This window comes from Bradyrhizobium genosp. SA-4 str. CB756, assembly GCF_000473125.1.
In the GTDB taxonomy this organism is placed as follows: domain Bacteria; phylum Pseudomonadota; class Alphaproteobacteria; order Rhizobiales; family Xanthobacteraceae; genus Bradyrhizobium; species Bradyrhizobium arachidis.
In genome coordinates this window covers 7,184,455-7,238,305 of record NZ_KI421499.1, presented here as the reverse complement: position 1 = coordinate 7,238,305, position 53,851 = coordinate 7,184,455, and the positions used below count along the sequence as shown (strand labels likewise).

57 protein-coding genes and 8 pseudogenes (1 of these 65 cut by a window edge) are annotated in these 53,851 nt (G+C 60.8%); 24 read left to right on the top strand and 41 right to left on the bottom strand.

Translation table 11 applies throughout. The features are described from left to right. The 3 genes from BRAGE_RS50780 to BRAGE_RS56200 all read right to left on the bottom strand — a co-directional run. Nucleotides 1-630: the 5' portion of a YihY/virulence factor BrkB family protein gene (locus tag BRAGE_RS50780; protein ID WP_051378254.1), read on the bottom strand. Its footprint begins 522 nt before the window's first position; 630 of the gene's 1,152 nt are visible here — the first part of the coding sequence; the start codon lies at nt 628-630; its stop codon lies off the left edge, out of view. A 214-nt stretch (nt 631-844) separates the two neighbouring features. Then, nucleotides 845-1,126, bottom strand: coding sequence for an ATP-binding protein (locus BRAGE_RS57330; RefSeq protein WP_028146475.1), 282 nt, complete (start codon nt 1,124-1,126; stop codon nt 845-847). A gap of 329 nt (nt 1,127-1,455) precedes the next feature. Further along, the gene (locus BRAGE_RS56200; RefSeq protein WP_167336472.1) at nt 1,456-1,797 is read right to left on the bottom strand and encodes a hypothetical protein; all 342 of its coding nucleotides are present in this window, start codon (nt 1,795-1,797) and stop codon (nt 1,456-1,458) included. A gap of 246 nt (nt 1,798-2,043) precedes the next feature. Between BRAGE_RS56200 and BRAGE_RS50770 the strand changes: the two are divergent. Then, nucleotides 2,044-3,132: pseudogene (locus BRAGE_RS50770) on the top strand (ROK family protein). Here BRAGE_RS50770 and BRAGE_RS0134970 read toward each other — a convergent pair. Then, nucleotides 3,129-3,494: a response regulator gene (locus BRAGE_RS0134970; RefSeq protein ID WP_027561379.1), complete on the bottom strand. Its 366-nt coding sequence runs from the start codon at nt 3,492-3,494 to the stop codon at nt 3,129-3,131. The pseudogene BRAGE_RS50770 and the gene BRAGE_RS0134970 overlap by 4 nt on opposite strands. Before the next feature lie 398 nt (nt 3,495-3,892). Beyond that, nucleotides 3,893-4,066 (bottom strand): hypothetical protein, encoded by a 174-nt coding sequence (locus BRAGE_RS56195; RefSeq protein ID WP_167336540.1) that lies wholly within the window; start codon nt 4,064-4,066, stop codon nt 3,893-3,895. Between the two features lie 120 nt (nt 4,067-4,186). Between BRAGE_RS56195 and BRAGE_RS0134965 the strand changes: the two genes are divergently transcribed. The 3 genes from BRAGE_RS0134965 (at nt 4,187) to BRAGE_RS53760 (ending at nt 5,440) form a co-directional block, all read left to right on the top strand. Further along, entirely contained in the window at nt 4,187-4,399 is a 213-nt protein-coding gene (locus tag BRAGE_RS0134965; protein WP_035730432.1) for a hypothetical protein, read from the top strand. Between the two features lie 24 nt (nt 4,400-4,423). Continuing rightward, the gene (locus BRAGE_RS0134960) at nt 4,424-4,834 is read left to right on the top strand and encodes a gamma-glutamylcyclotransferase family protein (RefSeq protein ID WP_027561377.1); all 411 of its coding nucleotides are present in this window, start codon (nt 4,424-4,426) and stop codon (nt 4,832-4,834) included. A gap of 435 nt (nt 4,835-5,269) precedes the next feature. Then, the gene (locus BRAGE_RS53760; protein WP_084334582.1) at nt 5,270-5,440 is read left to right on the top strand and encodes a DUF2934 domain-containing protein; all 171 of its coding nucleotides are present in this window, start codon (nt 5,270-5,272) and stop codon (nt 5,438-5,440) included. Here the strand turns inward: BRAGE_RS53760 and BRAGE_RS0134950 are convergent. Genes BRAGE_RS0134950 through BRAGE_RS0134940 form a run of 3 tightly spaced genes read right to left on the bottom strand, consistent with a single transcriptional unit; the run spans nt 5,430 to nt 7,544 of the window. Continuing rightward, nucleotides 5,430-5,867, bottom strand: a complete 438-nt coding sequence (locus BRAGE_RS0134950) for a DUF3147 family protein (protein WP_027561376.1) — start codon at nt 5,865-5,867, stop codon at nt 5,430-5,432. The genes BRAGE_RS53760 and BRAGE_RS0134950 overlap by 11 nt on opposite strands. Nucleotides 5,868-5,872: 5 nt before the next feature. Further along, entirely contained in the window at nt 5,873-6,211 is a 339-nt protein-coding gene (locus BRAGE_RS0134945) for a DUF3147 family protein (protein ID WP_027561375.1), read from the bottom strand. Between the two features lie 22 nt (nt 6,212-6,233). Then, a complete protein-coding gene (locus tag BRAGE_RS0134940; protein WP_051378250.1) occupies nt 6,234-7,544 on the bottom strand; it encodes an Nramp family divalent metal transporter in 1,311 nt (436 codons plus the stop codon). A 323-nt stretch (nt 7,545-7,867) separates the two neighbouring features. Here BRAGE_RS0134940 and BRAGE_RS0134930 point away from each other — a divergent pair, with 323 nt between their 5' ends. The 3 genes and pseudogenes from BRAGE_RS0134930 (at nt 7,868) to BRAGE_RS50765 (ending at nt 10,633) form a co-directional block, all read left to right on the top strand. Then, nucleotides 7,868-8,485, top strand: a complete 618-nt coding sequence (locus BRAGE_RS0134930) for a phosphatase PAP2 family protein (protein ID WP_231164186.1) — start codon at nt 7,868-7,870, stop codon at nt 8,483-8,485. A 2-nt stretch (nt 8,486-8,487) separates the two neighbouring features. Continuing rightward, complete coding sequence (locus BRAGE_RS0134925) at nt 8,488-9,096, top strand: cysteine hydrolase (RefSeq protein WP_027561372.1); 609 nt, start codon at nt 8,488-8,490, stop codon at nt 9,094-9,096. Nucleotides 9,097-9,577: 481 nt separating this feature from the next. Further along, nucleotides 9,578-10,633, top strand: a pseudogene (locus BRAGE_RS50765) (carbohydrate porin). Between the two features lie 102 nt (nt 10,634-10,735). Here BRAGE_RS50765 and BRAGE_RS0134915 read toward each other — a convergent pair. The 3 genes and pseudogenes from BRAGE_RS0134915 to BRAGE_RS0134905 all read right to left on the bottom strand — a co-directional run. Next, nucleotides 10,736-10,933: pseudogene (locus BRAGE_RS0134915) on the bottom strand (DUF6496 domain-containing protein); the annotation flags it as partial. A 401-nt stretch (nt 10,934-11,334) separates the two neighbouring features. Continuing rightward, the gene (locus tag BRAGE_RS0134910) at nt 11,335-11,850 is read right to left on the bottom strand and encodes an inorganic diphosphatase (RefSeq protein WP_027561371.1); all 516 of its coding nucleotides are present in this window, start codon (nt 11,848-11,850) and stop codon (nt 11,335-11,337) included. 67 nt (nt 11,851-11,917) lie between these two features. Then, complete coding sequence (locus BRAGE_RS0134905) at nt 11,918-12,433, bottom strand: ferritin-like domain-containing protein (protein WP_027561370.1); 516 nt, start codon at nt 12,431-12,433, stop codon at nt 11,918-11,920. 161 nt (nt 12,434-12,594) lie between these two features. Here BRAGE_RS0134905 and BRAGE_RS50760 point away from each other — a divergent pair. Then, a pseudogene (locus BRAGE_RS50760) lies at nt 12,595-14,093 on the top strand (FAD-dependent oxidoreductase). 137 nt (nt 14,094-14,230) lie between these two features. Then, a pseudogene (locus tag BRAGE_RS58095) lies at nt 14,231-15,335 on the top strand (NAD(P)/FAD-dependent oxidoreductase). On the opposite strand, the gene BRAGE_RS0134890 reads toward BRAGE_RS58095, so the two are convergent. After that, complete coding sequence (locus tag BRAGE_RS0134890) at nt 15,332-15,610, bottom strand: hypothetical protein (RefSeq protein WP_084334580.1); 279 nt, start codon at nt 15,608-15,610, stop codon at nt 15,332-15,334. The pseudogene BRAGE_RS58095 and the gene BRAGE_RS0134890 overlap by 4 nt on opposite strands. Nucleotides 15,611-15,882: 272 nt before the next feature. Between BRAGE_RS0134890 and BRAGE_RS0134885 the strand changes: the two genes are divergently transcribed. From BRAGE_RS0134885 to BRAGE_RS0134865, 5 genes are all read left to right on the top strand, one after another. After that, nucleotides 15,883-18,594 carry a PAS domain S-box protein gene (locus BRAGE_RS0134885; protein WP_027561368.1) on the top strand — a complete coding sequence of 904 codons (2,712 nt, stop codon included), beginning with the start codon at nt 15,883-15,885 and terminating at the stop codon, nt 18,592-18,594. Then, nucleotides 18,591-19,073: a response regulator gene (locus BRAGE_RS0134880; RefSeq protein ID WP_231164188.1), complete on the top strand. Its 483-nt coding sequence runs from the start codon at nt 18,591-18,593 to the stop codon at nt 19,071-19,073. Before BRAGE_RS0134885 ends, BRAGE_RS0134880 begins: the two co-directional genes overlap by 4 nt. Before the next feature lie 103 nt (nt 19,074-19,176). Continuing rightward, nucleotides 19,177-20,451, top strand: a complete 1,275-nt coding sequence (locus BRAGE_RS0134875; protein WP_027561366.1) for a DUF892 family protein — start codon at nt 19,177-19,179, stop codon at nt 20,449-20,451. A gap of 82 nt (nt 20,452-20,533) precedes the next feature. Beyond that, a complete protein-coding gene (locus tag BRAGE_RS0134870) occupies nt 20,534-20,881 on the top strand; it encodes a hypothetical protein (protein WP_035730426.1) in 348 nt (115 codons plus the stop codon). Nucleotides 20,882-20,897: 16 nt separating this feature from the next. Further along, nucleotides 20,898-21,842, top strand: a complete 945-nt coding sequence (locus tag BRAGE_RS0134865) for an arginase family protein (protein WP_027561364.1) — start codon at nt 20,898-20,900, stop codon at nt 21,840-21,842. A 15-nt stretch (nt 21,843-21,857) separates the two neighbouring features. Here the strand turns inward: BRAGE_RS0134865 and BRAGE_RS0134860 are convergent, their stop codons facing one another. Beyond that, nucleotides 21,858-22,643 (bottom strand): SDR family NAD(P)-dependent oxidoreductase, encoded by a 786-nt coding sequence (locus tag BRAGE_RS0134860; RefSeq protein ID WP_027561363.1) that lies wholly within the window; start codon nt 22,641-22,643, stop codon nt 21,858-21,860. 131 nt (nt 22,644-22,774) lie between these two features. Between BRAGE_RS0134860 and BRAGE_RS0134855 the strand changes: the two genes are divergently transcribed. Then, nucleotides 22,775-23,950 carry a zinc-dependent alcohol dehydrogenase gene (locus BRAGE_RS0134855; protein WP_027561362.1) on the top strand — a complete coding sequence of 392 codons (1,176 nt, stop codon included), beginning with the start codon at nt 22,775-22,777 and terminating at the stop codon, nt 23,948-23,950. 222 nt (nt 23,951-24,172) lie between these two features. Here BRAGE_RS0134855 and BRAGE_RS57325 read toward each other — a convergent pair whose 3' ends face one another. Further along, nucleotides 24,173-24,793: a hypothetical protein gene (locus BRAGE_RS57325; protein ID WP_028146473.1), complete on the bottom strand. Its 621-nt coding sequence runs from the start codon at nt 24,791-24,793 to the stop codon at nt 24,173-24,175. On the opposite strand from BRAGE_RS57325, the gene BRAGE_RS57320 reads away from it, so the two are divergent. The 3 genes from BRAGE_RS57320 to BRAGE_RS0134840 all read left to right on the top strand — a co-directional run bounded on the left by BRAGE_RS57320 (nt 24,792) and on the right by BRAGE_RS0134840 (nt 25,366). After that, on the top strand, nt 24,792-24,941 hold the full coding sequence (locus BRAGE_RS57320; protein WP_231164189.1) for a DUF305 domain-containing protein: 150 nt from the start codon (nt 24,792-24,794) through the stop codon (nt 24,939-24,941). The genes BRAGE_RS57325 and BRAGE_RS57320 overlap by 2 nt on opposite strands. Then, the gene (locus BRAGE_RS57315; RefSeq protein WP_231164190.1) at nt 24,893-25,054 is read left to right on the top strand and encodes a hypothetical protein; all 162 of its coding nucleotides are present in this window, start codon (nt 24,893-24,895) and stop codon (nt 25,052-25,054) included. The genes BRAGE_RS57320 and BRAGE_RS57315 overlap by 49 nt, the downstream gene beginning before the upstream one ends. Before the next feature lie 84 nt (nt 25,055-25,138). Continuing rightward, on the top strand, nt 25,139-25,366 hold the full coding sequence (locus BRAGE_RS0134840; RefSeq protein ID WP_027561359.1) for a KGG domain-containing protein: 228 nt from the start codon (nt 25,139-25,141) through the stop codon (nt 25,364-25,366). 57 nt (nt 25,367-25,423) lie between these two features. On the opposite strand, the pseudogene BRAGE_RS50745 reads toward BRAGE_RS0134840, so the two are convergent. The 8 genes and pseudogenes from BRAGE_RS50745 to BRAGE_RS50730 form a co-directional block, all read right to left on the bottom strand. Beyond that, a pseudogene (locus BRAGE_RS50745) lies at nt 25,424-26,433 on the bottom strand (ATP-dependent DNA ligase). Between the two features lie 146 nt (nt 26,434-26,579). Continuing rightward, nucleotides 26,580-27,302 (bottom strand): DUF72 domain-containing protein, encoded by a 723-nt coding sequence (locus BRAGE_RS0134830; protein WP_035730423.1) that lies wholly within the window; start codon nt 27,300-27,302, stop codon nt 26,580-26,582. A 171-nt stretch (nt 27,303-27,473) separates the two neighbouring features. Next, complete coding sequence (locus BRAGE_RS50740) at nt 27,474-27,830, bottom strand: hypothetical protein (RefSeq protein WP_051378248.1); 357 nt, start codon at nt 27,828-27,830, stop codon at nt 27,474-27,476. 91 nt (nt 27,831-27,921) lie between these two features. Then, complete coding sequence (locus BRAGE_RS0134820) at nt 27,922-28,380, bottom strand: Hsp20 family protein (protein WP_027561357.1); 459 nt, start codon at nt 28,378-28,380, stop codon at nt 27,922-27,924. Between the two features lie 27 nt (nt 28,381-28,407). After that, entirely contained in the window at nt 28,408-28,950 is a 543-nt protein-coding gene (locus BRAGE_RS0134815) for a DUF4142 domain-containing protein (RefSeq protein WP_051378247.1), read from the bottom strand. A 23-nt stretch (nt 28,951-28,973) separates the two neighbouring features. After that, nucleotides 28,974-29,435: pseudogene (locus BRAGE_RS50735) on the bottom strand (ferritin-like domain-containing protein). A gap of 229 nt (nt 29,436-29,664) precedes the next feature. Next, nucleotides 29,665-29,820: a hypothetical protein gene (locus tag BRAGE_RS56190; protein WP_167336471.1), complete on the bottom strand. Its 156-nt coding sequence runs from the start codon at nt 29,818-29,820 to the stop codon at nt 29,665-29,667. Further along, the gene (locus BRAGE_RS50730; protein WP_051378245.1) at nt 29,817-30,755 is read right to left on the bottom strand and encodes a DUF72 domain-containing protein; all 939 of its coding nucleotides are present in this window, start codon (nt 30,753-30,755) and stop codon (nt 29,817-29,819) included. Before BRAGE_RS50730 ends, BRAGE_RS56190 begins: the two co-directional genes overlap by 4 nt. Before the next feature lie 89 nt (nt 30,756-30,844). On the opposite strand from BRAGE_RS50730, the gene BRAGE_RS0134795 reads away from it, so the two are divergent. Next, nucleotides 30,845-31,750 carry an NAD(P)/FAD-dependent oxidoreductase gene (locus BRAGE_RS0134795; protein ID WP_035730420.1) on the top strand — a complete coding sequence of 302 codons (906 nt, stop codon included), beginning with the start codon at nt 30,845-30,847 and terminating at the stop codon, nt 31,748-31,750. A 291-nt stretch (nt 31,751-32,041) separates the two neighbouring features. Here the strand turns inward: BRAGE_RS0134795 and BRAGE_RS56185 are convergent, their stop codons facing one another. The 3 genes from BRAGE_RS56185 to BRAGE_RS57785 all read right to left on the bottom strand — a co-directional run bounded on the left by BRAGE_RS56185 (nt 32,042) and on the right by BRAGE_RS57785 (nt 33,989). Continuing rightward, the gene (locus BRAGE_RS56185; RefSeq protein WP_159073942.1) at nt 32,042-32,278 is read right to left on the bottom strand and encodes a hypothetical protein; all 237 of its coding nucleotides are present in this window, start codon (nt 32,276-32,278) and stop codon (nt 32,042-32,044) included. 4 nt (nt 32,279-32,282) lie between these two features. Continuing rightward, the gene (locus tag BRAGE_RS0134785; protein ID WP_027561354.1) at nt 32,283-32,837 is read right to left on the bottom strand and encodes a sensor histidine kinase; all 555 of its coding nucleotides are present in this window, start codon (nt 32,835-32,837) and stop codon (nt 32,283-32,285) included. Between the two features lie 357 nt (nt 32,838-33,194). Beyond that, nucleotides 33,195-33,989: an NUDIX domain-containing protein gene (locus BRAGE_RS57785; RefSeq protein ID WP_347336530.1), complete on the bottom strand. Its 795-nt coding sequence runs from the start codon at nt 33,987-33,989 to the stop codon at nt 33,195-33,197. 192 nt (nt 33,990-34,181) lie between these two features. Here BRAGE_RS57785 and BRAGE_RS53740 point away from each other — a divergent pair, with 192 nt between their 5' ends. Then, nucleotides 34,182-34,421, top strand: a complete 240-nt coding sequence (locus BRAGE_RS53740) for a DUF2934 domain-containing protein (RefSeq protein WP_416207747.1) — start codon at nt 34,182-34,184, stop codon at nt 34,419-34,421. 271 nt (nt 34,422-34,692) lie between these two features. On the opposite strand, the gene BRAGE_RS50720 is transcribed toward BRAGE_RS53740, so the two are convergent. Beyond that, complete coding sequence (locus tag BRAGE_RS50720) at nt 34,693-34,953, bottom strand: hypothetical protein (RefSeq protein WP_035730414.1); 261 nt, start codon at nt 34,951-34,953, stop codon at nt 34,693-34,695. A 589-nt stretch (nt 34,954-35,542) separates the two neighbouring features. After that, nucleotides 35,543-36,271, bottom strand: a complete 729-nt coding sequence (locus tag BRAGE_RS0134755) for a Crp/Fnr family transcriptional regulator (RefSeq protein ID WP_027561352.1) — start codon at nt 36,269-36,271, stop codon at nt 35,543-35,545. A gap of 731 nt (nt 36,272-37,002) precedes the next feature. Between BRAGE_RS0134755 and BRAGE_RS50715 the strand changes: the two are divergent. From BRAGE_RS50715 to BRAGE_RS53735, 4 genes and pseudogenes are all read left to right on the top strand, one after another. Beyond that, a pseudogene (locus BRAGE_RS50715) lies at nt 37,003-37,450 on the top strand (Hsp20 family protein). 86 nt (nt 37,451-37,536) lie between these two features. Beyond that, nucleotides 37,537-37,857: a hypothetical protein gene (locus tag BRAGE_RS0134740; protein ID WP_027561351.1), complete on the top strand. Its 321-nt coding sequence runs from the start codon at nt 37,537-37,539 to the stop codon at nt 37,855-37,857. Nucleotides 37,858-37,867: 10 nt separating this feature from the next. Continuing rightward, nucleotides 37,868-38,062: a hypothetical protein gene (locus BRAGE_RS55290; RefSeq protein WP_141263107.1), complete on the top strand. Its 195-nt coding sequence runs from the start codon at nt 37,868-37,870 to the stop codon at nt 38,060-38,062. Nucleotides 38,063-38,109: 47 nt separating this feature from the next. After that, entirely contained in the window at nt 38,110-38,334 is a 225-nt protein-coding gene (locus BRAGE_RS53735; protein WP_084334598.1) for a hypothetical protein, read from the top strand. Nucleotides 38,335-38,708: 374 nt separating this feature from the next. On the opposite strand, the gene BRAGE_RS0134730 is transcribed toward BRAGE_RS53735, so the two are convergent. From BRAGE_RS0134730 to BRAGE_RS0134665, 14 genes are all read right to left on the bottom strand, one after another. Next, nucleotides 38,709-39,995, bottom strand: coding sequence for an NRAMP family divalent metal transporter (locus tag BRAGE_RS0134730; protein ID WP_027561350.1), 1,287 nt, complete (start codon nt 39,993-39,995; stop codon nt 38,709-38,711). An 89-nt stretch (nt 39,996-40,084) separates the two neighbouring features. Continuing rightward, nucleotides 40,085-41,149 carry a UDP-glucuronic acid decarboxylase family protein gene (locus BRAGE_RS0134725; RefSeq protein WP_027561349.1) on the bottom strand — a complete coding sequence of 355 codons (1,065 nt, stop codon included), beginning with the start codon at nt 41,147-41,149 and terminating at the stop codon, nt 40,085-40,087. A 12-nt stretch (nt 41,150-41,161) separates the two neighbouring features. Then, nucleotides 41,162-42,286 carry a CgeB family protein gene (locus BRAGE_RS0134720; protein ID WP_027561348.1) on the bottom strand — a complete coding sequence of 375 codons (1,125 nt, stop codon included), beginning with the start codon at nt 42,284-42,286 and terminating at the stop codon, nt 41,162-41,164. Continuing rightward, the gene (locus BRAGE_RS0134715) at nt 42,283-43,371 is read right to left on the bottom strand and encodes a CgeB family protein (protein WP_027561347.1); all 1,089 of its coding nucleotides are present in this window, start codon (nt 43,369-43,371) and stop codon (nt 42,283-42,285) included. Before BRAGE_RS0134715 ends, BRAGE_RS0134720 begins: the two co-directional genes overlap by 4 nt. Then, on the bottom strand, nt 43,368-44,495 hold the full coding sequence (locus tag BRAGE_RS0134710) for a CgeB family protein (protein ID WP_027561346.1): 1,128 nt from the start codon (nt 44,493-44,495) through the stop codon (nt 43,368-43,370). The genes BRAGE_RS0134715 and BRAGE_RS0134710 overlap by 4 nt, the downstream gene beginning before the upstream one ends. Next, nucleotides 44,492-45,574 (bottom strand): glycosyltransferase family 4 protein, encoded by a 1,083-nt coding sequence (locus tag BRAGE_RS0134705; RefSeq protein ID WP_231164191.1) that lies wholly within the window; start codon nt 45,572-45,574, stop codon nt 44,492-44,494. The genes BRAGE_RS0134710 and BRAGE_RS0134705 overlap by 4 nt, the downstream gene beginning before the upstream one ends. A gap of 26 nt (nt 45,575-45,600) precedes the next feature. Continuing rightward, nucleotides 45,601-46,887 (bottom strand): TIGR04295 family B12-binding domain-containing radical SAM protein, encoded by a 1,287-nt coding sequence (locus tag BRAGE_RS0134700; protein ID WP_027561344.1) that lies wholly within the window; start codon nt 46,885-46,887, stop codon nt 45,601-45,603. Further along, the gene (locus BRAGE_RS0134695; RefSeq protein ID WP_181411708.1) at nt 46,884-47,951 is read right to left on the bottom strand and encodes an NAD-dependent epimerase/dehydratase family protein; all 1,068 of its coding nucleotides are present in this window, start codon (nt 47,949-47,951) and stop codon (nt 46,884-46,886) included. The genes BRAGE_RS0134700 and BRAGE_RS0134695 overlap by 4 nt, the downstream gene beginning before the upstream one ends. After that, nucleotides 47,948-49,060 carry an NAD-dependent epimerase/dehydratase family protein gene (locus tag BRAGE_RS0134690; protein ID WP_027561342.1) on the bottom strand — a complete coding sequence of 371 codons (1,113 nt, stop codon included), beginning with the start codon at nt 49,058-49,060 and terminating at the stop codon, nt 47,948-47,950. The genes BRAGE_RS0134695 and BRAGE_RS0134690 overlap by 4 nt, the downstream gene beginning before the upstream one ends. A gap of 222 nt (nt 49,061-49,282) precedes the next feature. Continuing rightward, nucleotides 49,283-50,263 (bottom strand): beta-xylosidase, encoded by a 981-nt coding sequence (locus BRAGE_RS50710; protein WP_051378243.1) that lies wholly within the window; start codon nt 50,261-50,263, stop codon nt 49,283-49,285. Next, nucleotides 50,260-51,027: a TIGR04290 family methyltransferase gene (locus BRAGE_RS0134680; protein WP_027561341.1), complete on the bottom strand. Its 768-nt coding sequence runs from the start codon at nt 51,025-51,027 to the stop codon at nt 50,260-50,262. Before BRAGE_RS0134680 ends, BRAGE_RS50710 begins: the two co-directional genes overlap by 4 nt. Next, nucleotides 51,024-52,124 (bottom strand): CgeB family protein, encoded by a 1,101-nt coding sequence (locus tag BRAGE_RS0134675; RefSeq protein ID WP_027561340.1) that lies wholly within the window; start codon nt 52,122-52,124, stop codon nt 51,024-51,026. The genes BRAGE_RS0134680 and BRAGE_RS0134675 overlap by 4 nt, the downstream gene beginning before the upstream one ends. Continuing rightward, nucleotides 52,121-52,717, bottom strand: coding sequence for a histidine phosphatase family protein (locus BRAGE_RS0134670; protein WP_027561339.1), 597 nt, complete (start codon nt 52,715-52,717; stop codon nt 52,121-52,123). Before BRAGE_RS0134670 ends, BRAGE_RS0134675 begins: the two co-directional genes overlap by 4 nt. Beyond that, nucleotides 52,717-53,817: an inositol-3-phosphate synthase gene (locus tag BRAGE_RS0134665; RefSeq protein ID WP_027561338.1), complete on the bottom strand. Its 1,101-nt coding sequence runs from the start codon at nt 53,815-53,817 to the stop codon at nt 52,717-52,719. The genes BRAGE_RS0134670 and BRAGE_RS0134665 overlap by 1 nt, the downstream gene beginning before the upstream one ends. Nucleotides 53,818-53,851: the final 34 nt, after the last annotated feature.

The window sequence follows — 53,851 nt, the reverse complement described above, 5'->3', positions numbered from 1 at the left end:
CAACCCGCGCTTTTCCTCCTCGCCATAGACGATGTTCAGGGTGTCAAACAGCGACTTCATGGCGGCGTTGGCGCTCCAGAGAGAGATGGCGAGGCCGATAGCGAAAGTGAAGCCGAGGGTCCGGTCGCCCTTGGTGGCGACGCGCGTTAGCTGCTCGCGCGCCACATCCACGGCCCCGCCGGGAATGAAGCCGGACACGTCGTCGAGATGCTTGGCGATGCTGCCGGGATCGGAAAAGAATCCGTAGATGGCGACGAGTGCGGCGATCGCGGGAAAGATCGCTAGAAGGCTGTAGTAGGTCATGCCGGCAGCGAGCGCGAGAATGCGATGCTTGCCGATGTTGCCGTAGACGCGCCACAGGATGTCCTTCCACCCTCTCGCCGGGATCTCGGCGGGCGAAGTCGCATGTCGTCCGCGATCTCCAACTTCGGTCGACATCTCGTTGGGCGAGGCGTCCCGATTGGCCTCTCGATTTTCGGGGAAGTCGTGATCGTGTTCGAGGGGCGCGACGCGATCGGGCGGGGCAAGCCGATCCCACAGGAAGGCGACGGCCAACAGCCCAAGCGCTGCGGCGAAACTCCATTTTTCGTTCTGCGATCTTCCTGCGCGAGTTTTTCCGAGTTCGGCCATCGATCTCCTCCGCGGACTTCAATCGCCGCGGAAGGAGCCGGTTCCTGCTCGGGGCTCCGTCAGCCTCGCAACGCGCCGAGCGGTAGCGTAATCCGGACGCAAAGGCCACGCTTCAGCCAGTCGCGCTCGATCTCGCCGCCGACCCTTTCGATCGTCGTCTCGACAAGCTTCGTGCCAAAGCCGGTCGCAGCAGGTCGCTCGCGCCATCTTCGGTTCATACTATGCGGACCCGTTCATCCTCCGTCGACCAGGTGACGGCGACGCGGCCGCCCTCGCGGCTCAAGGAGCCGTACTTGGCCGCGTTAGTCGCGAGCTCGTGGAAGATCAGGGCGAGATGGTTCGCGGCCTGCTCTCCTATCGCGAGCGGCGGCCCTTCCAGGACGGCGGGCTCCCTTTCGTGCGATCGGAGGATCCGCTGGATGAGATCGGAGAAGCTCGCAACGGCAGCCACGTCGGGGCCGAAGGATCGGCGGATCAGACCATTGGCCTGGGCCAAAGCATGCAAGCGTCCGGACAGGGTTTCGGGTCGCTGCGTTGCGGGCCGTCATCCGGACCATGCTGTCGGCGACGCTGAAGTGGTTCTTGATGCGATGGCTCATCTCGCGCATCAGAGTTTCCTGCTGCTGCAGGACGAGCTTGAGCCGTTGCTCGGTCTGGACCCTGCGCAGGGCCATGCCGGTGAAGGCCGACAGCTCGGCCGTTACCCGCGCGTGCTCCTTGTTGAAGTGGCCTGCATCGGCGGCGACCAGCCAAAGCGTCCCGATCGCGTCGGAGTCCTTCACAGTCAGGGGGACGAGCAGGACTTCGGGCACCGTGATGCCAGCATCATAGATCCAGTCGTAGGCCGCTCGGGGCGCTCCATGAGGATGGGTTCGGCCAGATCGAGGCAATCGCCGCAAGGACTGGAATTGCGTGGGGTCGTCGTGCCCTCGAACATGGCCAGTTCTCCCGCAAGGCGTGCCAGCGGAATTGGCCGGCCTCAGGTTCAAGGATACTGATGCCGGCGGCATGCGCACCGCAGATCTCCATGCCGATCTTCACGAGGCGCGGCAAAACCTCGTCCGGGCGATCGGACATCACCGCAGCGAGGTTTTGGATGGCGAGCCTCTCGCGCAGGAAGTCGGGCGCGTCCGCCTTTCGGTCGGCGAGTTGGTCGGTGATGAACACCGTCGCGATCGACTGAATTTGCGACCTCATAAAGGTTCACTCGAAAGGGCCAGACTGTGGCTGATATCCTGCCGCTGTCCGGAAGAACGGACTAGCAGATTTCTTCGAGGCCTCGCTCCGAGTGCAAATCGTTGCCCGCCGGCTAGGTTGACGACGGCATCCTCAGGGAGGTCGACGAGTCGGCCGGGAACCTTTGTCCCGCAAAGCCGGGCTTGGAACCGCGCATTGCCCCTCGGGTTGATGAGCATGCGCCAAACGCGGCGCGGAGGGGCAGAATTGACCGACGAAGTCATCACCACCACCGGCATAGCCGCCCACGGCGCCTCGCGCCTTCCGTCGGTGGAGATCGACAGCTTCAACATCGAATTAAAGGACGACGAAGGATTTATCGGCGACCGCGCCAGCAAGGGCGCCTTCCGCGACATCCTCGAGAAATGGCGCAAGCCTTTGCGCAAGACCGGCGAAGGCAAGGAGCCGTCCGAAAGCATCAGCAAGAAGGTGCTCGATGCGATTCTCGTGGGCGGCGACACCGAAGCGTCAGCGGTGCTGCACAGCGCGATCGAGGAGTTCGCGCAGGAGCTCGCCTACATCACGCGTCGCTTTCTCAAGTCCAAGGCCTGGGAGAAGACGGAGCGCATCGTCGTCGGGGGCGGCTTCCGCGACAGCCGGCTCGGCGAACTCGCCATCGCTCGCACCGAGATCATCCTAAAGGCCGAAGATTTCAAGATCGAGATGGTGCCGATTCGCAACCACCCGGACGATGCTGGCCTCGTGGGCGCCCTGCATCTTGCGCCGTCCTGGATCTTCGAGAGCCACGATTCCATCCTCGCCGTCGACATCGGCGGCACCAACATTCGCGCTGGCGTCGTGGAGACGCGAGGCAAGAAGTCATCCGACCTGGCAAAGGCCTGCGTCTGGAAGTCCGAGCTCTGGAAGCATGCCGATGACGATCCGAGCCGCGAGCAGGCCGTGAAGCGTCTGGTGAGAATGCTCAAGGACCTGATCGCGAAGGCGGGTAAGGAAGGACTCAACCTAGCGCCCTTCATCGGAATCGCGTGTCCCGGCGTCATCAAGAGCGATGGCTCGATCGAGAAGGGCGCCCAGAACCTGCCGGGCAATTGAGAGAGCAGCAAGTTCAACCTGCAGGCCAGCCTGGTCGAACGGATCCCACAGATTGGCGAGCATGACACCGCCATTGTCGTGCACAACGACGGCGTCGTACAGGGTTTGTCCGAGATGCCGTTCATGCAGGACGTCAAGCGCTGGGGCGTGTTGACCATCGGCACCGGCCTGGGCAACGCCCGCTTCACCAACCGGGGCAATGGCAAGAGCTAGGCGCTCGGTGGCGCCCGTCCGGACGTCACTTCCCGGATAGCCTGGACGATCTGATCCGGATGATATGGCTTCTGCAGCACCCGGCTGCCGGGGACCGGACGGGGTGCCACGGGCGAGAAGCCCGTCGCGTAGATCACCGGAAGGTCGGGGTCGTGTTCACGGCAGCGCACCGCGATCTGCCATCCGTCAACATTGCCTGGGAGCTTGATGTCGGTAACCAAGACGTCCGCGACCTTCCGTCTGCACCATATGAGCGCCTGTTCACCGTTCGCGGCGTGGATTACTTCGAAGCCTTCTTCGCGAAGAGCTTCGACCACGAACTCGCGGATCAGGGGGTCGTCCTCGACGACGAGTACTCGCAACGTAGAACCTCAATTGCATCATTCCTTTTTTCGAAACTGTCCAGGCCTGGGGCTGTTCCGAATTAACCTAAGATACTTTTGGGGAGGCCCGGCAGCTGTCGCTGCCGCGCGTGATCGACCGCATTTCGAAGGCCACGACGACCTCCTGACTCAGAAGGCCGGGCGCTTCGAACCCGACGAGTTCGAGGACCAGTATGAGGCGGCGCGGGTCGACCCCAGTGCCGCTCCGACGATGGCGTTGCGGCGAAGCGTGGATCAGGAGGCTGCGGCGGCGAAGGCGCCAAGCCTGCGAAGGAGGCGGGGAAAAGTCGGCGGCCAGGCTCGGCGGTCGGAGTTCGTGTCGCGCCTCTGGGTGCGCGTAGTCAGCTACGCCGCCTACTTCGATGACGCCGTGGGAGCTAACCAGGCCTCAATCCGGCCGAGCGCTCAGTCAGTTCGGCCTTCTGCAACAGTTTCTTGCGTTCTTCGCCTTCAGGAATCTCTTCAGCTCGCCGTCTGGCCAGCTCGGCCATCGCTAAGAGACGCTCTTGCAGCGAGCCTGCAGGCCGCTTCCGGTTACGTTTGCCGGGCACGACTGAATCTCCAATTTCCAATTTCCGGCCCCCCAACGATTTAGGAACATCGAGGTTCCTCTGGGATTGGTAGGCACAATTGGACCTAGATTTTTGGCTCTCCCGCCGGGGGAATATCCAATGAAACAACTCGATCTACGCACCAAGGCCGCCCTCGACGCCGCGCTCGAAGGCGCCCGCCGCGACCTGCCGCACGGCGGAGATCACATTTTCCGAAAAGCGATTGCCCAGAAGCTCATCCACAGCGCGCGCAAGGGCAACACCACAATCGAAGGCTTGATGATTGTCGCCCGCAATGCCATTCGTGAAACGACGGAGCGCAAGTCGGCTTAGAAACGCGCGTGACGAGCGAGTGCCATGCCGCATGTCTTCGTGTTCGGAACGCTAAAAAGAGGGCGGCCTCTTCACAAATGCGGTCTCGATGGGGCCTTGCTGCTCGGCGAGTACCGAACGGTCGAGCGTTTTCCGCTCGTCATTGCCGGACCGTGGTTCGCGCCATTGATGTTCAATGAACCTGGTTGCGGACATTGGATCACCGGCGAGGTGTATCGCATTGATGCGCACCGGCTTCAGAAGCTTGACAGGCTGGAATCGCTCGGCAAGCCAGGCAACTTCCGCATCGCCATAGAGGTCGTCCCAGTTAGTTTCGGCCAAATAGTCAGGGCCTTCGCCTATATGAAATCGCGCGATCTCGCCGAGGGGGCATATCACAGCGATCTCCTTGAAATTTACGAGGACGACCGATTTGTCGCTCCATGGCGACGATAAGATCAGACGATGCGTTTACGATGCGCAACAATCGTCGCACGCGGCAGGGTGTTTTGAGGATAGATCCGCACTTCTCCGCGCGCGGCGAGCGATCATGACTGCGATGGCAGTTCGCCGAATAGTGTCCGATAGGCGCGCGAAAAGTCACCGAGATGCCAGAAGCCATTTTCGCGACAGCCTTGACGCTAGGCGTCACCTCGCAGGAGGCGTGCGCTGCACGGCCAGTAGCCTTTTCTGGCGTATGTAGTCGTGCAAGCGCATCCCCGAGCTTCTCGCTATGTGCGCACGGAGGTGCCGAGAGATCGGGCCAAGTCGATACAATAGATGGGAGACGCTAATCCGCCCAGATTGAATGGACGCTTAAACGGCGGTTAAGTTGGAACCGGCAACCGACGATCGCGTTGCGCCTGCACAATCCAATGGTGGGAGGACAGCATGGCAAAGCCGACGGACGAGCAGATACGCGAGCGCGCTCACTTGCTGTGGCAAGCGGCGGGCGAGCCTGAAGGGCAGCAGGATCGGTTTTGGTTCGAAGCCGAGCGCGAGCTGACGCGGTCCGATCCGGCGCTCAATGCGGACGAGAAGTCTGGTACCTTTACTGAGTAGGAGGCTTTGGCAACGCACGCCGTATTCTCCACATGCACACCGCGACGGCGAACCAGGTCAACGACGCGGCAGCCAGGCAGAGCGCCGGATTGAGACGAGGTGCCTGCCACCAGATCACCAGCGCGAATCCAGCCATGCCGATGCTGCCCCAGCCAGCTCCGGCGGCATCAAGCGCGGCGGCGCCCTTGCCGCGCTGCTCGCCCCGCAGGCCCTTTTGTTGCTTGCGCTCGCGTTCATGCTTTTCGATCAAGGTCGCACTGGCGCAGAAAATCGCCGGAAAGGCCAGCATCAGCCCGCCGGCCTCGGACCCTTCCAAGTCCGCCACGAGACCGGCAACGACAGTCGCGAACCCGCCGAGGGCGAAGCGCGCGACATATTCATAAGGTCGTCCCTGCTTGAGCGCGGAAAACTTAAAATGTACCGCCATGACCGTTACCCGATGAGGGCTTGCTTGAGGCCTGCCGCCATCACGATCCAGACCACGAGAGCCGCGAGAGTGGATTTGAGCGCCGACCAGTCGGCCCGCATCAGCAACTGGCAAACAACCATGCTGTAGGCGGCCAGCGCAACCGAACCGAGGATCATCGAGCGAGCTTCGATCGCAACATAGTCGCCGCCATGCTTGAAGAAGGCGAGGCCGAGCGTGGCAAGCGCCACCGAGGGCGCCGCGCCGAACAATCCCGCGAAACTCTTGGGCCGCAGCACGTCGCCTATGACCGCGAACAGTGAGACCACAAGGCCGCCGATGATGAATCGCAATGCGTAATCCACGACGGCTCCTTGCTTCTCGCTTTTAGGACGTTGTCGGCATCAGCATGCTGGCGGCCATGCCGACGATGCAAAGAGCCATCGCGGCTGTTGACGCCCAGCCGAGCCAGTACAGCCAGCCTTCGACGACAAGCTTGCCCATCACGTCACGGCGCCTGACCAGCAGCATCAGCATGGTCATCACCGGCGCCGCCAGCACGCCATTGATGACCGCGCTCCAGTAGAGCGCCTTGATTGGATCGATGGGCGTGAAATTGAGCGCAACACCGAGGCCGACCGAGAGGGCAAGCACCGAATAGAAAGCCACCGCTTGCTTCGGTTTGCGCGCGAGACCAACCGGCCATTTGCGGCCTTCGCCGATGGCATAGGCGGTCGATCCGGCCAGCACCGGCACGGCGAGCAAACCCGTGCCAATGATGCCGAGCGCAAAAACCAGTTCGGCCAGCGGCCCCGCAATTGGCTTCAAGGCGGCGGCCGCCTGCGCCGATGACTGCACATCGGTCACCCCCTGCTGATGCAGCGTGGCGGCTGTCGTGATGATGATCGCGATCGCAATGATGTTCGAGAACGCCATGCCAATCATCGTGTCGAGCCGAATGCGCCAGAGCTCGCGCTCTTCGGTACGCGCGTCCTCCTTGAGCGGTTTCTTGTCAGGATGAATGCGCTGCTCCTCGGCTTCCTGCGAGGATTGCCAGATAAACAGGTACGGCGAGATCGTGGTGCCGAGGATGGCGACCAGCGTCGTCAGAAAGGCACCGCTCCACTCGACCTTCGGGATGAACAATCCCTTGAGCGCGTCAGCCCAGGGCACTTTGACGACTGCCAGCGCAACCACATAGGCAAAAAGCACCAGCGTCAGCCATTTGAGGATCGCGACATAGCGCTTGTAGGCGATGAAGATCTGCGCCAGTACCGAGACGACCGCGAAGGCAACGACATAGATGATCGCCGAGCCGCCAATCACCAGCTTCGCGGCATCCGCCATGGCGCCGAGATCGGCCGCAACATTGATTGTGTTGGCGACAAAGAGAAGACCGACGAGCGACCAGATCACCCAGTTGGGATAATTGCGGCAGACATTGCCGGCGATGCCGTGACCGGTCACCCTTCCGATCCGGCCCGAAATCTCCTGGATCGCTACCATTAATGGATAGCTGAGAAGCATCGTCCAGCCGATGCCAAAGCCGAGCTGCGCGCCCGCCTGGCTGTAGGTGCCGATGCCGGAGGGATCATCGTCCGATGCGCCCGTAATCAGTCCAGGACCGAGCCGTTTCAGAAGGCCATTCTTCTCATCCGGCTTTTTGTCATCCGGCGTTGTGGCCTCGGCTTTTGCCATGTGCTCCTCGGGATCAGGGCTGCGCGGCGTCCCGTTTGCCACGTCAAGAAGCAACGAGGACTTCTTCGGTCAGAATTCAACGCGCGATAGGGGGACGCCCGCTGCCGGGGTCGCGGCTCGCCAGCCTAATGGTGCCAGATCGCCAGCAGCAGAATGATCGGCAGCGGGATACCCAGCAACCACAACAATGCGCCTCGTCCAAAACCCATGGCTCTTTCCTCCAATTCTGTTCCATGCTTTCAACGCCACCGTCCGCCGCACAGTTCCTCGCTGGGAACGGTTTTCGCGGCCGTTGATTGAGAGACCGAGACGACCGGCTCCGCTTGCCAATCGCTATTTTATGGAGCTTGCGGCAGGTCAATCGGGAAAGGAGGTCAAAGCGATCGATGACAACACGCGTGCACCCTCTCCCCGCCGACACCGCGCTCGCGCGTGCGATCGCGCGTAACACCAGGCCCGTGCCCGAAGACATATCTTCGATCATCACTTGGGGAGCCGATGGACACGTCCTGACGGCGCTTGCCGTCGGATGGTGGCTCTGGTCGCGCTCCAAGCCGCTAGCGCAGCGACGGGCAAGCGACCATGTTCTTCTGACAACGCTTGCCGCGGTCGTGTTGCCTCATCTTTTGAAAACGCAGTTCGATCAGGTGCGGCCCGATCGCCGTACCATGCGCGGCCATCTGCATGGTATTCCGCTCTCGGGCAACGCGCTTGATGCGTTTCCCTCGGGTCACGCTGTGCATGTCGGCGCCCTTGCTTCCGCCGCAACGGAGTTGCCGCCAGCCAAGAGAAGCCTTGTCTGGGCCATTGGTGCCGTTCTCGTCTCGACGCGCATCGTTTTGCTCGCGCACTGGGCAAGCGACGTGATCGCGGGTCTGGCGATCGGCGCGGTCCTCGTGCGCCTGATGCGGCGGCTGACCGGCTTCGGAAGGTCGCGCTAGTCATGGGGCAACTGCTCTCACCGCCTGGCCCGCATGCCGTCCATCTCTGCATCGATATGCAAGGATTGTTCGCGCCCGGTGCTCCATGGGCAACGCCTTGGCTTGAGCGAGCGCTACCCGAGGCGGTCAGGCTGATTGCACACGCGCCGCAGCGTACCGTCTTCACGCGATTCATACCCGTCCGCAACAAGGCCGAGGCGCGCGGCGTCTGGAAGGCCTATTACGAGAAATGGGAATGCGTAACACGTGATAGGATCGATCCGGCGCTGCTGGAGCTGATGCCGGCCCTGCTACGCTTCGTGCCGCCTGCCACTGTCATCGACCGCCAAACCTACTGCGCTTTCGCCAATGGGCGGCTGCAAGGCTTCCTTGATGGGCATCAGGTGGATACGCTGATCGTTTCCGGCGGCGAGACTGATGTTTGTGTGCTGGCCACCGTGCTTGCTGCGGTCGATATTGGCTACCGCGTGATCCTTGCCGAAGACGCGCTATGCAGCTCATCCGATGAGAGCCACGACGCGCTGATCGAGCTCTATACCAAGCGCTTCAGCCTGCAGATCGAGGTGGCATCGGTGGACCGCATTCTAGCGAGTTGGGGGGTCAATGACTGAGCGCGTAGGATGATGGAACTTCTAGGGCGCGCTTAACATAGGTTAGACTTGTGCTTGCAAAGCAAACACTTCGATCAACGGGCTTGAATTGAAGCCGATCACATGGCCCGATGGGTGGGCGTTCCGCCAATCAGGATCGAAACTGTGAGCCGTACCAAAAGGCGCCTTTACCAATTGCTTCTCGCCGCCGCGCTGCTGGCGGCGGGGCAGCGGCCGCCCAGGAAAACAAGAAGACCGACGACGATAAGCCGGCCGATCCCGATACGGGCGAAAGTACCGTGGAGGAAAAGACGCTGGGTCTCCTTCCCAACCCTTTCCAAAAATACGGCGTCAAATTCGCAGCCACCTATATCGGCGAAGTGCTGGGCAGCCCTTCCGGCGGACTGAAACAGGGTTCGGTCTACGAAGGTCGGTTGAACCTCGCCGTGGACCTAGACCTGCAAAAGCTCGCCGGCCTCGATCAGCTGACATTCCATGCCACATGTTCCAAATCCATGGCGGCGGGTTGTCGCGCGGCAGTCTACAGAATTACTTTGTGGTCAGCGGGATCGAGGCGTTGCCGTCCACGCGTCTTTACGAGGCGTATTTTGAAAAGCAGTGGGGCAACAAGAAAGTCTCAATCAAAGTGGGGCAACTCGCGGCCGACAGCGAGTTCTTCAATACCAAATACACCGACGTGCTGACAAACGCCTCGATGGGCTGGCCGGCTATCACCTCGCTTGATCTGCCAAGCGGCGGTCCGTCGCCTCCCTTGGCTGCCATGGGGGCCCGGCTTCTGGTGAATGTCACTGAGCAGTTGTCCGTTCTTGGCGGCATCTTCGATGGCGATCAGGCTGGGCCCGGCCCCGCGGATCCGCAGGAGCGTAACCGCTATGGCGTCAACTTCCGCGTCAACGATCCGCCCCTCCTGCTCGGCCAGATCCAGTATGCCTGGAATAACACAAAGGGCGATCCGAACCCGGCCGGCTAGATCAAGTTTGGCGGCTGGCTTGGGTCATTCGCCGATCAGAGATTGGCGTCCAATGGCGTCTCACTCGCTTCACCCGTTAGCAGCGGCGAACCTCTGCTCTTGCCCGGTGATGTCGGCGGCTGGATGGTATTCGAGCAGAAGCTCTATCGTGTGCCGAAAAGCGACGACCGTGGCATTGGCATCTTTGCGCGTATCTCGGGTGCGCCTGCCGACCGCAATCTTATTGATCGCTACGCCGACGCCGGCATCGAATTCATCGGACTCGACGACCGCCGTCCCGACGACAAGTTCGGAATTGCAGCCGGCTACGCACATGTATCGAAGCGCGCACAGGCGCTCGATGCGGATTATCGCACATTTGTCGATCCATCCTGGCCGATGCGAAGTTTTGAAGGCCTTCTGACGGCCGTGTATCAATATCAGATCGGGGACGGGTGGACGTTACAGCCCAATCTTCAATACCTCATCCATCCGGGTGGAGGTGCCACCAGCCCTTCCAGTGCAATGCCCGGCAAGGCGCTTCACAATGCGACAGTGCTTGGCCTGCGAACGACCCTGAAGTTTTGAGCCATATGCCTGGAAACTTGGCGCCACGCGTAGCAGGGAACGTCGCGACGGCCCGAATGACGCGTGACTGCGCAGTGCCTGAATATTGCCCCGTTACTTCTTTTTCTTGGGGACTTTCTTGCCTTTTTTGCGGGCCTTGGAGAGGCCAATCGCGATTGCCTGCTTCTTGCTTTTCACCTTGCCGCCCTTTCCACCACGGCCGCTTTTGGCGGTCCCCTTCTTGTACCGTCGCATCTCGCTCTTGACGTCCGAGCCCGAGCTCTTCGAGGTGCGACGCTTCTTCTTTGCTTTCTTTGCGATGGGTTTCTTCCTTTCCGTGTTCGGATAACGACAGACGTTGTCAAGTCGGGCTGTCACCACCCCCACCGACCATCCAATCCTCGATGCCTTCGTCGTCTTCCTCAGTACTCAGCCGCCAACTGCGTCGGCGGAATCGGTCGGACATCTGTTGCTTCAGCTGAGTTCTGGTGCGGCGCATCGATCAAGGGTTCTCCACGCCATCAACCATGCAACATCTGGCGGCGTTCCTATGCGGTAAATACTATTCAGCGCGTGCCAGGTCGGATGCGCGGAGCTGTACCTTGGAATTTGCCCGCGCCATCGAAATGTGTCGCCACACAGCTTAGCCGCGCGACGGATCAGCAAGATACACGTTCTAGTCCCCAGTGATGAGTGCAATGGCTATGGACTGAGAGTGCAGCTCAGCGGGCCAGCCGTTTGATGGCCTTGGTCGCACGGTTTGGCCCATGCCAGCCGAGAAACTTCAGATCCTTGTTCTCCAGGGCATTCGTTGCCCGGAAGAACTGTTCGAGATCATCGCGCGCATGCGATGGAAGATTGCGGATATCCATGAGATCCGTTTCGAGCGGTGACCGGTCCGGTACCGCAAAAATGCGGTCGTTTCGCTCGCTCTTTCCCTTTTTCTTCTGCTCGACTTCGAGAATGCCGATCGGCCGGCAGCGTAGCACAACACCGGGATAGGTTTGCGCGTCGTGCAGGATCAGCACATCCAGTGGATCGCCATCCTCGGCCTTGGTCGAGGGAATGAAACCCCAATCGTAGGGATAGGTCAGGCCCGCCATCAACGGCTTCGCAAGAGCAAAAGCACCGAGCTTAGGATCGAATTCGAGCTTGCACGAACTGCCGCGCGGCGTTTCGACCACGGCGAAGATGTTGTTATCGTCAGCCCAACTCGGCAGTTTTGTCAGATTGGTCATGACGGATGACTTGGCCTCGAAAGGAGTAGCAGGCCCGATGGAAAACGATCCGTCGGGCCCTGCCGGATCATGCGGCGGTGGAGGCCTTCTTGTTGACGCCCTTGCGCAACGCGACTGTGTTGAGCTTGGTGTTCGCCGCCTTCTCTTCGTTGAGGTTCGTCGTCAGGAAGCGCACGATGTCGTCGTGGCCGAGCTCTTCCGCCCAAGCGATCAAGGTGCCATAGCGGCAAATCTCGTAGTGCTCGACGGCCTGCGCGTTGGCTACGATCGCCACATCCAGCACCGTCTTGTCTTCGATCTCGCCGGCCGTTTCGTCGGCTTCCTTGATGATGCCGTCGATGGCCGGGCATTGCGTGCCGCTTGGCGATTGGCCGAGTTTCTCGAAGACCTTCTCAAGCCGTTCGATCTGCTTGTTGGTTTCCTCGAGATGATTTTTAAGGCCAGTGGCCAGATCACGGTTGGTGGCCTTGTCGATCATTTTCGGCAAGGCCTTGGTGATCTGCTGTTCGGCATAATAGATGTCCTGCAAGCCATGCAGCAGCAGGTCGTCCATCGTCTTGATGTCTTTGGTGAATAGTCCCATGGCTTACTCCTTGCTCCAAAGCGGGGGAAACGCACGCTCAGCGTGCCGGTTCCTATGCGACAACGCCGCAGCCGGCCGGGAAGATGATGACATGGCGTATTGCGCGTCCGCAGGAACTCGCGCGAACAGGCCGCGTTTTGCCTCTTTGGGTGGAGTTCAACATGGTCAGCACCTCGCTCTGGACGGAGACCGAGATCCTGCCGGAGGCGGGGGCGCTTGGAGGTGATGTGCACTGCGATGCCGCCGTGGTCGGCTCCGGCATCGCCGGGCTCTCGACGGCGCACGAACTCATGAAGCGCGGCCGGTCAGTCGTCGTCATTGATCGCAAAGGCATCGCAAGCGGTATGACGGCGCGCACGGTCGGCGCACCTTGCGCCGCTTTGTGATGATCTGATGAGCGAATTCAAGAAGCTGCGCGGCGCCGATGCCGCCAAGCTGTTCTACGAAAGCCAGGCCGCCGCCGTCGATCGCATTGAGGACATCCAGGCCAGCGAGAGGATCGCGTGCGATTTCCTCCGTCTTGACGGCTATCTGTTTCAAGGCAACGGCATGCCGGCCGATATATTCGATGCGGAGCTGGAAGCGGTGCGCGAGGTCGGCGCTCCCGTTCATCGGCTGGTCGGCGTGCCGCTCAAAGGCTGCGAGAACCGGCATGTCCTTCGATATCCACGCCAAGCAAAATTCCACCCCCTTAAATATCTCGCCGGACTTGCGGCCGTTTGCGAGAGCGGCGGCGTTCGTTTCTTTGCCAACAGTCCAGTGGAAGAAGTTGCCGAGCAGGACGGCGCCGTCACGCTGCGAACATCGCAAGGGCAGGTCACGGCCAGCCACGCCGTGATCGCGACCAACGCATCCATCGCCGATCGGTTTCAACTGCACACGAAGGTGGCTCCCTATCGCACGTATGTCGTCGCTTTCGACATTGAACGGGGCGAACTTCCCGATGCGCTCTATTGGGACACCGAAGATCCCTACCACTATGTACGGCTGCAAACCGGCCCAGACGATCATGATTTCGTCCTTGTCGGCGGCGAAGACCATAAAAGCGGCGAGGCCAACGACGCCGACAAACGCTTTGCCCGGCTGGAAAGCTGGGCACGCGACCTGATCCCGGCTTTGGGCCGCATCACCCATCGTTGGTCGGGTCAGGTTCTCGATACGATCGACTATGCCGGCTTCATCGGCCGCGAGCCCGGCAGCGAGCGCATCTACCTCGCGATGGGAGATTCAGGCCAGGGTCTGACCCATGGCGTGATGGGCGCGATGCTGAACACGGCGCTCATTCTGGGCGAAGATCATCCCTGGAAGCCCGTCTATGCGCCGGATCGCAAGCCGCTCGCAGCGGCGCGGAACTTCCTACGCGAGAACATGACGATCCTGCAAAATCTCGCGGAATATGTGGCACCGGGTGAAATCGCTTCCCTCGAAGAGCTTGAGCCGGGTGATGGCGCTATCCTGCGGCGGAGACTCGAAAAGATCGCCGCCTACAAGGACAAGGCCGGCGAACTGCATCTTCATTCGGCCAGTTATCGGCTGTCATCTGCACTGGAACAGCTTTGAGAGCTGCTGGGACTGCCCGTGCCACGGTTCGATCTTTGCCCCCAACGGACAGCCGATCAATGCACCGGCCGTGTCGGCCTTGCGCCCGGTGAAGGTCTAGCGGGTCAAGGCACCTGGGAGCGTTCTATCTTCAAAGACGATGACATCGAGCAGGACGATCTGCGCAGCCCGCGTACACCGTGGGCCGTCCTGCCACCGCAGCCGATTGAGCCGATCGCTGACAGCTTTCGATGCGAGGTGTTGATCATCGGCGCCGGCATAACCGGTGCGCTGGTGGCCGAGCGCCTGACACGGCAAGGCCGAAAGGTTGTCATTATCGATCGCGAGCTTCCGAGTCTCGGCAGCACGGTCGCCAGCACCGCGATGCTGCTCTGGGAGATCGACCGGCCGCTGTTTGCACTTGCGCAGCTCTATGGCTTCGAGAAAGCGGTGCGTTGCTATCGGGCCAGTCACGATGCCGCGCGAGGCCTGCTGTCCCTGGTCAAGCAGCATGGAATTGCCTGCCAGATGCGGTCCCGTCTTTCGCTATATCTCGCCGTCGATGACAGTCCGAAGCTTGTTCAGGATGAATATGCGCTGAGGAGCCGCGCCGATCTGCCATCCCGCTATCTCGATCATGCTGCGCTGCTGAAGCGCTTCAGGATCGCGCGGGCGGGCGCCCTTTTGTCAAGGGACGCGGCTGATGCCGATCCCGTGCTGCTCACGCATGGCCTGCTCGATATCTCCGTCCAGCGCGGTGCACGCCTTCTCAAGGCCAATGCGGTTGCCTTTGATAGCGCGGCCCGAAGCGTAACCGTCGGCCTCGAAAACGGGCTTTCGATCGAGGCGCGCCATGTCGTGCTCGCGACTGGCTACGTGGTACCCGACATCGTGAAGCTCAAAGCCCGACCACCCTCCAGTTGGGCTATCGCGACCCGGCGGCAGCCAGGCAATCTGTGGCCCGAACAGGCGCTGATCTGGGAAGCGAGCCGGGACTATCATTACCGCTAATGGCCGCATCATCCTTGGTGGCGAGGATGATCATGCGCTGATTGAGCCTGACGCTCGTAATGACGCCACGCCGGCAAAGGTTGCGGCGCTCAAGGATTATCTGAAGGCCCTTTGGCCGCAGGCCTCGGACCGGGTCGACTTCACCTGGTCGGGCGCTTTCGATACCACCCAAGACGGCCTGCCGTTAATCGGCGCGGTGCCCGGCTGCAAGAATATCTTCGCCGCCTTTGGCTATGGCGGCAACGGGATTACCTTTAGCTTCCTCGCGGCGGAACTTCTGGCTGCGTTGCTTGCCGGAGGCTCTTCGCCCCTGCTCGATGATCTTGCGATTGACCGCGATATTCCTGGCTAACGGCGCGCGATCAGGCAGCCTAGCATGAAGGCGACGAGTAGCGAGGGCAGCGGGGCCTCTCGCACCACGTCGCGCAGAAAGGCGGGCGCCTGGCCCGGCGGCTGCCCTTCTTCCAAGCTTTGCCGCACCGTGCGGGCGGTCTCACGCACGCCTTCCGAAACGTCCTTCACTTTTGCCAAGGCGTCTTCGCTGTCCATCTGATCCTCCTCCGGCATATCCAACAAGCCAAGCTCATGGATGCCCAGTCGTTCCTCCACCGTTCTGTCCTTCACCATGAAGCTGTTGTGGTGAAGTGAACCATCGCCGGAAGCTTGCTTCGGCGCCTGAGACGAAGGACGGAGAGCAAGCCCCAACGACTCCGCTTATCGTGGCGTAATGGTCTGTCCTCGCGTGTGCCGTACGGAAGACCCGATTTAGGAACTTCTGGTCTCGGCCGGGCGTTTAGGCATGTTTCGCGGAGTCGGGAACCAACCGGCCAAGGCGACCCAGGGGCAGGAAAAACAATGGTGCCGCACCCCTCTTGGTCCTGGCGCGGGGGATGAGGCCTATGAATATTCAGGAGACGGCGGTCGATCTTGACAGTCTCGAGCCGCTCGCAGAGCTCGGTTTGCAAAGCCCGTCACCCGGTTTCCTCGCGCAGCTTCCCATCGCGATCCACGCCTGTGACGCGGAGGGTCGCATTCTTTGGTTCAATTCACGCGCGGCGGACTTGTGGGGCCGCGCACCGCGGGTTGGTGATGATAGCGAACTCTTCTGCGGCTCCTACAAGCTCTTCCTTGATGGACGGCCGATCTCGCGCGAGCTGACGCCAACGGCCGAAGTGCTGCGGACCGGAACTCCGGTCCGTGGCCTCGAAGGTCGCTTGGAAAGGCCCGATGGCTCACACGTCTGGGTCACCATCCATATTGCGCCGGTCTTCGATGAGGACGGTGTCCTGGCCGGGGCCATCAACTGCTTTCACGAGCGCATCGGCGGCCGACTCGAAATGTCCGACGCCCGTTCCGACGACTGGATGCGGGCCCGCGACGAACGACTTGCCGCCACCTATGAGCATGTCGGCGCCGGCATCGTCGAAATCGATCGCGACGGCCGCATGCTACGGGTCAACCAGCAGCTTTGCCGGCTGACCGGATATACGGCTTCCGAGCTTTTGGGACGAACGATCTTCGAGGAGACGCTGCCCGAAGATATTGCCGAGGACCGCGCGCAATTCAGCCGCCAGATCGCGGGCGAATTCGATCGCTACAGCATTGAGAAACGAATTTATTGCAAGGATGGCGGACATATCTGGGCGGCCGTCACGTCATCGAGCATTCGTGACGCGGCCGGCAAGTTTCTTTACGCCGTCCGTGTGCAGCACGATATTACGGACCGCAAGCGCGCCGAACAGGCGCTCGCTTGGCGCATGGAAGAGCAAGCCGCCTTGTTCGCTTTCTCGGAGCGACTTCAGCACTGCCAATCGGCCGAGCAAATACACCAGGCCGCGCTTGATGCCATCACGCGCGCGCTGGGCTGTACGCGGGCCTCGATCCTACTCTATGACCAGGCCGACATCATGCGGTTCGCGGCTTGGCGCGACCTTTCGGAAGCCTACCGAAAGGCGGTGGAAGGACATTCCCCGTGGGACCGCAATGAGACAAGGCCGGCGCCTGTTTGCATCGAAGACGTTGCCCGCAGCGACCTGCCGGATGATCTGAAACAGACAATCCTCAACGAAGGCATTCAAGCCACGGCCTTTACGCCCATTGTCCAGGATGGCCGGCTTGCCGGCAAGTTCATGGCCTACCATGGTGAGCCCCATCACTTCACGCCATCCGAGCTCGATACGGCGCTCACGCTGGCACGCCTGCTCGGCTTTGCCCTTGCGCGCCTTGCCGGCGATGAGGCCCGCCGCCTGGCCGAGCGCGATGCCCAGCAGCTGGCGGCCATCGTTGAATCGTCAGCCGATGCCATCGTCAGTAAGAATCTCGATGGCATTATTCAGACTTGGAATGACGGTGCTCGGCGTCTGTTCGGCTACAGCCGAGATGAGGCTGTCGGCCGATCGATCACGATGCTTATCCCGTCCGACCGGCAGGATGAGGAGCCGCGCATTCTGGCCAAGATCAAAGCCGGCGAGCGGGTGGATCATTTCGAGACCGTGCGTCGCCGCAAGGATGGCAGTCTGGTCGACATTTCGCTGACAATCTCGCCGATCCGCGATCGCATGGGTCGCGTCCTTGGCGCCTCGAAGATCGCCCGCGATATCACTGAGCGCAAGCTTGCCGAAAGGAGATTGCGGGAGAGCGAACAGCGGTTGCAGGAATTGCTCGACGCGATCCCGGCCGCCATCTACACGACCGACGCCGACGGAAAGATCACCTATTTCAACCAGACTGCCGTCGAATTCGCCGGCCGGACACCGTTGCTCGGCAGCGACGAATGGTGCGTGACCTGGAAGCTCTATCTCCCCGACGGCACGCCGTTGCCGCATGACCACTGCCCGATGGCCGTCGCCCTCAAGGAAGGCCGTCCGGTGCGCGGGGTCGAGGCTATTGCCGAGCGGCCGGATGGCACACGCGTTCCGTTCATCCCGTTCCCGACGCCCCTGTTCGATGCATCCGGCCGGGTCACCGGCGCCATCAACATGCTGGTCGATTTGAGCGAGCGAAAGCAGGCAGAGACCCAGCAGCGCCTGCTACTCAATGAGCTCAATCACCGCACCAAGAACAACATGCAGATGCTCCAGGGGCTCCTGTACACGGCGGCCCGCAGCGCCCGGAGCGAGGAGGCCCGACGTGTGCTCGACGATGCCTGTAGCCGGATTGCCGCCATGGCCGCTGCCCAGCGTGTTCTCTATGGCACCACCGACGCGACCAGCTTCGCGGCGGATGAGTTTCTTGGCGCAGTGGTCGAAACGATCCAGCAGACGCTGCCAGCGAGAATCAAGATCACGCGTACGCAGGCAACCGGTGCTCTGTCCAATGATATTGCCATGCCGCTCGCCCTGATCCTCAATGAATTGCTGACCAACGCAGCCAAGCACGGGATCAGCGATCCGGCCGCTGACAGTATTCGCGTCAGCCTTGTTGAGCATGATGGACAGTTCGAGCTTCATATCGAGGATGACGGGCCCGGATTTGACTTGAATGCAGTGCGACAAACGTCGTCGGGCCTGCGTCTGATACTTGGCCTTGCCCGCCAGCTCCATGCCGAGTTTACCGTGAGCCGATTGCCTTCGCGCGCTACGCTTCGTTTCGGCGCATCGCGAGGTCCATGATGACACAGGCGAGCATGTCCGAAAGCCATGAGCTGGCCGATCCGACCGATCGTTCGCCTGATAATAAAGTGGCGCCCGCCGCCGACGAACCGAACGATCACGTTGATCAGTCCCGCGCGGTCCTGATCGTCGAAGACGATTTTCTGATCGCCATGCAGGCTGAAGCCGCGTTGCTCGATGCTGGCTTTCGGGTGACCGGCATTGCAACCACCGCCGAGGAAGCCTTGACGATGGCAAAGGAACAGAAGCCGGCCCTTGCTATCATGGATATACGTCTGGCCGGCCGACGCGACGGCGTTGAGGCGGCCGGTGATCTCTTTCGCGAGCTCGGCTTGCGCTGCGTCTTCGCTACGGCCCATGATGATCTTTTGACCCGCACGCGGGCCGAGCCGTTCGCGCCGCTTGGTTGGCTCTCGAAGCCTTATACCATGGCTTCCCTGACGAGCGTGGTCCGTGCATCGTTGGCGCGGCCAGCCTAGCTTCTGCGCGTCCAGCGTCGATGCCGCGACACTTCAGTAGATAGGAACAACCGCAGCGCCTGGCTGTTCGGGAGTCATCTCCCTTCAAGCCCGAGGCTCTTCCATGTATCACCACGTCAAGAAGTTGATGTTCACCGTCCGCGTCGATGAGCCGGACCCGCGCTTTGGCAATATGCTTCTTGAACAGTTCGGCGGCGCCAACGGCGAACTTGCAGCCGCGATGCAGTATTCGATCCAGGGCCTCAATTGCGAGGACCCCGATCGCAAGGACCTCCTGATGGATATCGGCACCGAAGAGCTGAGCCATCTGGAAGTCGTCGGTACGCTGGCCCGCATGCATCTCAAGCCGGCGAAGTTTGATCGCCAGGCGGCCGAGGCCGATCCGCTGATCGCGATCGCGGGTGGGGGCGGCGTCAACCTCTTCAATTCGCAAGGCAATGCCTGGACCGCCGATTACCTGAAGATCACGGGCGAACTGGACGTGGATCTGCGCAGCAATATCGCCGCCGAAGCGCGGGCGAAGATCGTCTACGAGCGCCTGATCAACTTTACTGACGACGCCGGCACTAAGGACGCTTTGCAGTTCCTCATGACCCGCGAAATCACCCATATGAAGGCATTCTCGCTCGCCCTCGAGAGCATGAGCAAGCCGGCCTTCAGCATTGGCCGCATCGCGCCTACACCGGGTCTCGTCGACCAGTTCTTCAACGACTCCACGGGCACTGGCGATCATGGTGAGATCGACACCCGCGGGCCCTGGAACGAGGGCGGCGAATGGGTCTTTACGGAATCGCCGGCCATTCAGGCCGGGGAACCAGGACCCGCGTCGGCTATCGTCACCGAAAGCTCACCGCCGGTCGACGAGGCCGGTCTTGGCGACCTGCTGATCGACGAGCTCCGCGACATCCTTCACGCCGAAAAGCAGTTGACGAAGGCGCTTCCCAAGATGGCGGAAGCGGCGCGGTTCGACCAGTTGCGTGAGCTGTTCGAGCTGCATCTCGGCGAGACCGAAACCCAGATCGAGCGCATCAATGAATGCTTTGAGTTGCTCGGCAAGTCCGCGCGCGCCAAGCCCTGCAAGGGCATGATGGGTCTTGTCGAAGAAGGTCAGGAAGTCATGACCGAGGGCGAGGAGAAGGAAGACGCCGCGGCCGACCTCGCCCTGATCGGCGCGGCGCAGCGGGTCGAGCATTATGAGATTGCCGGCTACACGACAGCGCGCAACCTCGCCCAGCAGCTACGCCATAGCGCCGTGGTCAGCCTCCTATCGAAGTCACTGGCAGAGGAGGAAAACGCTGACCAATTGCTCAACCAAGTCGCGCGGTCCCTGATGTCCGTCGCCAAGATGCCGGCCGCCGTCGAACAGACCGAACAGTAGGCGGATGAGGGCGGTCCCGGGCAATGCCACTGTAACTGCGTGCGTCAGCCGCCGTGCCTTGCTGTAGTCGGAGGCGTTGCTGATGTCGTCCATCGTCGCTCGGCATGACGAGCAGGACATCTATCTCGTTGAAGACGATCGTGGCGCCTCGGGCCCTGTTTGGTGCGAGGCGCCCGTCCTTGGCAACGACTTCGAAGCCGTTGTGATCGATCTGCTGGAGGGAAACTATCAATGCCCGCGCCGGGTCTCGGTCTTCAATATCGCTCAAGGCTGGGTGCGCGATGCGTCGGCCGAGGTGGTTCACGAATTGCGGCGGCGCTGCGATCTCCAGCTCCGCGATATACCGGAGGCATTGCACGCTTTTACCGACCGCTATGAAGGACGCTTCGCGGACGTGCAATTGCCGTTGCCAATACCAATAGGAATTTAGGCCTTCCACACACGCCATGACACAACCTGTCGCCCCTGCGACCTTTCTAGGCCTTCCTGCGGCCGCGCCCGACATGGTCTCAAGCGCGGATGTCGTGATCTTTGGTGCGCCGGACGCGACGCCGCATGTTCCGGGCGCGACCAGCCATGCCGCACGGGCTCCTTCGGCTCTACGGGAAAGTACCCGGCAAATTGCGCGTGATCCCTTGCGGTGGGATTTCGATCAGGACGGCCCTTTGATCCCGGAAGGATTGCGGGCGGTTGATCTTGGCGACCTTCCAACCGATCCGGCAACACCGCAGAAGAACCGCTCGCTGATCACATCCACAACCGCGAGCATTCTGAAGGCGGGCGCCGTGCCCCTGCTGCTCGGCGGGGATGACTCGGTTCCCATTCCATTCTTCGCGGGGTTCGAGCGGTTTGGCCCCGTCACCATCCTGCAAATCGATGCGCATCTCGACTGGCGTGACGAACGGGATGGCCTCAAGCATACATTCTCCAGTACCATGCGCCGCGCCAGCGAAATGTCGTGCGTGAAGCAGATCATTCAGGTTGGACAGCGCGGCATTGGTGGTTCGCGGGAACGGGATCTTGCCGACGCCCAAGCTTGGGGCGTGACACTATTCAGTGCGGCGACCGTGCGCCGACACGGCGTGCAGCCGGTCATCGACCACATCACGCCGGGCAGCCACTGCATCGTCACCCTCGATTGCGACGGGCTCGACCCGGCTGTCATTCCAGCAGTGCTGGTCCCACAGCCGGGCGGTCTCGGCTATCTCGATATCGTCGAGCTGTTGCATGGCGTCACGCAGCGGGCGCGGATCGTTGGTTTTGATCTCGTGGAACTGGTGCCGGATGCGGATGTACGAGGCCTGGGCGTGCTAGCCGCCTCACGCATTCTCTGCGTTGCCCTCGGATGCATGGCGCGACAGCGATCCGCTATGAGGGGAACGGATCAATGACAGCTTGAGGCGCCCTCAGGATTTTGCGGTGCCCGGCTCCGCCTGTTTGCGATGCTGCTTGGCGAGCATTTCGGCCGGCATCACATTGGCGACTGCGGACTGAATCTTGTTCTTGAGACCTGTCACAACGTCGCCTTCGCCCGCCATCATCGCCTCGAAACCCTTGCGGGCGACCATCGCCGCATCGTCCTTGTCCTCAGAGCCCACTTTGGTGTCGAGCATATCTGCGCGTGCGAAGAACTCGGTCTCGGTGGCGCCCGGCATCAGGCAGGTGACCGTCACTTTCGTGTCGCGCAGTTCCTCGCGCAGCGCAAAAGAGAGGGAGTTCAGGTACGACTTCGAGGCGTTGTAGACGGCCTGGAAGCTCCCCGGGGTGAAGCCCGCGATCGAACCGGTAATAAGGATCTGTCCCTCATTGCGCCGGCGCATGTCCTGGCCAACCCGATGGAGCAGGTAGGTCGTCCCCATGACGTTGGTGTCGATCACCTGACGGACACGCGCCCACTCCTGATCCAGGAAAGCATGGCCCAGGCCGCGGCCGGCATTGGCCATCAGCACGTCGACCTTGCGACCTTGTGCAACCTCGTAGAGCTTGTCGACGCCTTCAATGGTAGCTAGATCGGCGTGCAACGCCACAACGGCGATGCTGTTGACTTCTTTGCGCAGCGCCTCCGCGGCGGCCTCGATCTCGGGTTCATCCGCGGCGACGAGAAGGTCATATCCTTTGGAGGCGCAGAGCCGGGCAAGCTCAAAGCCGATGCCGGTCGAGGCACCCGTCACAATCGCAAACTGTCCGGCCATGGGCGCATTCCCTCTCGGTTTTTTTACGTGGCTCTGAGCCTAATGGGGCACAGGCGAGAGCGTTCCTAAGCGGTTAGGAACCAGCCGCAAGATTGATGCTTGGTCTGGTCGCGCAACCTTTGGAGCGGAGCATGAAAGCCCTCACCTGGCACGGCAAGAGCGACATCCGCTGTGAATCCGTTCCCGATCCCAAGATCCAGGACGGACGTGACGCGATCATCAAGGTGACGGCCTGCGCGATCTGCGGCTCGGACCTTCATCTGTTCGACGGCATCATGCCCACCATGGAGAAAGGCGATGTGCTTGGCCACGAGACAATGGGCGAGGTTGTCGAGGTCGGCAAGGACAATAGCAAGCTCAAGGTCGGCGACCGCGTGGTGGTGCCCTTCACCATTGCCTGTGGCGAATGCTTTTTCTGCAAGAACGGCTTCTACTCCGGTTGCGAGCGCTCCAACCCCAACGCCCAAGAGGCTGAGAAAATGTGGGGGCATTCGCCCGCTGGCCTGTTCGGCTATTCGCACATGTTGGGCGGCTTTGCCGGCGGCCAGGCCGAGTATATGCGCGTACCGTACGCGGATGTCGGGCCTTATAAGGTCCCGGAGGGGCTCACGGACGAACAGGTCTTGTTTCTCTCGGATATTTTCCCGACCGGCTATATGGCCGCGGAATTTTGCAACCTCAAAGGCGGCGAGACAGTCGCCGTCTGGGGCTGCGGACCAGTCGGCCAGTTTGCCATCAAGAGCGCATTTCTGCTGGGCGCCGAACGGGTGATCGCCATCGACACGGTGCCCGAGCGATTGACCCTCGCCATGCAATCGGGCGCCATCACGCTCGATTTTATGAAAGAGGATGTCTACGAGCGCATCCAGCAACTCACGCAAGGGCGCGGCGCCGATGCCTGCATCGATGCGGTCGGCACCGAGCCTGAGACCATGGCAAGCAAGGATTCTGTGATCGATCGCATCAAGGTCGCGACCTTCATGGGAACCGATCGCCCGCATGTTTTGCGGCAGGCCATCCAATGCTGCCGCAACTTCGGTACTGTCTCGATTGTCGGCGTCTATGGCGGCGTGCTCGACAACATCCCGATGGGCAGTGCCATCAATCGCGGACTAACCTTCCGCATGGCCCAGACCCCTGTTCAGCATTACCTGCCCAAGCTTTTGCAACGCATCGAAAAGGGCGAGATCGATCCAAGCTTCGTTATCACCCATCGAGCGACGCTTGAGGAAGGGCCCGATCTCTACAAGATGTTCCGCGCCAAACAGGATGGCTGCATCAAAGTCGTGATGAAGCCGTTCGGCTGATGGGAGAGGGCGCCGCGAAAGAGTCGAAGTCGAATTGGCTGGCGGCCGCTCAACTCGGGCTTGTCAGCAGCACGTTTCGACGCTCATCAGCCAGCTTGCGGCGTCACAGTTGGGACGGGACGCGGCGGTCGACTGGATGACGGTCGCTGCCATTCCAGGTCGCGACGCCATGCTGAGCGCGTCGCCTTCGGTTCACGCGATTGCCCTTGGCATCGCCTTTCATCAATGGGCGGACTTTTCCTGGGCGCTGGTCTTCTTCGGTCTGTTTGGGCGCTGGACGAGCCGACTTGTGCCCGGCACTCTCTTTTGGCTGGCGATACCCTGGGCCGCGTTTACTTCGGCGACCGAGTGGTTTGGACTGGTGCCGCTGTTTCCGTTCTTCCAGCGATCTTCACTTTGCAGCAACCCTACTGGATCGGCTTTCTCGTTCATCTCTCGTCCGCTTTGATCTATCCCCTGTTCGCCTGGCTGCGTTGGCCGCTGGGGCGCGCGCCGCCAACATCCGCGGTGCGCTTTGCCAAACGGTGGGCAGCGGGAGCACTTCTCGTGCTTGCAACGTTCGGCCTTGTTTCCGTGATTGATGGGATGGGTTGGCCGCTGCCAATCCTCAGCCGCGATGTTGCCGGTGATCAGCGCCATATCCGCCATATGGTCACGCATCATGAGCAAGGAATTGAGCTTGCTAAGCTCGGCTAGCAGCGTGCGCAGGACCCGCACCTGCGCGCGCTCGCGGCCTTGATGATCGCCAGCCAGCAGGGCGAGAACCGCATCTTCGATCGTTGGTGGCGGCGGGTGGTTCAGCGAGCCGATGGCGCTCTGCTCGAGCGAGGAGCGGGTGGCCATGCCTGGCTATCTGACGTCGGCACAAATGGCGGATGCGCGCAACGCGGCCGATGGTGAGTTTGATGCGATGTTTATCCGTCTGATGCCGGCGCCGTCCAGATGGCGGATAACCAATGGCATTCGTCCGGCGATCCCCGCCTGCGTCTGATGGCGCATGCCATACGACATGAGCAGCAAGGCGAAATTGTTTTGATGAACAACGTCACGGGCATCGAAGCCGTGCGGCAGGCGACGCGCAACATGCTGGCCAACAATCTCTGACCAACCTTAATCTTTCTCTCAGGAACGAGCTTCTGATCTCGCCATTAGCCTTCATGGGCCGGGCAACAAACAAGGAGAAGATTGATGGCAGACGAACAACGTGGTGGCTCCGGAAATTTCGCCAACGATCCGCAGCGCGCGTCTGAGGCCGGCAAGAAGGGTGGCGAGCAAAGCCACGGCCAGCAGGGACAGCAGACCCAGGGCGGAAGCAAGCCCGGCCAGCAGGGTGGGAGCGCGACGGACAATCCGGGCAATTTCGCCAACGATCGCGAGAAGGCCAGCGAAGCCGGACGTAAAGGCGGCCAGTCCTAAGGCTTCACTGACCCAGCAAGGCCAGGACGTCGATGAGATGTCCTGGCCAGCGCCGAGCTACGTCGCTGCTCGGAAGGTTTGTGTGGCCGCCCTCTGCCGAAGCTGATCCATGCGACATTGCGAGGGCTTCTTGTCAGGACGCCACCGGATGAATTTCGTGCCGTGCCGAAAGCGGTCGCCCGTCACATGGTCATAGGATACTTCGACCACGAAAGTTGGACGCACGGCTTTCCATTCAGCCGATCGCTTTGTCGACCAGCGGCTTGGACCGCCCGGTGAATTGCCGATGAAGCTCTGCAACCTGACGATTTTCTCCAGCCGATCGGTGAGAGCCAGTCGATGGAACGATCGGATGCCGGACGTAAATCCGACATGGTGCAGAAGTCCACCCTTGTCGTAGAGGCCGAGCAACAATGAGCCAACGACTTTTCGATTGCCCTGCTTCTTCTCGGCATAGCGAAATCCGCCGACAACGCAATCAGCCGATCGCAGCAGCTTGATCTTCTGCATGCCGTCTCGGGTGCCGCCTCGATAGGGCAGGTCGAGGCGCTTGGCGACCACGCCGTCATGATCTTCATTTGCGCTGTTGAGCCAGGCCTCGGCATCCGCATAGTTTCGGCTTGCCGGTGTCAGCCGGAAAAGCCCGCTCGCCCGGAAGGCCTTTCCCGCAAGTGTTTCAAGGGCGGCGCGGCGCTTCATAAGCGGCAGACCCGAAAGATCTCTCGCGCCCGATCGCAACAGGTCAAAAACAATGAAGGTTGCGGGAGTTTCTTTGGCAAGGTGCTTGACCCGGCTGGCGGCCGGATCAATGCGTTGAAGCAACGCATCAAGCGAATAGCCCTCATCAAGCCCGATAATCAACTCACCATCCAGGGTGAGCGTCTTCGGCGACAAGGCGGCCGCGGCTGCGGCAATTTCCGGGAAGTAACGAACCAGATCGCGGCCGCTTTGGATTGCATGCTGACTCGGCTGCGTTCGCGGATCAAAAGACAACGGAATCCATCCCATTTCGGCTGGTATTGCCACTGGGCCCCCCCTGGCAGTTGGGCGACGGACTCGGCTTCCATGAGCTGCATTGTGCGGTTCAAGCCTCCGGGAGGGGGCGCAGGACACTGATCGTGTGGCTTTTCACGGCATCAAGCGAAACCGTCCCGAAACGTTCCTCCGTCACAGTTATACTGCGACTGAATGTTGGCGGCTTCTGGCCCAACCGCTACAGCAGTTCTCTCAATGCCTGCGCGTCGGCCGGCGCTGCACTCTTCTGATCATTGTCGAAATAAACATAGACGTCACAGCCTTGCCGCTTCCACGACTTGAGGCGTCCGGCCCACTGGGCGAGCGCGGCTTGCGAGTAATGGCCGTGATAGCGTCCGCCTGGGCCATGTCCGCGGACATAGACGAAGTCCGCAGTGCGCTTCCACGGAGCCGGCGCCTCGTGATGATCGGACAGGCAGAGTGAGATATTCTCGTCAGACAGCATCCGGAGAATGCGCGGCTGATACCAGCTCGGATGCCGAAATTCGAAACTGTAGCGGCGCTTCCTGGAGAGAAGCTTGAGGAAGGATCCCAGCCGATCGGGGTCCGCTTCAAACTGCGGCGGAAGCTGAAACAGGATCGGGCCGACCTTGCCGCGTAAAAGGGAAATGCGACTTTCAAGCAGCTCGAGGCTGTTCTCGGAGCGTTCGGACAGGCGCTTCCAGTGCGTGATAAACTTCGAAGCCTTCCAAGCGAAGACGAAGTCGCGCCCGGTCTGGTCGCGCCATGCCTTCACTGCCTCTGGCGTAGGAGTACGGTAGAACACGCCGTTCAGCTCGGTGGTCTCAAACCGCCCGGCATAGTAGGGGAGCTGCTTCTTAAGCGGCAATCCTTCGGGAAAAAACGGACCTCGCCAGGAGGCGTAGTGCCAGCCGGAGGTGCCAATCAGAACGCGCGCCATCTGCCTTGCCATTGTTGGGCGCGATGCATCCAAGTCGCGCTTTCAAAGAACAACGTTGGGGCGCAGGATACGTTGCTGTCGGTGCAGCCGACTTAGGGAACCACGCGATCTTGGGGCGGTTCAGAGCGCGTGCATTAACGTGGGTTGATCCGTCTGAGCACGAGCCGGCCCTCAGGAGACAGCCCGCGCGGTCGAGGCCGTCGACATCGCTATGAGCGCGGCGGCCCGAGGCCGCCGCAGTCGCATCGTCGCCCCGCCCGGGCGAGGTGGACCGTCGTCCTCGCCGTCGAGGCGCCGCAGCGCCGCCAAGATATCGGCGAGTCGGATCGTATGCCCCATGCCAGGTATCTCGCGCAGGTTGGGGCAGGATTCGACCGCGAACATGTCGGACGCCCAAGACGACAGGATGATGCGCTTCTCCGACGTGGAGAGGTCGGCGTCGTTCAGGACGTCGTCAGGAGATCCGTAGTGCGCAGCGGGGTGAAAGAGGGGACTAAGATTGCCGGAATTGGTTTTGGCATCGGTCATCGGTGGTCTCCCTTACGCTCCTTTTCAAGGGATGGTGTGATGGGCGGCGGGCTTGCGCGCCCGCCGCCGCTTGCCGATCGCATGAGAACGATCAGGCTGCCTTCTTTTGCTCGATCTGGGGCGAAGCCGTCGCGCCTGCGATTTGGATCCGGCGCGGCTTCATGGCCTCCGGCACTTCGCGGACGAGATCGATGATCAGAAGACCGTCCTGGAAGGATGCCTGTTTCACCTGGACGAAGTCGGCCAGATTGAAGATGCGGCGGAACGGACGTGCTGCGATGCCCTGGTACAGGAATTCGCCGGCGGCCTTCTCGGGCTTCTTGCCTTCGATGGTCAGCGCGTTCTGCTCCGCGGTCACGGCAATGTCGTCGGCGCCGAAGCCCGCCACGGCAAGCGTGATCCGGTAGTGGTCCTCGCCGGAGCGCTCGATGTTGTAGGGCGGGTAGTTGTCCTCGGTCGCCTGGCGCAACGCGCTGTCGACGAGGCCGGCCAGGTGGTCGAAGCCGATAGTAGAGCGCCACAGGGGCGCGAAGTCGAACGTGGTCCTCATATCCAAGTCCTCCAAAGAGCAAGATGGTTACGAAGGAGCGCAAGACGGCGGTCCGAGGTTCTTGTTCAGATCCTCGGCCATGCCGAGATGATGCTGTAACGCCGGTAAGGTCTTGCCTGCCCAATTCTTAAGCTTAGGATCGGCGCCACCTTCCGAATAGCCCTGGAAGAGTGATACTGCATCCTTGTGAGCGCTGACCTGCATCGGATCATACTCGCTCGCGAAGTCTCCGGGCTTGGTGTCACGCAGCTTGTCCAGCTTCTTTTGCGAGCTGTCATCGAGCTTGGCGGGAATAGCCGCCGCGGAATCGGCCGGCACCATTTCCTTGAGCTCGTTGCTAATCTTGGTGTGATCTGCAATCATCTGATCGGCGAATTTCTTCTCGTCTGAATTACCTTTCTGCTGGGCTATCTCCGCCGCCTCCATTTCCAGCATGTCGCTCATCGCCGCTTCCTTGACGAAGTCCTCCGTCTTGGGCGCGATACCAAGAGCGGAGTCGACGCCGATCTTTTCTCCAATCGACTGGGCGAAGCCCGGGGGCGGTGAGGGCTGTCGCCAGCAGCATTGCAAGCATGAACTGCTTCATGACGACCTCACGCGGCTTCGGCATTGACAGCCGAGATCGCCAGCTTCGACAGCGCGCGTCGGTCTTCTTCTCTTCGGCGAGCGTCGCATCGAGAAGCTTGACGGCATCCTTGTGGCCGAGCTTGTCGGCCCAGGTCCTCAATGCTCCACGGCTTGCGCGGCCGCTAGCAGTCCAGCATCGAGGGCAGGCGTATCCTCGTATTCTTCCATGACTTCCTTGCCGCCATCGAGGATGCCCTCGATGGCGTCGCACTTCTTGCCGCGCGCCGGCTTGCCGAGCAGCTCAAAGATTTGCTTGAGCCGCTCGATCTGGCCCTCGGTTTCGTCATGGTGCTTTTCGAAAGCCGCCAGCAATTCGTCGGAAGAAGCCGCTTTGGCATCTTTGGCAGCAACTTGTAGATCTGCTTTTCAGCGTACTAAATGTCTTTGAGCGTATCGACGAACAGACTGTTGAGGACTTTCTCAGGCATGGTGATCCCCTGGAATGTGAAAAAAGGCCTGCTTCAACATTACAACCGAAGCGCGGTTCCTAGCTGAATGTTGCCGATAACAGCTTGTCGGGTTGCCCGGAGGCGAACGTCTGGCGACAATCGCTCGATACTTGCTGACACAATTTTACGCTAGCGTTCCACAACCTGACCGTAATTGCCGCCCCTGATGAAAATGGCGCGCGGCTCCGCTGCAGCATCCAATTTCTCGCTAGTCATCAGGAACAATTCCTCCCTCCGCCATCCGGCGGAGCCGAATTTCCACGACCTGCATTGCGTCGAGCATCAGCGTTAGTGCGGCGTACCAGACAAGCACGGTTTGAATCTCCTTCATCGCGGCGGAGGCCGGGAGCAGGACAAGCGTCACCGATCCTGGGAGTTCCTGTCGCGTGGCGTCCGCTTGCGAGTTGGTGCGGAGAGCAAGCGATAGAGCGTCTTTGCGTTGGCTGGCGCGCGGGCGTCATAGTCGTTGTTGAAGTAAACCCACGAATGTTTTGCGCCGCTGGCCTTGATCCGCTTCGCCCATTCGCGCAGCTCCTCATCTGAGTAATCGTGCCGGTACCAACGCTGTGGCCCGTGAAGGCGCACGTAAACTTCATTGGCCGTGCGGATGAGCTCATCCGGCAGGCGCGGACCGCTGCAGGAGCAGAAGATAATGCCGGCGCTTCGGAAGGCACGGTAGACCTCGTCGTTCCACCAGCTCTTGTGCCGAAACTCGACGACGTTGCGGCGGGCCGGATCCAACTGGCTGACAATCGAATTCAGCCGGGCCTTTGTGTAGTGGAAGCTCGGCGGCAGCTGGAACAGGAAGCAGCCCATCCTCTCCCCGAGAATATCGGCGATCACTCCGAAGTCCCGGATGAGCTCTTTAGTGTCTTTGAACTTTTTGACGTGGGTTATGAGCTCGCAGACCTTTACTGTGTATACGAAGTCTGCGTCGCTGGGCTGGCGGCGCCAGGCCTGCACGCCCGCAACGGTCGGCCATGAATAAAACGATGCATTGATCTCGACCGTGTCGAAGGAGGCGAGGTAATGGCTGAACCATTCCGGCTGAGGTACTTCAGAATAGAAGCTGTCCCGCCACTTCCAGTAGCGCCAGCCTGAGCAGCCGACATAGAGGGCTCGGCCCGGCCGGCCTCGACTGATCTTGCCCTCGGACTCAAGCTTGAGACGGGCACGGCGCATCTTCGCCGCGCGGACGATATTGGCCTCACGCTGCTTCTCCCGCCGCAGCCGCCGCCGCTCGCGCCGTTCTTCCGGCGTCAGGTCTTTCCCTTGAGGAACGATGGGCGGGCGCAGCATTTTTCACCTTCTACAGGAGTTAACAAGCGAACGGCACCGGTAGGTTCCGTGACAGGCAGGCGATCTAGATAGATGGTGGAACGATCACCATGAACGTCGATGTACTGATTGCCGGTGGCGGCCCGGCCGGGCTGAGCGCCGCGCTGATATTGGGACGATGCCACAGGACGGTGCTCCTTTGCGATGACCTGCGCCAGCGCAACCGCGCTTCTCACGCGATCCATGGATTGTTGGGAAGCGAGGGCACTCCGCCAGCTCAGTTTCTGCAGACTGCCCGCGAAGAGATTGGTCGCTATCCCACTTTGACCATCCGGCAAACGCGGGTCACAGATATCGGTCCTGCCGAAGAGGGATTTGAATTTCTCTGCGCGGATGGAACGACGGGGACCGCAGCCAAAGTCCTTCTTGCGACAGGCATCACCGACGAACTGCCGCATATCCCCGAAATTGCTGCCTTCTATGGCACCTCTGTCCATCATTGCGTCTATTGCGACGGATATGAATATGCCGGAATGCCGGTCGCAACTTACGGTAAAGGCGATAGAGGTGCCGATCTCGCAGTGATGATGAAGCACTGGGTCAGTGACGTCGTCGCTTGTAGCGACGGGTCTTCAGTCAGCGGGGCGGCGCTCGGTCGGCTCAGACAGCATGGCATCCCGCTACGTGCCGAGCCCATCCGCTCTCTGGAGGGTGCAAGGGGGCTGCTGACAAAAATCAAATTCGCCAGCGGACCAGATCTGGTGCGCGTAGGGCTTTTTTTCGCGACGGGATGCCATCAGGCTTCCGATCTTTCGCAGCGTCTAGGCTGCCGCAGGGGTGATAAGGGCGGGGTGATCACGGACCCCCAAAGCGAGGAGACCAGCGTGCCAGGTGTCTATGTTGCAGGCGACGTTTCGCGGGATGTTCTGCTTGTCTCGGTCGCGATCGGAGAAGGAGCCAAGGCGGCTGTTGCCATCAACAAGGCTCTCCTGCGTCGCAAAGGTCTGTGCGAGTAGCTTCCTTCGGCGGTTAGTTTTCGCCTTACGTAGCTATCTTCGACATTAATCCTCGGGATGTGGCGGGCTATGCGCTTCCCGACGAACTCATCGCAACACAGGACGCGCCCTTCGTTTTGGCAACATGATTAGTGAGCGGTGAAATGCCTAAGTGGGGCATCAGGGGGGCTTATCTTGTGAGCAACCGGGCTAGTTGTGACGCCAGCCTGTCCTTGGTCAGCGGCTTTTGCAGAACCGCGAGGGGCTTTATGGATTCGGCTCGAGCGAGGGTTGATTGGTCGGTGTTCGCGGTCACGAAGATCGCCTCGATGCCGTAGAGAGATCGAATCTCCAGCGCGGCCGTAATTCCATCGACCGCCCCGATGAGCCTGATGTCCATCGGTACAACATCCGCTTTTCCTCGCCTGCGATCCGGACCGCCTGCTCGGCGGAAACTGCGGTGCCCACCACCGTATGGCCGAGCGACTTGACTTGCTCCTCTGCGTCCAGAGCGATGAAGAACTCGTCCTCGACGATCAGCACCTTCAATTTATTAGCGTCCACATTCACTCCTGGGAAGGCTTGGGTTCGTTTCCTTGGACGACATGGTCAGCCGGTATGGTGAGTTCCCATCGGACGCCCTGCGGGGTGAATTCTGTTCGGAGGATCCATTTAGCGCGCGCGGAACGAGCACGGTGATCACGCGGTAGCCGAATCCTTCCTGCTCCATGTGCGGGGCGGTGCCGTCGCGTTCCTCCCACGTGAGGCTAACCCCACCGTCCTCCAGCGCCGCCCAGACCACGACCAGACGTCCCGCCTCATTCGACAGCGCACCGTATGTCGACGCGTTCGTTGCGAGTTCGTGGAGGGCAAAGCCGACATTCTGAACCGCCGTCGTGTCCAGGAAGATGTCCGGCCCGCTAGTTAGAGCGCGGGGCCCTGCGCCGAACGGCTCGAGGTGGGCATGCACCAGATCGCGCATCCACGCTCCTCGCCAGTTCTGGCGGAGCAGGAGGTCCTGCGACTGCGCCAGCCCCAGAACCCGGCGGTCAAATTGACCGATGAACTCGCCCACGGTGGCGCTCTCGCGCGCCGTTTGCAGCGCCATGTCGGTGGCGTGTCTCGCGCTCTCTTTGAATCAAAAAGCGAAGTAAGCCAGCACCGCGATAACTGGCAGAACGGCTATGCCGAAAATAATTAACGGTGCCGGTTCGTTACCTGTGCGATTACCCATGAGACCTCCGTGAAGAAAGCCCCCCACGGCGGAGGCGCGACGGGGCTTTCCCTGTAACGAGCGGACGCGTAGTCCACTCAAAGGTCGAATGAGTTTGGCCTAAGGCCGTTCCAATGAAAAAGCCCGAAGGCTTCCTTTCCCTCATAACTCATTTGAGCAAGAAGGCTTGGTTGGCGATGGCATCCTCGATTAACTCGTACTGCATCGGCATAAGATTAGCGGGGAGCTCGTTCAGGTCGAACCATCTCGCTCCAATGCTGTCATCATCTTGGGACATCTCTTGTCCTCTAATCTTTCTGCATTCAATACCGAGGACGACTTCATTGCCACCGGGATACTGAATTGCGAAATGCTCAGGTGACGAGTAAAGCGCGCATGGTCGAACAATCCAGCACGAATTCCTGTTTCTTCCAAGACCTCGCGATGAACACGATCCTCGATCTTCCCACCAAATTTTGCGCTCCCGCCAGGCAAACTCCACTGCAGGTTATCTGATCTAAGATGCAGAAGAATGCGGCGGCGGTCGTTTGATAGCATGACGGCTGTTATCCCGGGGATGATCCGTTGCATGCGATGACTATCGTTTGGGGGCCTAATACGATTGACCGCGGGCAAGCAGCTGGTTGGCCTTTCCCTCAAGGACGGGAGAGGGGTACCGTGTTGCATTCGACGGCGCTCGAAATGGCAACCGCAATTGCAAGTCTGCTGCGCGGGTCGCGTTGGCTCGAATGAGGCGTCAAGCGCGGGCGGAAGATCAAGACTTTCGTGGGCAGCGTGTTTCGCCAGCATATCGGCGATCTCCTCGGTGACATCGCGAGACCAGCCCTCGGCCGTATTGGATGCGACAATGCTAAGCGGATAGGCGTATTGGCCTGAGAGGATATCCCGCAGCACGGTCTCGCGGTCCGCGTCCTGTTCGTCAGTCTCCCGCCAGGCGCAACCGGCGTGCGCTCCGAAGTCTTCCAGCACCAGATAGATATCGCGATCGAGACGATCTGCTGGCACGATTGCTGGCGACGAGCACATACGCTTACTCCGGTACTCCAGGTGCGAAGAGCGAGCCCCCGGCTGGGGGGCTTTTGGGAGGCCGGGGCCGCTCCGCCAGCTCGGTCGGCGGGCCAGTAAGAGTCCAAAGCTTGCGTGACTGGCTTTGTTCCTCGCTACTCCATCGTCGGCGCGCACTGACTTCCAGTCACTTATCGGAAGTCAGGAGAGCACGTGCCTTTGCCAAGACTTGTTGCCGCACAAAAGGAACCGGGCGGCCTGCGCGGCTTTGCTTCTGAAAGGAAGGAAGTCATGACCAGCTTGAGTGAGGAAGATATCCGCAGTCGCGCGTACCGGCTCTGGCAAGAGGCCGGCGAGCCTCCGGGCGCAATGGATACCTTTTGGTACGAAGCCGAGAAGGAGCTTCTTGCTGAGCGGAGACAGAACGATGAGATGCCTTTGGATGGCAAATAGCTTACCCTAAAATCTTCTCGTTACCGAGAACGCGAATCGAGCAACATTTGTTTGCTAAGTGGGACGGAATCACAGTGCCAGCAAAGGCCATGTGGCGTAACGCCCACAGGGCCTTTGTCATTTGTCCTATGTGCTTGGCTTGAGTTTAGCTCGTGGATCCTTCCAGCCTCTGGCCTCTGAGCCGAACGTGGGCGGGGTCCGCAAAATGATCGAGACCCCGCCTACCAAGCATTAGCGCCGCTTTGTCGTGCGTGCCTTCGTCGCACGCCGGTTAAGGCGAACGGTTGACCGGTTTCAGTGAGATGCCCTCGCGTTGTGCCTTGCTCGAGATCGCTCCCGGCGGGCGCTGCATCTTGAGGCTGATGACACCGGTTGGGGTGTTTGCCTTTGCGAACGCCCGGAGCTGCTTAACTTCCTGCTCGCCCCAGGGCTCACGCAAGCGGCGCTTGTACTTCGGGTTCGCTTTGCGCGGTCCCTTCTTGCCGATCGGTGAGCCGGGACGTTTCCACGATGCTTTTGCAGTTTCTGCCATACGTTCCTCCAAAAACTTAGAAGGCGCGAATCAGGATGTTTGTTCCTGATGAACGCACCGCGACGATCGGCACAACGTCCACCGGCCGTTGGGAGATGAGCGTCTGGCTGCTTTGACCGGCCAAACCAGCTCGCACTTCCTACCAAATGTTAAGCATGGATCGCAGAGTGTGTGCCACGGTACTTGCGGCGACGTCAACGTCGTACGCAGAGAGCGAGCTGCTAGGCAATCTCTCGGCGGACGAAGAGGTGCGCATCTACAATCGCCGACTTGCCCTAGAACTCAAGCAGTATGCCGATAGGCTCCGCCGCCAGTTGAACGCGGCTGGCAAAGGCGGCTGACGTCGAGGAACCGGAGGCAGAATCCGCTCGTTCCGTGTCGATGACACAGTATTCCTTCAAAGTCTCAAACGGCGAACTCTCCTACAAGACGCAAGAGCTGCCGGACGATGAGGCGGCCTGGCGTGAGGCCGTAGAACGGTGAAAGACGTTGAAACCAATTTACACTCGGGCGGCGGCAGTTGGTCCCTTGTCGTCACGCGTGATGGCAATCCACTCTATCGGATCGACGTGCGGGCGCAGAAGTTCAGTTAGACTGTGGGACTGAGGTGAAGATAGGTCGCATCGAATCCTGCGAGATCTTCAATCTGCTGCGGCTCAAGGATCCGAAATTCGGATCGGCTTGCCGCGACCAATCCCTCTTTTCGAAGATATTGAAGAACCCGGTTCGTGTGCACCGTCGAGAGCCCCAAGCAATCGCTCAGATCGACCTGGGTGAGTGGCAGAGCAAATTCTCCGTCCCGCGTGTGCCCGATGGCCTTGAGCCGCTCATGGAGTTCAATCAGAAGATGGGCCATTCGAGGGATCGCCTCACGCCGCCCGACATTGACGATCCATTCCCTGAAGATCGCCGCATCAATCAACGTTTCGCGCCACAACGCAGCAGCCAGGTGGGGGCGCCGCCGGATGACCTCCCTTAGATCATCATGAGCGATAAAGCCCAGCGTGCAGGGCGAGAAAGTAATGAGGTCGTGGTCCATGACTTTGAGATGGAGACTTTGAAGGTCGGGTATTTCGCCGGGTATGTGGATCGACAGCACCTGCCGCAGCCCATCCGCAGTTATCTTCGAACGGAACGCAAATCCGTCGGCCAGTAAACAGCATTCATTTGGCCGATCTCCGTCGCGAACGATGAATTCGCGGGCATCAAGCCGACGCTCGCGAATCTGAAGGTTCTGAATCGCCCGGATGTCGTCGCCTTCGAGATAATTCGAAACCGTCAGTTTCGTGATCAATGCCGAAGCAAGATTGAGGGCCATTCGGAAGCTCCTTGGAGGCCCGAATGGCGCACCACTCCGACCTTACACAGGCGGGAGCAGATCTACTCTCGACACCAGCGCCCGATGATATCTGCCGGTGATGCAAAGACAACGTAGTGTAATAAGATCGTTCCAGTGCCTGACATAGAGCAGATTAGCAAGTGAATTCATAACTTGAGCTTTTTTGGCGCAGCGCGCATCCAATTAGCTTAAGTTAACATGAGCCGGTGTGTTCGGTCGGCTGATGTCGCTCGAAGTGACGACAGCGCATGATCGATAACGCGAAGGCGCCGCCGAGGGCCGAAACGCGCAAGCACGGCCCCAAGCGCTTCCGGGACTGGAGAGGAGCGGAGCGCTGGGGCCGCGAGCACGCCGAATCGGACAGCGCACCCAATCGGCAGCCTGTGCTTCGCAACAGGCTCACGCCCTACCAAATGTAACGACCCTACGATTAACTTGGGACATCAGATTTCTGGAACCATGCCGCCGTTTCCCCGTTTGGACTTGGCTTCTCACCTGTCCCAACCCTGCGGCTAGAAAGCCCAAGTAATAGCACGGCTCTGCTTTGCCCAAGGCTGGGGCCGTCTGATTTTCCGCCAAATCAAGCCGGACCCATTGCTGGGCCGCAAGATCCAGGGGACATTCCCTTTGGCAAGAGTCGCAGCACTAACCTCGATCTGCTTGCGCCAACCTCTTGAAAATTGTTTCCGGGCTTCAACATTCTTTCGCTTATGCGCACTGTTGATTTTTCGCCCCTGTTCCGGTCGGCCATCGGGTTCGATCGTCTTTTCGACCTCGCCGAAGCCGCGCAGCGCGTGGGCGAGGAAACCTATCCCCCCTACAACATCGAACGTCTCGACGAGAAACCGCTTCCAGGCGCTCGCCGGCTTCACGCGGGATGAGGTCGCGCTGACGGTCGAGCAGAACGTTCTCTCGCTTGAAGGCCACAAGAGCGAGAAGGAAGGCAAGACCTTCCTGCATCGCGGCATCTCGGCGCGCAACTTCAATCGACAATTCACGCTCGCCGATCATGTCGAGGTGAGGGGTGCCAGGTTCGAGAACGGCCTGCTCGTCATCGACCTGCAGCGGGAGATCCCCGAGGCGATGAAGCCGCGTCGCATCGCGATCAATGGTGCTGTCCCCAGTAACGTGACGGAGATCGAGTCCAAGGCCGCCTAAGGTCACTCAGCAGATTCAACGACCGGATCGCGCGGGACATTCCCCGCGCGGCAATCCTTCAACTCGTCTTAGAAACGAAGACAGCCATGCGGCCGACGACCGCTCTCAACGACAGTGTTGTCGATCTCAATACTCTTCTTCATCCCGGTGCCACCTTCGAACATCCCCGGGATGTCGTTTCCAATCGGACTCTGAGCCGTTCTGAAAAGCGCACCATCCTGGCTTCATGGGCATCAGATGCTTCAGCGATGGCGTCATGCCCCTCGCTGCGGGCGCCAAGCGGACTGAAGGCGCCGGTGACCATCGACGAGATCCTGAAGGCGTTGTGCGCGCTGGATGACGGTCCTCGGGATCCACCCGGCGGCAAGCCGATGCGCCTCCGTTCCGTCGAGCGCGCTGCAGCCTAGGAGACGAGCCATGGAGGTCATTGATCGAATCGCTGAGCCCTCCGAGGGGGATATCGAACGCGGACTGCTCCAACAGATCGCCGAATGGAAGGCAAGGCGTGCGCACGCTCCGGCGACCCGCACGGCTGGCGGCGTGCGGGTTGAGCGGCGGCTCGGACGACGATCGGTAATTCCCAAACGCAGGTTTGATCCTGCTGTTCGTTGACGTTTCAAAACCGAAAAGGACACGGAAGTCCGTCAGGAGTGACGAAGATGCTTGATGAGAAACTTGCCCGCATCCGTGCGCATCGCAACAATATTAACCGCAATCGACGGCTCGAGCGGACGATGCTGTCGGACATCGAGCGTCAATTCGTCGAACGGCGTCTTGCCGAGGAGCAGACCGCCCTCGAGGCACTGAGGTCCCGGACATTTTCCGTCACATTGTCCGTGCCGAGAGGATCAACCAGGCCGTCGAACATGGGGCCCCCCTCATGACAGGGGTCCGATCCCTTTTGATCCGCGGCCGCGAGAAGGTCATCCATCACTACCATCGGCTGCTGGCTCGCGCAAAAAACTGACGAGGAGCGCGAACTCCATCTGAGCCGCATCGAGCGCGAACATCGCGTTATCGATCAGCTTCAACACAGTTTCTCGGAGCATTCCGTGGCATGACCTGTCAGAACGACAATGATCGATTCGCTTATTTCGACTTTTGGCTGAAGCGTCGTGGGCGCGGCAGATGGAAGTGGTCCGTGTACGCGGTCGGCGGCGAGGCCGTATTGTCCGGCTCAGAATGCACCCGCGCGGGAGCGCGGTACAAGGCGGAGCGCGCCTTGTTCCTCCTGTGCGCGGGTGCCTGGCGAAAGCAGTCAACCGATGATCCAGCTCGCGACCAAACCCAACGTTGCCGCGAATATGGCCGAGACGGTCAACCAGCCAAGCGCCTTCATTCCGGCGCTGTTGACTTCGCTGCCCATCAGTCGGCGATCGCTCGTCATCAGGAGGATTAGAAGCAACAGTGGCGGGGTCGAGAAGCCCTGCACGATGCCCGAATAAATCAGCGCCTTCATTGGATTGAAGCCAAGGAAGTTGAGCAGGACGGCCGCAGCCGTGAAGCCGGCGATGGCGAGGTAGAATTGGTGGGCTTCCCTGGGGCGCACGTTGAGCGAGCTCTTCCAGCCGAGGGTCTGGCAGAGGTCATAGGCCGCGCCCGTGGTCATGACCGGGACCGCGAGGAACCCGACCGCAATAATTCCGATGCTGAAGAGCGCGGAGGCGGCATTGCCGGCCAGCGGTTTCAATACTTCGGCGGCTTGTGCCGCAGTGCTGATGTCACTCTGCCCTGCCTTGTGCAGCGTCGCCCCGGTCGAAAGAATAATGAAGTACATGATGACATTCGAGAACGCCATGCCGACCAGGATGTCGCGGCGCGATTGTGCAAGCTCCGTGCCCATGCCGGCGCGCCGCGCCTGCGCGCTCGTGCGACCAGCGGCAATCAGCTCCTCGACTTCGACATTTGACTGCCAGGTGTAGAGATAAGCCGATAGCGTCGTGCCGATCACCGCAACCAGGATCGACAGGAATTCCTTGGAAAACTGGATCTGCGGAGCGAACGTACCCCGCAGCACGGCCCATGGATCCGGCGACGCAAGGGCCGCCGATCCGACGTAGGCAAACAGCGACAGAGCCAGCCAGCGGAAGACGTTGCGGATGAGCGCATACGAGCCCCAGATCTGTAGCGCGAGGATGACGCCCGCAATCGCCGGGACCACGATGCCCTGCGGGATGGCCACGAACAGGTTGATCGTTGCAGCCATCGCGCCGATGTTCGCCCCGGCCTCGATGACGTTCCCGATTAGAACGCCGATCAGCGCCGGCCACATCAGCCATGGCGTGAAATGTTCACGGAGAACGGCAAACAGTCCCTTGCCGGCGACGCGTCCGAGCTTGGCCGACAGATAGACGACGGCGAACATCATCGGGAACGTCACGGGCGCCATCCAGAGGAAGCCATAGCCAAATTGCGCGCCTGAGCTCGCGTAGGTCCCAATGGCCGAGCAGTCGTCGTCCGCCGCGCCGGTTATGAGTCCGAGACCGAGGGCGCGGGAGAAACCCCTTGGTTTGTCGCTGGAATCGGGGGCATTCGTCGCATTCATGGCAGCCTTCGATCGCTAGACGCAATCACGACGCACGACGAAGCCGGGATTTATTCGCGTGGCTCCCTTGGGAAAGAACAGCAAGGACCTCATTGCCCGGGATCGGCAATTCTCAACTGGCTGGCGCGTCGTCCAGCCCGGCGCGGCGCGACCGCGGGCACCAGTGCGGGTGTATCGCGGGCTATGCGTAAGGCGAAATAAGCAACCGTCGCCCGAAGACCGTCCTCCAGCGCCACACGCGGCCGCCATCCGAGTACTTGTGCGGCGGTATCGATGACTGGCTTGCGGCGCTTCGGATCATCCTTCGGAAGGGCCTGGAAACGCAGCGGCGAGATAGAGGCCGTGTGCCTCAGGACTTCACGGGCGATGGCTTCGATGGTGACCTCGTGCGGATTACCGAGATTGCAGGGGCCGGTCACCGAGGACGGGCTTTCCATCAGGAGCTGGAGCCCCCGCACGAGATCGTCGACAAAACAGAAACTCCGCGTCTGCGTGCCGGCGCCATAGATCGTGATCGGTTCGCCGCGGAGAGCCTGTACGATGAAGTTGGAGACGACGCGACCGTCGTTCTCCAGCATGCGCGGGCCATAAGTGTTGAAGATGCGGGCAATCTTGATTTCCGTCTGGTGCATGCGATGGTAGTCGAACATCAGGGTTTCAGCAGCGCGTTTGCCCTCGTCATAGCAGGCGCGCGGGCCGATCGGATTGACGTGGCCAAGATAGGATTCCGGCTGCGGATGGACCTCGGGATCGCCGTAGACTTCGCTTGTGGACGCTTGAAGGACGCGAGCGCCCTTTTGGCGTGCAAGCTCGAGGATGTTGATGGTGCCGAGCACGCATGTCTTCATCGTTCCGACCGGATCTCTCTGGTAATGCCTGGGCGAAGCAGGACAGGCCAGGCTGTAGATTCGATCGATGTTGTCGTCGATTTGGATAACGTCGCGCACGTCATGCTCGATGAAACGGAAGTTTGGGTGGTTCAGTAGCGGCCTGACATTGTCGATCGACCCTGTAAACAGATTGTCGAGGCAGATGACGTTGTTTCCACGTTGCAAGAGCGCGTCGCAGAGATGCGAGCCTATGAAACCTGCGCCACCGGCGATCATCACAGTCGGAGAGCGGCGGGAAGCATGGATGCGGGCCTGTAATGTCATGATGTGTTTCTTTCAGAGTTCGGCGACCTGCGCGGAGCGTGCAGCGGGGACGCCCATCGGCTTGCAGTGCCGCCGCGCGGTTGCCTCGGTATAGTATGTCTCCAACTGGCGAGCCCGATGACCTGAGGTGTGATTTGCGAGGACGCGCTGCCGCGCCTTCTCGGCGATTGCGCGCCGTCGGTCCTCTGGCATGTCCCGCAGAATTTGGATGACGTCCCGGGGGGTAGCTGCCAGCAGGATTTCCTGCGACGGCTCGAAGATCGTCTCGATGCCCGGCCATCGATCGGAAATCACGGGGGTGCCGCAGGCAGCTGCTTCGAACAGGCGAACGCTCGGCGAGAAACCCAGCGTGCGCATGTCGGCGCGTGTCGCATTGAGGGTGAACCTTTGTTCGGCATAGAACTTCGCATGCTGTTGAGGCGCTAGGTGATCGATGCGCTGGACGTTGTCAGGCCAGCGGATCTGCTCGGGGTATTGCGCTCCGGCGACGACGAATTGTTCCGGGAAGAGTTCCCTTGCTGGGGCGAACAGCAACTGTTCGAGGGTCGGTTGTCGATCCTCGCTGTAGGTCCCGAGATAGCCGAGCATCCATCTCGCCTGCGCCTGCTGCGGCTTGTAGGTTTCGTTGTCGGCGCTGCAATAGAGCACGCGCGCCAGGGGGCTGCCGTAACGTTCCTCAAGCATTGCGGGAACAGGGCCGCCGCTAAAGGACAGATAAAGGTCGAAGCGAGGAATCATCGCCGCGGAGAGATAATCGAGGCCGCCGTCGAGCTTCGCGAGCGTGACTGGCGTGTCGATATCGTAGAACGCCTTGATGCCGCGTGCGTAAGAGGTAATCCACTCTGAAATTGCAATGCCGTCGGGCACGTAGGAGCCTACGATCACCAGATTGGCATCGCGGATCAGCTGGCCGAAACGCTGGGGGATATCCCTCAGCGATTGATAAAGCTCCACGCGCCAGGACGATGGCTTGTCGAGATCGCGGTGCGCACGATACCACGGAACGTCGCGTTCCAGGAAGGTGATCTGGTGGCCTCGCCGTGCGAGGGCCTCGATCAGGGCACGATAAGTCGTAGCGTGACCATTGCCCCATGATGACGTGACCGAGAGACCGACGACGACGATGCTGAGATTCATTCTGCTGCCTCGATACGCGAGCTGCTTCCGACAAAGAGTTCGTTGAATTGGCGCGCCCGGTGCCTATAGGTGTGTTCGCTGAGAATGCGGGCGCGGGCGCGGGCGGCTATCGCAGCAGCGCGATCGACGCTGAGTTCGCTCATATGGTGGGCAACCGCCGCTCCGTTCGAAGCCACCAGAACCTCGCGGTCCGGATCCAGGAAATATTCGATCCCGTCCCACTGATCGGTGATCAGGCAGGCGCCTGCGCCGATCGCCTCGAACACCCGTGTCGGCGGCGAGAAGCCGAAACGCGCCATGCTGTCGCGGTTGACGTTGAGTGTCGCAAGACCGGAGCTGAAGAAGGCGTTGTGCTCGCCGGTGCCTACATGGCCCACCTTGCGGATGTTGCGGGCGGTGTCCTTGGTCTCCCAGCCGGAACCGCCGAGAGTGAATGTCTTGTTCGGCAGCTCGCGTGCGACATCGAGGAAGAAGCGTTCAACGCGCTGCTCGCGATCCGGCAGGCGATTGGCCAGTAGGCTGAGATCGCAGGAAAAGCCAGGTTTCGGTGGGGAAGGAAAATGCGTCTCGGGATCGAGGGCGTTGTAGATCGGCACGCAATCCCGCGCTCCCATGGCGCGATAGGCCGAGATGACGGACTCGCCTCCGCCGTAAGTCAGGACCATATCGTAGGAAGGAATTGCGCGTCGCAAATGATGCCCGGCATCGCTCATCATGGCTTCGAGCGTGGCCGGGGCGTCGACATCCCAATAAATACGCATTGTTCGGGAGGACATGGCAGCAACTGCCTCCTCCAGCTCCTGATCGAAGACACCGACGCCGCTGGCTTTAATCAGCATTTCACCGGATCGCGCCGCTGCCTCGAGTGAGCCGCGCCAACCATCTGGTGTCGCTGGATAGACGACGACCGTAGCCCAATCGGGATCGGAGATGTCGCGATGGGCCTGACGCTCGAAAGCATCGGGCTCGAAGAAGGTGATGTCGTGGCCGAGCGCAGCGATCTGTTTGAGCATGCCGCGATAATAGGTAGCGGCACCGTTCCAGTAGGACGAGACCAGGCTGGATCCGAAGAAGCAGATCTTCATGCAGAGGCTCCAATGTATCGCAGGGGCCGTGACGAGACATCGGAGGCGCGAATTTCCTCAACAATGTCCACGAGCTGTTGCGCGCGATGAAGGCAGGTATGACGCTCCCGTATCGCCTTAAGGCCAGCTTCGGCCATAGCGGACGACAATTCCCTATCGTCGAGAACGGCACGGAGCGCCCGCTTCATTTCCATGCCGTCCGCGGCCTTGAGATAAGTGTCTTCGGGAAATAGGCCTTCGGCGTCGGACCAGGGCGCTGAAACCATGGGAATCCCGCAGGCGAGCGCCTCGAACACACGGATAGTCGGTATGCCCGGAAGTGATCGGACATAGGGCCCGCGTGGCACGTGGACGGTGGCACACGCCCCGGCAAAGGCGACTGGAGCCCAGTGCGCCGGAAGCCAACCGCCATATCGGATGCCGGCCGCCTGAATGGCATGGAGAGCCGGCTCCGAATAGCGAACGCCGTACACGTTCGCGCGCAGATTCAGCTCGGCAACAGGTTCGACCAGAAATTCGTTGAGCTCGACGCTGCGCTCGCCATCCCCCCAATTGCCGATCCAGACCAGATCGTCGGTGCGTTCGACGCTTGGCAAGGGATGATACATCGCGATGTCGGCGCCCTCGTGCCACGTATAGGCCCGATCACCCCAGCCCAGCTGGATATAAATCTGGCGAAGCACCTCGCCAAACGCGAGCACGCCGTCGAAGGCGTCGAGGTCGAATTGGGCGAGTTCGTCCGGTGCGGTGATCGCACGGTGGTGGGTGTCGTGGAACAACAACGTAAACCGCGAGCCGTGTGCGCGCCGGTATCCGATTTGCTCGATCACATCAGGCGAATTCCACTCGTGGACGATGACGAGGTCGGCTCCATCCAGTGCCTCGTCGAAGTCGAGGCAGCTGTCATAGCGGCGAATGGCAACGCCCGGGAAAAGATCGCCGACGTCCTGGATCGCTTCGCGGCTCTCGCGGATGGCGTTCAGCCGGCTCCAGCCGTCGATGGGCTCGAACACGATGACCTCATGGCCGAGCGCGCTGAGCTCGCGCGCATAACCGCGAAGGAAATGCGCGTTGCCGTTGTTCCAGCAGGAGGTGAACGCATGGTAAAACAGGACGCATTTCATGCGCGCACCTCGATCGGCATGGCCGGCGCATTCGTCTGGCGGGACTGCAGAAGGTCTTTGTAGAGGCTCAGATACGCTTCCGTCGTCCGCGGCAACGCGTAGGAGAGCGAATGCTCATAGGCTGCGCCTTGCAGGCGCACCCTGGCGGCAGTATCGGTGCAGAGACCGTCCAGAATTTGATGCAATGCCTGGCTATCTTGCGGATCGAAAAACACCGCGGCGCCGCTCCATAATTCCCGGAATGTTGGGATGTTGGACAGCACCAGCGCGCAGCCGGCTGCAGCCGCCTCGAGAACCGAAAGGCCGAACGGTTCATACAGCGCCGAGCTGACAAAGATCGCCGCACGCTGGAGACGTGCGCGCAGATCATCGTGCGAGATTTGCCCAAGCCATTCGACACTGTTCGGCATGTTCGCGCCGCCGGCGCCTGCCACGTGGACCGGCCATTGCAGCCCTGGTGCGGCTGATGTCAGGGTCTCGATATTCTTGCCGCGATCCCACAGCCGACCGGCCGCAAGGATCTGATCGCGCTTTCGGCCGCCGAGAGCCCGCGATACGATCCCGTTCCAGATCACGACACCCGGCGTGTGAGGGCGATAGATATCGGTGATGTCATCGTGAAAGGACTGACTGGGGGTGACCCAGACCTGGGTCTTATCGAGCGCTGTGGCCACCTGTTCCGTGTAACGCGTCCACCTGGGTTCATTCAGCCAGACCGTATCGCGACAGGCCAGCGCCCAGGAGTTCACACAGGAATGCGCCACGACAATCGTCGGTGCGTGCCAGAGAAAGGTCGCTTCCCGGAAGCTGTTGAGATGAATGATATCGGGCCTGACCCGCGCCTCGAGCGCGGCGAGGACGCGTCGCGCTTCGTCTATATCTCGGCCTTCCGGATCCTGCCATTCAAGTGCGAGGTCAGTCTCCATCAGGCGCACCGGCGAGCCCTTGAGTATCGCCCGCTGCTCGGGACGCGCCCGAGGGCCGATCGTCACAAGGGTGACGTCGACACCGGAGCGGGCAAGATTCGTGGCGAGCGCGCATGAGTAGGTCCATACGCCGCCAACCGTATCGGTCGTCATCAGGAGTCTGATTCTCGATGTGGGCCTCATGAGGCCACCTGAAGCTCGAGTGCGTCGAGCGGCACCGGGCGTTCGTTCTGCACGTCACTGAACTGGTCAAACATCCCGAGATAGTGCCGATGTGCGCGCTCCCAGGCGAAATCATCGGGCTCGCCCCATAGCTTTCGATAGTCCGGCGATCCCGGATAGGGATAAAGCGGGACGGGATCGTTGGCCCAGATGCCGGCATCCTGCATTTTTGTGCGCCAACGCTGCACGACGGGGTCGTCATCTTCAGGCACCTCGATCAGATTGGCTTGCACGAACGGAACGTGACGGCGGGCCTCGACAAGCCGATCGGCGAGCTGATCAGTGCTCATCTTGCAGTTCTTCGCCAGCGCAGCGCGGCCTTCGACCGTGAGGCTTTCAATTCCGGCCTCGATCGATACACAGCCGGCGCGACCGAGCAGAGCGAGCATGTCCGGCTTCCAAAGATCGATCCTCGTCTGCACGCCGAATTTAAGACCGCGCTGGCTCAAGCCTTCCAGCAGCTCGTGATTGGGAAGAAAGATCTCGTCGATGAAGTAGACATATTCGATGCCCTGCCGATGCAGGCGATCGACCTCGTCAAGAATAATGGCGGGCGGCCGTTTGCGGTAGGCGTTGCGGAAGTTCTCCTTGGCGCAGAACGTGCAGTTGTAGGGGCATCCCCGCGACGCTTCGACTTCCGCGCCGGGGCCGACAGGGGCGGCCTCGAAGCGGTGATGGTGGTGATGATGGCGCCGGATCATCTCGTCCGGCCAGTCGAGAGCCGGCTGATCTTTGAACCCGGCGCCCTGCGGGCCGCCATTGACCCGGACGGAAGCCCCGTCCGCAAAGCACAAGCCGGGAAAATCCCGCTCGCCGTTGGCCAGGCGGAGCAAGGACGCCTCACACTCACCCATGACGACCACGTCAACGCCGAGCTTCCTCAGTGCAGCCCGCGGGGTCGTCGATCCATGCGGGCCAACTGCGACCAGCACAGGCGCAAGATCCCGCACTGCCAAAGCAAGCGCCTGCGGAACGCGGAGCTCCGGGGGGGCGCAGCGCCAAAACAGATAGGTCGGTGCCGTGGTGATGACGATCATGTCGGGCCCGAAGTTGTGCAGCTCTGCTTCGATGTCGCGCGGCGACAGCTCGAACATGTGGGCATCGAGTAGCAGCGTTGAGTGCCCAGCCGCTTTCAGGTGCTGTTCAGTAATCCCAAGCTCGAGCGGCAGATGAGGGGACCGGCAGCCGAAATAGATGCTGCCGGCATAATCCCAGTTCGGGTTGATGAGGGCGGCGCGCGTCATGCCAGAGCCTCGCGGCTGTCATGTTCTGTGCCGAAGCGACCGCTTAGCCAGGCGTGAAGCGAGTGAAGACCCTCTGCGAGTGGGATTTGCGGGGTCCAGCCCAGCGCTGTGGACAGGGCGCGCGTATCAGTGACGTACCAGGGCTGATCGCCCGGCCGCCAATCGGCAAAGCAGTATGAGATTTCGCGGCCGGTCAGCTCGGAGATCTGGTCGATCAACTCGCGAAGGCTGACGGCGTTGGCCGGTCCGCCGCCGAGATTGAACACCCGTCCACATGCGAGCCCGATCCGGTCGAGCGCCGCGAGCCAGGCTGCAACGGCATCTGACACATGCAAGGCGTCGCGAACCTGGTAGCCGTCACCGTAGATCGTTAGCGGCTTGCCGCGGATGGCGCTCAGCAGGAAATGCGCGACCCAGCCCTGGTCCTCGGTGCCGAACTGCCGCGGCCCATAAATGCAGCTCATGCGCATCACCACCGTCCGCAGCCCAAACACCCGCGCATAGTCATGGACATATTGGTCAGCGGTGCCCTTGGAACAGCCGTAAGGGCTATAGAAATCGAGCGGTGCGTTCTCGGAGATTCCGTCCACCAGCAGGGCGCCGGTCGGCGTGTACCGGCGGCCGGCGAGTGCGATCTCGCTGTCTTCGATGAGGCGGCCATAGACCTTGTTGGTGGAGGCAAACATGACGGGCGCGGTGTTGTTGTGCAGCCGAACGGCTTCCAGCACGTTCAGGGTGCCGCGCGCGTTGATCTCGAAGTCGGCGGCCGGGTCGCTCACGCTGTCCGTTACGGCGACTTGGGCCGCCAGATGCAGCACGGCCCGGGCGTCACGCACGGCATCGATGACCGGGATCGGCTCACGGATATCTGCCACCGTGATAGTGATGAGATCACCGTGCCTGGATTTCAGCCATTGTGCGTTCTCGCGCACGCCGGCGCGGGCCAGATTATCCAGCACCAGCACGCGCTCACCGCGTGCCGCCAGGCGATCGGCAAGATTGCAGCCGATGAACCCGCAGCCGCCGGTGATCAGGACGGGCCTGTTGTCTCGCTGTTCCATCATGCGACCAATCCTCGCTGCAGCAGTTCGTTGGTCGCTCGTTCGGCTTGGTCGTCGGCGATCTGGTCGGCGAGATATGCGGCGAGCTCTTCAAGGCCGTCCTTGAACGCGATGTGTGGTTCGAAACCGAGCAGGTCGCGCGACTTGCCGATGTCCGCGAAGCAGTGCCTGATATCACCGGCGCGAAATTTTCGCGTGATCTCGGGTTTGATGTCGCGGCGGCCCATCACATCAGCGAGGTCCTCCGCGACCGACAGAATCGTCCGGCTTTGGCCCGAGCCCACATTGAAAACGTTCTGCGCATGCTCTGTCTCCAGCGCGATGCGGCAAGCGCGGGCGACGTCATGTACATGGACGAAATCGCGTCGCTGCTCGCCGTCTTCAAAGACGAGCGGAGGACGTCCGTTGAGCAGTCGGGCCGCAAAGATCGCAAGCACCCCGGTGTAGGGATTGGATAGGGCCTGGCGTGGACCAAACACGTTGAAAAAACGTAGCGCGAGGGTCGGAATGCCGTAAGCCTTGCCGGTGATCAGGCACATGCGTTCCTGCGCAAACTTGTTGAGCGCATAGACCGAGCTCAGCGATGGGCTCTTGGTCTCCGGCGTAGGTACGGGCTCAAGTAGTTCACCGCTTGCATCGCGAAGATCCCATTCGCCTCTGCGGAGCCGCTCTACGGACCGTTCTCCGCCGTCGACAACGCTCTGATCGTGCGTGCGGTAAAGACCTTCGCCGTATATGCTCATGGACGATGCGACTACGAGCCGCTCAACCGGATGCCTCGAAAGGGCCTGCAATAGCACTGCGGTGCCAAGCTCATTCGTCCTGACATACGGTTCGATGTCGTACATGCTCTGGCCGACGCCGACTGCGGAGGCGAGATGCAGGACCATGTCCGTGCCTCGCAGCGCCTGCTCGACGATGTTGGCCTCCGTGACGTCGCCGACGAGGAGTTCAGCTTCCCGTGCGAGGTAGGCAGGGCGTTGGCAGTCGCTGCCATGGACCTGCGGAGAAAGGTTGTCCAGAATTCTCACATCGTAACCGGCAGCGAGCAGTGCGTCTGTTGCGTGTGAGCCGATGAATCCTGCGCCGCCGGTAATCAATACTCGCGCCATTCCGACTTCCGTACCGTTGCTGGACCGATCCAGAGGATCGGCCGATGATGGGAGCTGAGGTGCGCGGTTGATGGTGTCGAAAGACGCGCGCCGGCCAGGTTTGGAGTCAGAAGCGATGCGAGGTATGTTCGTTCCCTCGCATTGTACAAACAATAATTTCGCTAACCTGTATCAATAACCTGGGTGAATTGCGACTCGTCGTCGAAAAATCGAAGCCGTCGGCTAAGCGGTTCGGGAGTCGCTCGAAAGATTGGATCGTCTAGTCGCTTGTTTAGCAGCTGGCGCGAATGGGCATTGGGAAGCGGCTATGCCAGTCTGCGCGCAATAGCGGTCGACCATCTGCGCACAGAAATCGGCAAACTCATTCACGTCGCGGGGCGGGCTGGTGTGATGTGGCTCGATGCCGCGATGCTCGGGCGTAAAGCAGAAAGTAACAGTCACCTGAAATTCCGCCAAAGCGTCCATCTGACGGTCGAACCAGTCGAGTGCATTGGGACGAAAACTGTCGGCCCAAGACAGGCCGGTCCGGAGATGAGTGACGCCTAAACGACGCATCCACTGCACGGCGCTATCGAGGCGGTGATCTTCAAAGTGAAACCACTGACATAGCCCCATGGCATTGGTGTATTCCTCGAAAAGTGCCGCTGCGGCCTTCGGCGAGCCGTCCTCGCGCAGCAGACCCATATGGAAATGCCGGTAATAGGACGATCCCTCGGCCTCCTTGTGCCGCGTTGTGGCTTCCCAGGTCGAGGGGAGATCGTAAAGGCTATACCAATAAATGCGCGGTGCCCGGTCGATCAGGAGCTCGGCAGTGCGCTCTAAGCCCCAGGCCTGCACTTCTTCGGCGCCGAAGGATGAGACGCCGACCTCCGTGACCCAGACGGGCAGCGAGGTTGCAGCCTTGATCTCATCGATCTTGGCCGGCCACTCGCCGATCTGCCAGAGGTTCCAGTCTAGCGGAAATCCGTGAACGGCGACCGCATCGAAGTGATCGAGGACGCCCCGTGCCTGCATATTGCGGATGAAGGACGGATCGATCGGCGACATACCACCGAGCACGCGAGGTAACGCGGGTCGTGCGCCGCAGATCGCCTTTCCCGCCGCAATGGCCAGGTTCGCAAATTGGGCCCAGTCCGGATCGAGCATGATGTCCCAATGCGACTTGTTGTTCGGCTCGTTCCAAATCTTTGCTGCCTCGATCATCGCTCGATCTCCCCAAGCGGATGGGCTGATCCGTTGCACGGCGGACGTTCCGAACGCTTGCACAGATAAACTTCGTCTTCCGGATGCGCTGCGATGGAAAAGCCGGCGCTCCGCAACATAGCCTCGACGCAGGCCCGGTTGGGCACCCACCAGTTGGTGGGGTCGTCCGCGTATTCATTCTCGATGAAATGAAGCTTTGGATACCCGGAGGAGTCGAACTGGTCCGTGGTCCAAAAGTCGTAGTTTTCGCCAATGGCGTCGATGTGGGCGCCGCCTCGCTGCATGGATTGAAACAGCAGGAGATCACGGGCGACATGCTCGTGGATGAGGTCGAGTGCAAGCAGCGGGTGTCGCAGATGGTAGAGCACGCCCATAAAGATCACGAGGTCGAATGTCTCTCCGAGCTGTCCGATATCGTATGTGGACATTTTGCGAAATTCGATGCGGAGCCCGTTCACTTCGGCGGCAAAGCGCGCTTGGGCGAGATAGGCTTCGTCGGTATCCAGGCCCAGGACGCGTTCGGCGCCGCGCCGCTTCATCTCCATGGCGTAAAAACCCGCGTTGCAGCCGATATCGAGCACGGATTTGCCCTCAAGCCGTTCCGGAACCACGCTGGAGAAGTGGCGCCATTTCACCGTGGGATAGTCGCCAAGGAAATGCGATGGAGCAGTCCGAATACCGTCGAGATCAAGATTGTGGAACCAGGGTCCCAGATCGTCGACGCGCCGGCGGATTTCGTCCTTCGAAATAAGTCTTCGGTTCACGCAGTCGCTCCATCGCTCGTGAGTGCGCGCGGCCGTGCCTGTTCGATCAGGCTGACGAGTTCCGAGGCGCGTTTGTCGGAGGTATGTTGACTGAGGGTTCGCTCACGCGCCCGTCTCGCCATGCGCTGGAGTTCGGCGTCGGTCAGCGTCAGCGCGGAGAGCGTATCGCCGGCATCGTGCGCGAGCATGATTTCGTCGCCTGGCGCAAAAAAGTCGCTGATGCCGGGCCAGTCGTCGGTCAGAAGTGGAGATCCGCAAGCCGCAGCTTCAAACAGCCTGCCCGAGGGACACCATCCTGCCTCGGCCATCGCCTTGCGCGTCACGTTCAGTGTTATGCGGGACGAAGCGAAGAACGACGCATGCTCTGATGGGGGCAGGTGGCGAACAAAGTAAATATTGGAAGACCAGGGGAAATCGTCCGGATATTGCGCTCCGGCGATCAGGAAGCGCAGGTCCTGCCGGGCATGGGCCGCGTCCACGAGGAGAGCCTCGAGTGCAGGTTGGCGATCCCTCGAATACGTGCCGAGGTAGGAGAGATCGCCCCGATATTGCGGCTGAGAAGCCGCTGGCCGGTGGATGTCGGTGTCGACGTGATTGTAGAGCGGCCGGACCTCGCGGGCCCCAAGGATGCGCCGGAAATCGTCCTGGACCCTGGGGCCACCCGCGAAGCTCAGGACGAGATCGAAGTCTGAGAGGCCGCGCGAGCCGATGTAGGGGACTGGATCACCTGCCTTTACCCGGGCGAGCGTCACGGAGGTGTCGAGGTCGTAGAAGATGGAAACGGCGCGATGTTCCGAGCAGATGAGGTCCGTAGCTGCGACGGCATCAGGGCAATAGGAGGTGACGATGGCGGCATCGGCCTCGCGAACGTGCCGGCGTGCGGAGGGGGATATCTCATCCCAGGACGCGAATAGTTCGAGACGACCCGAAGGCAGCTCGGCCAAGTCTCTTGTGTCGGCATAATAGGGCACGTCGCGCTCGAAGAACACGATCGTATGTCCAAGCCGCGCGAGATGCTTGCAGAGGCCGCGCCAGAGGGTGGCGTGGCCATTCCCCCAGGAAGAGGAGATAGTGAGCCCGAATATGACGATCTTCATGCCGGCACCCGCTGATTGATCGTCGTGACGCTAAATCCGCGGTCATCGGCGCTGAGGGTACTGACGCTGGCCGGGTCAATCTCTGTCGACAGAAAGTCGTCAAGCCGCATGCGCGCGTAATGCAGCAGCGCCGCGCGGATCGGCTCGGCATGACTGACGGCGATCACGATGCCGGCAAGAGGATCATTGCGCAGCTGCTCCAGATGGTTGGCGACGCGACTTTGCAGAGACCGCATGCTTTCGCCACCTGGCGGACGCGCGCTGCCACGACGTGTGTTCCAGTGTGACCATTGCGGATCATCGTGAAGATCGGCGAAGGAGCGGCCGGTCCATTCGCCATAGTTGAGCTCGTCAAGGGCGGGGACGATCTCGATCGGCAACCGGAAGTGGGCCGACAGTATGGAGGCGGACTGCAGGCAGCGCCGCCTCGGGCTTGATTGAATCAGGGATGGTCGCGGGCTGATGTTGGGTGCGCAACGTGCGATTTCTTCGGAACCGATCTCGTCCAGCGTGACGCCGTCCATTCGGCCGCACAGGGTGCGGCCGAGCAATGCGTGGTGGCCGTGGCGGACAAGATGAACGACACTCGCCATCAGGCGTACGCCTTGTCGTCGATGAAGGCGCGGGTGCGGCGGGCAGCCTCTTCATCGGTGAATTGCTGAGGCGGCGACTTCATGAAGTAGCTGGACGGGCCGGTGAGCGCACCGGCAAGGCCCCGATCCATCGCCAGCTTGGCGCAGCGAACGGCATCGATGACGACCCCGGCCGAGTTCGGGGAATCCCAGACTTCGAGCTTGACCTCGGCGCTCAGGGGGACGCCACCGAAGGTCGTGCCCTCCAGCCGGATGAAGGCCAGTTTGCGGTCGGTGAGCCAGGGCACATGGTCGCTTGGCCCGACATGGATGTTGTCGGGGTCCATGGGGACATCGAACTGGCTGGTCACGGCCTGGGTCTTGGAAATCTTCTTCGATGCGAGCCGCTCGCGCTCTAGCATGTTCTTGAAATCGGTGTTGCCGCCGACATTGAGCTGATAGGTGCGGTCGAGCCGGACGCCGCGATCGCGGAACAGGTTCGCGAGCATGCGATGCAAGATGGTTGCTCCAACCTGACTTTTGATGTCGTCACCAATGATGGGCAAGCCGGCATCCTCGAAGCGCTGTCGCCATGCCGGATTGGAGGCGATAAACACGGGAATGCAGTTGACGTAGCCGCATCCAGCTTCGAGCGCGCGCGCCGCATACCATTCGCTGGCCTGTTGGGCGCCGACCGGCAGGTAGGACACGAGCACGTCCGTTCTGGACGATGCGAGCACCTCCAAGACGTCGGCTTCCGGGACCGCGGCGATTGGCACGTCATCTTTGAGGTAACGACCGATGCCGTCGAGGACAGGGCCGCGCTGCACGGTCACGCCGGTGGGCGCAACCTCGGCAAAGCGACGCGTATTGTTCGGCCTCGCAAAGATCGCGTCGGCCACATCGTGTCCGACCTTGTGAGCGTTGACGTCAAAGGCGGATGCAATCTCAATGTCGCTGATGTGATAACCGCCGAGATCGACGTTCATCAGCCCAGGCACCGGTTCGTTGGACTTGGCGTTGCGATAGTAGGTGAGCCCCTGGACGAATGAGCTTGCGCAATTACCGACGCCGACGATACCGACGCGCGCGCGCCTTTTGTCCTGAAGAGGAGAATGCATCGTTGAAGCCTCCGGAAGCCGTGTGCAGGTAAGT

Excerpts from the sequence above, each read along its gene's own strand:
- BRAGE_RS0134965 (WP_035730432.1), top strand. The coding sequence starts at position 4,187 with ATGAAACAACTCGATCTACGCACCAAGGCCGCCCTCGACGCCGCGCTC.
- BRAGE_RS0134960 (WP_027561377.1), top strand. The coding sequence starts at position 4,424 with ATGCCGCATGTCTTCGTGTTCGGAACGCTAAAAAGAGGGCGGCCTCTT.
- BRAGE_RS53760 (WP_084334582.1), top strand. The coding sequence starts at position 5,270 with ATGGCAAAGCCGACGGACGAGCAGATACGCGAGCGCGCTCACTTGCTG.
- BRAGE_RS0134950 (WP_027561376.1), bottom strand. The coding sequence starts at position 5,867 with ATGGCGGTACATTTTAAGTTTTCCGCGCTCAAGCAGGGACGACCTTAT.
- BRAGE_RS0134940 (WP_051378250.1), bottom strand. The coding sequence starts at position 7,544 with ATGGCAAAAGCCGAGGCCACAACGCCGGATGACAAAAAGCCGGATGAG.
- BRAGE_RS0134925 (WP_027561372.1), top strand. The coding sequence starts at position 8,488 with ATGGGGCAACTGCTCTCACCGCCTGGCCCGCATGCCGTCCATCTCTGC.
- BRAGE_RS0134910 (WP_027561371.1), bottom strand. The coding sequence starts at position 11,850 with ATGACCAATCTGACAAAACTGCCGAGTTGGGCTGACGATAACAACATC.
- BRAGE_RS0134905 (WP_027561370.1), bottom strand. The coding sequence starts at position 12,433 with ATGGGACTATTCACCAAAGACATCAAGACGATGGACGACCTGCTGCTG.
- BRAGE_RS0134890 (WP_084334580.1), bottom strand. The coding sequence starts at position 15,610 with ATGGTGAAGGACAGAACGGTGGAGGAACGACTGGGCATCCATGAGCTT.
- BRAGE_RS0134885 (WP_027561368.1), top strand. The coding sequence starts at position 15,883 with ATGAATATTCAGGAGACGGCGGTCGATCTTGACAGTCTCGAGCCGCTC.
- BRAGE_RS0134880 (WP_231164188.1), top strand. The coding sequence starts at position 18,591 with ATGATGACACAGGCGAGCATGTCCGAAAGCCATGAGCTGGCCGATCCG.
- BRAGE_RS0134875 (WP_027561366.1), top strand. The coding sequence starts at position 19,177 with ATGTATCACCACGTCAAGAAGTTGATGTTCACCGTCCGCGTCGATGAG.
- BRAGE_RS0134870 (WP_035730426.1), top strand. The coding sequence starts at position 20,534 with ATGTCGTCCATCGTCGCTCGGCATGACGAGCAGGACATCTATCTCGTT.
- BRAGE_RS0134865 (WP_027561364.1), top strand. The coding sequence starts at position 20,898 with ATGACACAACCTGTCGCCCCTGCGACCTTTCTAGGCCTTCCTGCGGCC.
- BRAGE_RS0134860 (WP_027561363.1), bottom strand. The coding sequence starts at position 22,643 with ATGGCCGGACAGTTTGCGATTGTGACGGGTGCCTCGACCGGCATCGGC.
- BRAGE_RS0134855 (WP_027561362.1), top strand. The coding sequence starts at position 22,775 with ATGAAAGCCCTCACCTGGCACGGCAAGAGCGACATCCGCTGTGAATCC.
- BRAGE_RS57320 (WP_231164189.1), top strand. The coding sequence starts at position 24,792 with ATGCCTGGCTATCTGACGTCGGCACAAATGGCGGATGCGCGCAACGCG.
- BRAGE_RS57325 (WP_028146473.1), bottom strand. The coding sequence starts at position 24,793 with ATGGCCACCCGCTCCTCGCTCGAGCAGAGCGCCATCGGCTCGCTGAAC.
- BRAGE_RS57315 (WP_231164190.1), top strand. The coding sequence starts at position 24,893 with ATGGCGGATAACCAATGGCATTCGTCCGGCGATCCCCGCCTGCGTCTG.
- BRAGE_RS0134840 (WP_027561359.1), top strand. The coding sequence starts at position 25,139 with ATGGCAGACGAACAACGTGGTGGCTCCGGAAATTTCGCCAACGATCCG.
- BRAGE_RS0134830 (WP_035730423.1), bottom strand. The coding sequence starts at position 27,302 with ATGGCGCGCGTTCTGATTGGCACCTCCGGCTGGCACTACGCCTCCTGG.
- BRAGE_RS50740 (WP_051378248.1), bottom strand. The coding sequence starts at position 27,830 with ATGACCGATGCCAAAACCAATTCCGGCAATCTTAGTCCCCTCTTTCAC.
- BRAGE_RS0134820 (WP_027561357.1), bottom strand. The coding sequence starts at position 28,380 with ATGAGGACCACGTTCGACTTCGCGCCCCTGTGGCGCTCTACTATCGGC.
- BRAGE_RS50730 (WP_051378245.1), bottom strand. The coding sequence starts at position 30,755 with ATGCTGCGCCCGCCCATCGTTCCTCAAGGGAAAGACCTGACGCCGGAA.
- BRAGE_RS0134795 (WP_035730420.1), top strand. The coding sequence starts at position 30,845 with ATGAACGTCGATGTACTGATTGCCGGTGGCGGCCCGGCCGGGCTGAGC.
- BRAGE_RS0134785 (WP_027561354.1), bottom strand. The coding sequence starts at position 32,837 with ATGGCGCTGCAAACGGCGCGCGAGAGCGCCACCGTGGGCGAGTTCATC.
- BRAGE_RS57785 (WP_347336530.1), bottom strand. The coding sequence starts at position 33,989 with ATGTGCTCGTCGCCAGCAATCGTGCCAGCAGATCGTCTCGATCGCGAT.
- BRAGE_RS50720 (WP_035730414.1), bottom strand. The coding sequence starts at position 34,953 with ATGGCAGAAACTGCAAAAGCATCGTGGAAACGTCCCGGCTCACCGATC.
- BRAGE_RS0134755 (WP_027561352.1), bottom strand. The coding sequence starts at position 36,271 with ATGGCCCTCAATCTTGCTTCGGCATTGATCACGAAACTGACGGTTTCG.
- BRAGE_RS0134740 (WP_027561351.1), top strand. The coding sequence starts at position 37,537 with ATGCGGCCGACGACCGCTCTCAACGACAGTGTTGTCGATCTCAATACT.
- BRAGE_RS55290 (WP_141263107.1), top strand. The coding sequence starts at position 37,868 with ATGGAGGTCATTGATCGAATCGCTGAGCCCTCCGAGGGGGATATCGAA.
- BRAGE_RS53735 (WP_084334598.1), top strand. The coding sequence starts at position 38,110 with ATGCTTGATGAGAAACTTGCCCGCATCCGTGCGCATCGCAACAATATT.
- BRAGE_RS0134730 (WP_027561350.1), bottom strand. The coding sequence starts at position 39,995 with ATGAATGCGACGAATGCCCCCGATTCCAGCGACAAACCAAGGGGTTTC.
- BRAGE_RS0134725 (WP_027561349.1), bottom strand. The coding sequence starts at position 41,149 with ATGACATTACAGGCCCGCATCCATGCTTCCCGCCGCTCTCCGACTGTG.
- BRAGE_RS0134720 (WP_027561348.1), bottom strand. The coding sequence starts at position 42,286 with ATGAATCTCAGCATCGTCGTCGTCGGTCTCTCGGTCACGTCATCATGG.
- BRAGE_RS0134715 (WP_027561347.1), bottom strand. The coding sequence starts at position 43,371 with ATGAAGATCTGCTTCTTCGGATCCAGCCTGGTCTCGTCCTACTGGAAC.
- BRAGE_RS0134710 (WP_027561346.1), bottom strand. The coding sequence starts at position 44,495 with ATGAAATGCGTCCTGTTTTACCATGCGTTCACCTCCTGCTGGAACAAC.
- BRAGE_RS0134705 (WP_231164191.1), bottom strand. The coding sequence starts at position 45,574 with ATGACGACCGATACGGTTGGCGGCGTATGGACCTACTCATGCGCGCTC.
- BRAGE_RS0134700 (WP_027561344.1), bottom strand. The coding sequence starts at position 46,887 with ATGACGCGCGCCGCCCTCATCAACCCGAACTGGGATTATGCCGGCAGC.
- BRAGE_RS0134695 (WP_181411708.1), bottom strand. The coding sequence starts at position 47,951 with ATGATGGAACAGCGAGACAACAGGCCCGTCCTGATCACCGGCGGCTGC.
- BRAGE_RS0134690 (WP_027561342.1), bottom strand. The coding sequence starts at position 49,060 with ATGGCGCGAGTATTGATTACCGGCGGCGCAGGATTCATCGGCTCACAC.
- BRAGE_RS50710 (WP_051378243.1), bottom strand. The coding sequence starts at position 50,263 with ATGATCGAGGCAGCAAAGATTTGGAACGAGCCGAACAACAAGTCGCAT.
- BRAGE_RS0134675 (WP_027561340.1), bottom strand. The coding sequence starts at position 52,124 with ATGAAGATCGTCATATTCGGGCTCACTATCTCCTCTTCCTGGGGGAAT.
- BRAGE_RS0134670 (WP_027561339.1), bottom strand. The coding sequence starts at position 52,717 with ATGGCGAGTGTCGTTCATCTTGTCCGCCACGGCCACCACGCATTGCTC.
- BRAGE_RS0134665 (WP_027561338.1), bottom strand. The coding sequence starts at position 53,817 with ATGCATTCTCCTCTTCAGGACAAAAGGCGCGCGCGCGTCGGTATCGTC.